We start from the raw sequence: 57671 nt of genomic DNA on the forward strand, positions 1-57671 counted from the left end.
ACGAGAGCTGGAGCGCACGAGCGCCGTGAGCGAGTCACCCCGCTCGACAATGCGGCTCGCGAGCCGATGGCCGATGAAACCAGTGCCACCGGTGAGGAGGAAGCGCACGAGGAGACTCCAGGAGGATTACAGCGGGCGCTGGTAGATGCGGTACGCCTTGGAGCGCTGGCCACCCATCGACTCGATGGCGCGGTTGACGAGGTGGTTGTCCTCGAGCGTCCAGGAGATCTCTCCACCGGAGTACCCGAGCCGGTGCGCGGTGCGCAGCGTGTCCAGGTACAGGATGGCGTCCAGCCCTCGGCGTCGGTAGCCCTCCTTGATTCCGAGGGTGATGAGGCGCAGGCGGCGGATGCTTCGCGAGGCGAGCGCCAGCTTCACCAGGCCAATGGGCAGGCCGAACGTCGTCAGGCGCCCGTTGGCGGCCTTGAGCGCGTGGTTGGCGTCCGGCAGCGTCATGGAGAAGGCGACAGGCTCGCCCTTCACCTCGGCGATGAGCACCAGCTCCGGCCGGACGATGGTCTTCATGTCCTTGGCCAGGTGGTCGAACTCCCGGTCCGTGAAGGGCACGAAGCCCCAGTTCTTCTCCCAGGCCGAGTTGTAGATGTCGCGGATGCGCTCGACCTCGTTGGCGAAGTCCTTGAGGTTCACCGCGCGCACGGTGATGCCCTCGCGCTGGCGCATCTTCTCCGCGATGCGCACCACCTTCTCCGGCGGCTCCGCGGACGAGGACAGCTCGTAGGCGAACAGGTCCTTGGCCTTCACCAGCCCGCACGCCTCGATGAGCGACGCGTAGTAGGGCGGGTTGTACGGCATCATCACGGCCGGCGGCGAGTCGTGCCCCTCGATGAGCAGGCCCCAGTCCTGGTTGGACGAGAAGTTGGCCGGCCCGAGCATGGCGTCCAGCCCGCGCTGCTTCAGCCACGCCCCCGCCGCGTCGAGCAGCAGTCGCGCGACGCCCGCGTCATTCACGCACTCGAAGAGGCCGAAGAAGCCCTCCTTGGTGCCGTGAATCTCCTGGTGACGTGGGTTGCGGATGGCGGCGATGCGGCCCACCACCTCCTGGCCCCTCCGGGCGAGGAACAGCTCCACCTCGCCATACTCGAAGAAGGGGTTCTTCTTCGGGTCCAGGAAGTCCTTGCGCTCCATCTCCAGCGGGGGGACCCAGTTGGGGTCTCCCGCGTACAGCGAGGCCGGGAAGCGGATGAACGTCATCTGCGCCGCGGCGCCCCGCACGGGCGTCACCAGGACGTCGAAGGGGAGGGGAGGAAGGGCGGGCTGTGTCGCGGGTGGCTCGGCGGGCAGGGCCATGGGGGATCAGGTCCTCTCGGCGGGGTTGCCGTCGGTGCCGTTGCGCATGAAGAAGTGCGCGCCCTTCTCCAGGAGGAGGCCGGGCAGCGTGCCGCGCTTCTCCCACAGCTTCATGGGCGCGGAGCGCAGCTGACGCAGGTCCTCCGGCTGGAGGTTGGCCGCGCGCCAGGTGAGCTGCTCCACCGCGTCGAAGATCTTCCCGGCCACCTCGCGCGACGACATGCGCTGCAACTGCTCCAGGGTGATGCCGCCCTTGTCCGCGAGCAGACCGGCGGAGCCCGCCGCCCACTTCTCGCTCGCCTTGTTGGAGCGCACGGACGTGCCCGGGCGGGCGATCTGCACCGGCTCGTACACCGTGGGGCGCGTCTCCGGAATCACGCCCAGCTTGCGGCCGATGGTCTCGAAGGTGTCCAGCACCCGGTCCAACTGCGCGTCGGTGTGCGTGGCCATGTACGACGTGCGGATGAGCGCGTGGCCCGCCTCCACCGCCGGCGGAATCACCGGGTTGGCGAAGACGCCCGCCTCATGCAGCGCGCGCCAGAAGCGGAAGCACTTCACCTGGTCGCCGATGTGCACCGGAACCACGGGCGACACCGACACGCCGGTGTCGAAGCCCATGGCGCGGAAGCCGTTGTGCATCTTCTCCGCGATGTCCAGCAGGCGGGCGCGGCGCTGCGGCTCCGCCTCGATGATCTCCAGCGCCTTGAGCGCCGAGGCGATGGACGCCGGCGTCATGGACGCGGAGAAGATGACCGAGCGGGACTTGTGGCGGATGTAGTTGATGACGTCGAACGGACCGGACAGCACGCCGCCCAGCGACGCGAAGCTCTTGGAGAACGTCCCCATGACGAGGTCCGTCTCCTTCTCCAGGCCGAAGTACTCCGAGGTGCCCCGGCCCTTCTCACCCAGCACGCCCATCGCGTGCGCGTCATCCGTCATCACCCGGGCGTTGTACTGCTTCGCCAGCTCCACGATGCGCGGCAGGTTGCAGACGTCTCCCTCCATGGAGAAGACGCCGTCGGTGATGATGATCTTCCCCGCGTTCGGATCCGCCTGGGACAAGAGCTGCTCCAGGTGGTCCATGTCGTTGTGGCGGAACTTGCGCTCGGTGGCGAAGGACAGGCGGATGCCGTCCACCAGGGACGCGTGGTTCTGCCGGTCGCTGAAGACGATGTCGTGGCGGCCGAGAATCGACGCCAGCGCCAGGTTCGTCTGGAAGCCGGTGGAGATGACCAGCGCCGACTCGCGGTTGAGGAACTTGGCCAGCCGTCCCTCCAACTCCTCATGCAGCGCCAGCGTGCCGTTCAACAGCCGCGAGCCCGAGCACGTCGTCCCGAACTTCTCCGTCGCCTTGATCGCCGCTTCCTTCACGCGCGGATCCGCCGACAGGCCGAGGTAGTTGTTGGAACCAACCATGATCACCCGCTTCCCCTCGATCTCCACTTCCGTGGCGCCGTGCGACGCCTCGATGACGCGGAAGTAAGGGTAGAGGCCGGTGGCCTTCGCGATGCGGTAGTCCTTCCAATTGCTGCACTTGTCGAAGACGTCGCTCATGGTGTTCTGTGGTCTTTCTGTATGTCTGCGTCGGGGGAGGGTTTGTCGCCTGTCAGGCGGATGCATCGCTCCGGTCGCCACTCACCATGCAGGGCTCGTTCCCGAGCCGGGGGCAACCTTGCGTCCGTCGACCTCCCTCGGGGGACGCGGGGCGGTGAATAAAGAGGCCGAGAGGCAGTGTCAAGGCGCGGACTGTCGCTTGAGTCCCATGCGAGAGGCCCTTTGACGCCCGTGCCTTGACAGCACTGGCTCTTTGGTGGCACCCCGCCGCATCGCACCGTCTTCCAGTGGATACTGGAAAGTACCGTGTGTACTCGGCTGCACGTCCGGCGGCACCTGAATGACCGGCGGAAGGCTTTCCAGCCGCCCGTTGTTTGGGGGGGCTACGAATGGCCGGGAATTTGCTATGCCCGGCGTTCATCGAGGAGTGGACGGTGGCCAGGTCTCTGCGGGAACGGTGGTTCGAGGGGTTCATCCAGACGGCGGTCTCCCGGCCCTGGTACGTGCTGCTGATCTGCGCATTGCTCGCCGCGGGCGGTATGGCACTGGCGTCGCGGTTGGAGTTTCGTGGTTCATTCGTGGAACTACTTCCCCAGGGAGCCCGTGAAGTCCAGGACCTGACACGCGTGTCGCAGAAGGCCGGCGGGGATGGGTACCTGGTCATCGTCGCGAAGGGGGACACGCCGGAGCGGCTGAAGGCTTACGCGAGCGAGCTGAAATCGCGACTGGAGGCCCTGCCGGAGGTCCGCTACGTCGAGCACAGCTACGACGTGGAGTTCTTCCGCCGTCACGGGCTGTTGCTGCTGCCGGCGGAGAAGCTGGTGGAGTTGCGCACGGAGCTGGCGGCGCGGGTGCGCTACGAGCGGCAGCAGGCCAACCCCTTCTACATCGACCTGGGGGCCACGCCTCCGCCGCCCACGTTCGAGGAGATTGCCCGCAAGCACTCGCCCAACGCGCCGGTGCACGAGTACCTGGCCAACGCGGATGGCACCGAGGTGTACCTCATGCTCAAGCCCATGGGGACGGCGGGAGACCTCTCCTTCGCGCGCCGCTTCGTGGAGCTGGCCATGGGCACGGGCCGGACGCTGGCCTCGGAGCGCTTTCCCGCCGTGACGCTGGAGGCCACGGGCAACTTCCAGAACCGCATCGAGGAAGACGCGGTGATGCGGGGCGACCTGTCGCGCGCCGGCATGCTGTCCGCGCTCATCGCGGTGGGGCTCATCCTGCTGGCCACGCGACGCATCGCGGCGCTGGCCGTCGTCGGCGTGCCCGTCGTCGTGGGGCTGCTGGTGACGTTCGGTGTGGCGCAGCTCGCCATCGGCCACCTCAACGTGGTGACGGGCTTCCTGGTCGCCATCCTCATCGGCCTGGGCATCGAGTACGGCGTGCACCTGTGCATGCGCTACTGGGAGGAGCGGCGGACGCGCTCGTCGCGCGACGCGCTGGCCACGGCGGTGCGCGGCACGTTCAGCGGCGCGCTCACCTCGGCGGTGACGAACGCGGCGGCCTTCTTTGTGCTGCTCCTGGCGCAGTTCCACGCCTTCAACCAGTTCGGCTTCCTGGCGGGCCTGGGCGTGCTGCTCGCCGTCATCGCGGCCTATGCGCTGGGACCATCACTGCTCGCCATCGCGGAGCGACTGCGCCCCGCGCGCAAGGACGGCGCGCCCGCGTCGGCGGAGACCGCCACGTCGGCGGCACCCCCGGCTCCGGCGCGCGAGTGGAAGCGCTGGCCCACGCCCGTCATCGCGCTGTTGGCTCTCTTGGTGGTGGGCTTCGCCGCGTTCTCCGTCTCCATCGCCCCGCGACTGGGGTTCGAGACAGACATGCGCAAGCTGAAGGGTGACTCGCCGGCGTCGCGGCTGGATGACCATGTCACCGAGCAGTTGGGACAGCCGCTCAACCCGGCCATCTTCCTGGTCGACGACCTGGCCCAGGTGGCAAAGGTGGAGCAGGTCATCGCGGAGGTGAAGCAGCGCAACGGCGCCGACTCCGTGTTCCTGCGCACCACCTCCCTGAACGACCTGGTGCCGGGAGACCTGGAGCGACGGGAGAAGGAGATCGCCGGCATCCGGGCGCTGCTGCAGGGGCTGCCCGAGGCGGCGCACGAGGACCCGCGCCTGAAGGACTTCGAGCAGATGGTGGAAGCGAAGCCCTACGGTCTGGACTCGCTGCCCGTGGAGGTGCGCCGTCGCTTCCTGGCCACCGACGGCCAGGGCACCTTCCTGCTGCTGTTCCCCTCCGTGTCCAACTACGACACCGACGACCTGAAGCGCTGGGCCGCGCAGATCGACCAGGTGGTGGAGACGGCGACGGCGCGGGGCGTGGAGATGTCCGTCCTGGACAGCAACCGCATCGCCGCGCGCATCTTCGCGCTGGTGCGCGGAGACGGACTGCTCATTCTGTGCTCCGCGGCGGCGGTGGTGTTCGTCGTCATCCTGCTGAGCCTGCGCAGCCTGAAGCGCGCGCTGCTGGTGACGGGGCCGCTGTTCCTGGGCATGACGTGCCTTGCAGGTGGCATGTACCTGTTCGACGTGCAGCTCAACTTCATCAACGCCGTGGTGCTGCCGAATCTCCTGGCCATCGCCGTGGACAACTCCATCCACCTGTATCACCGGTACGAGGAGGAGGGCCCCGGCTCGCTCGGCAAGGTGGTGCGGCACACGGGGCTGGCGGCCGTGGTGGCCACGCTGTCGAACGCGGCGGGCTACGGCGCGCTGCTCGTGGCCAACCACCAGGGATTGCGCAGCATCGGACAGATTGCGCTACTTGGGGTCGTGTGCACCTTCTTGGGGACCACGGTCTTCTTCCCCGCGCTGCTCGCCCTCCTGGAGCGCTGGAAGGAGAGGAAGGGCTCGGTCGCTCGGGAGGGTGCTGTCGTCCGGAGCCTGGAGCTCGACATGGCCGGTCAGGACACCGCGCCATCGGGGGAGCGGAAATCGGCGTGAGTCTCGTGACCTTCCAGAGCTTTCGTGGCTCCGTCCCCATGAATGGCCCTCGTGATGCGCAGGTCCGGCTGGGGGCGGTGGACCTCATCATCGTCATCGCGTGCTCGCTCGGGGCCTTTGTCCTGCTCGGGCCGGGACGCTGGGCGCCGCAGGCCATCCCCAACGCGGGGCTGTTCGCCTCCATGGCCGCCGGTCCGCTGGTGCTGCGGACGTTGGAGTCCTGGTTCCCTCGCCAGCGCTGGTTGACGGTCATCGCCGACTTCTGGTTGCTGCCCGTGGCGGTGCTGACGCACTCGTGGCTGTCGCCGGTGGTGGACACTCTCAACCCGTTCCTGCGCGACGCGCAGCTCGTGGCGGCGGACCAGCGCATCTTCGGGTTCCAGGCGGCGGTGGTGCTCGCGCACGTCGTGCCGCCGTGGCTCAACGACGTGTTGATGGTCTGCTACTACGGCCACTTCGTCTGGCCGTTGGTGCTGGGCATCGGGCTGTACTACCGGGCCCGGGGCGCGTCGGCGGAGTTCGACGAGTACCTGCTGGGACTGGGCCTGCTGTTCATCCTCAACTACTCGGCCTACTCGCTGGTGCCCGCCGTGGGGCCGCGCTACTTCCTGGTCGACGCGTTCAGCGGGCCGCTGCAGGGCACGTGGACGCCGATGCTGGACTCCATCATGCGCAGGCCCCTCTTCGGTCGGGACTGCTTCCCGTCGGGCCACACCGGCACCACGCTGGTGGTGCTGTTCTACTCGTGGCGGTTCTCCCGGAAGCTGTTCTGGGTGATGTTGCTGCCGGGCCTGGGGCTCATCGTCGCGACGCTGGCCGGGCGCTTCCACTACGCCACGGACCTCTTGTGCGCGGTGCCGCTGGTGATGGTGGTGGTGGGCATGTCCGCGGCCCTGTCCCGAGCGGCCCGCCAGCGCGAGAGCGAGAGAGCCGCGCGTTCCGTCCCGGTGGACGCTATCTTGCGCCCCTGAGCCCGGTCCGGCGACTGACGCCGGCCGCCAGGAGCCCCCATGTCCAGGCCCGTGTTGTCGCAGCGCGTGTCCCGGTTCGGCACCACCGTCTTCTCGGAGTTCAGCGCCCTGGCGCAGAAGCATGGCGCCGTGAATCTGGGGCAGGGGTTCCCCGACTTCGACGGGCCTGACGCCGTGAAGGAGGCCGCTCAGCGGGCCATCCGCGAGGGCGTCAACCAGTACGCCATGAGCTCGGGCGCCCGGGACTTGCGGGTCGCCATCGCCGAACACGCCGCGCGTTTCTACGGGCAGACGGTGGACCCGGACACCATGGTGACGGTGACCAGCGGCGCCACCGAGGCCATCCTCGATGTGCTGCTGGGACTCGTGGACCCGGGCGACGAGGTGGTGGCCTTCGAGCCGTTCTACGACTCGTACGACGCCAACATCACCTTCGTCGGCGCCACCGCGCGCTGGGTGCCCTTGCGTCCACCGGACGCGGCGCATGCGCAGTGGTGGTTCGACTGGGACGAGCTGCGCGCGGCCTTCGGTCCGCGCACGCGGCTGCTCATCCTCAACACACCCCACAACCCCACGGGCAAGGTCTTCACTCGCGAGGAGCTGGAGCGCATCGGCGCGCTGTGCGCCGAGCATGACGTGAAGGTGCTGTCCGACGAAGTCTACGAGCACATCACCTTCGCGCCCGCCCGCCACGTGCGCCCGGCCACGGTGGCGTCGCTCGCGGACCGGACGGTGACGGTGAGCAGCGGCGGCAAGACGTTCAGCCTCACGGGCTGGAAGGTGGGCTGGGTCATCGCGCCGCCCGCGCTGCGCGATGCGATTCAGCGCGCGCACCAGTTCGTCACCTTCGCGACGGCGTCTCCCTTCCAGGCGGCCATGGCGGCGGCGCTCCGGCTGCCGGATGCGTACTTCGCGGAGCTGGCGGCGACCTACCTGTCGAGACGGGAGCGGCTGCTCGCCGGGCTGCGCGAGGCGGGACTGCCGGCGTACACCCCGGATGGCAGCTACTTCATCCTCGCGGACATCCGGGGCTTCGGCTTCCCGGACGACGTGGCCTTCTGCCGGCACCTGGTGTCGGAGGTCGGCGTGGCGGCCATTCCCCCGAGTGTCTTCTACGGGCCCGAGCATCGGCACCTGGGGCACGGGCTCGCCCGCTTCGCGTTCTGCAAGACGGACGCGGTGCTGGATGAGGCCGTGCTCCGACTGCGCGCGAAGCTGTCGACTCGACGCTGACGGCGCCGTGCCCGCGCGCGTTGCGAGCCCCGGACGCGGTTGCTACATCCCCTCGCAGGAGGGCGGCCCGGCACTTCCCGGCCGCCACGGGCGCGCGTGGACTTCTTCGGCGAGCTGTACCTGCGCAGCACGCTGCCGTTCCTCTCCGAGTCCGTTACGGCGAGGGAGGTGGACTACCTCGCGCGCGCATTCGCCGACCTCCCCGGCCCGGGGCCCGTGGTGGACCTGGGCTGCGGGCATGGCCGCCATGCCGCGCGGCTCCAGGCCTCGGGGCCCTTGGCCGGTCGCGTCATCGGCCTGGAGAAGGACGCGCTCTCGCTGTCGATGCGACGCCCGGGCTTCCCCGTGGTGCGCGGAGACTTGAGGGCCTTGCCCTTTCGGGAGGGGAGCCTGTCCGGTGCGTACGCGTGGTATTCCACGCTGTTCGCCTTCACGGACGAGGAGCACGTACACATCCTCCGTGAGCTGGCGCGCGCCATGAGACGGGGAGGGCGGCTGGTGTTCCAGACGGTGCCACATGAACGACTGGCCGCGTCACCCGACGCCGCGTTCCAGCGAGGGCTTCCCGGTGGTGGCGTGCTGGATGAGGAGAGTCACTTCGACGCGGCGACGGGACGTGACGTGGGGCGACGAACGCTCACCCTCGTGGACGGGCGCGTCCTGCATGCGTCCTACGCCATTCGTTACTATCCCCTTGCGGATCTCGCCGGGCTGTTGGAAAGCACGGGGTTTTCAATCTCCTGGGTGCATGGCGGGCTCGATGGCGAGCCGCTGACGCATCTGTCGGCCGACCTGATTGTGGGAGCGGTGCTGCGAGATGGCTGAGAATTCACGAGCGCGTGGAACCCTGCTGAGCCAGCTGCCGAAGCGGGTGGACGTGTACGAAGTCGGCCCTCGGGACGGACTCCAGAACGAGCTGCGCACGCTGCCCACGCGCGACAAGGCGCGGCTCATCGACGCCCTCGTGACGGCCGGCGAGAAGCGCATCGAGGTGACGTCGTTCGTGTCGCCCAAGTGGATTCCCCAGCTCGCGGACGCGGAGGAGTTGCTGCGGCTGGTGGGGCGCCGCGAGGGCGTGGTGTTCTCCGCGCTGGTGCCCAACCTCAAGGGGCTGGAGCGCGCGAAGGAGGCGGGGCTGCAGGAAGCGGCGGTGTTCATCTCCGCGTCCGAGGCCCACTCCAAGAAGAACATCAACAAGAGCATCGCCGAGGCCATGGCGGGCGCTCGCGAGGTGACGTCCGCCGCGCTCCAGGCCGGGATGCGCGTGCGCGGCTACCTGTCCACCGTGTGGGGCTGTCCCTACGAGGGCCACGTCCCGGTGGAGCGCGTGGTGGACATCTGCCGCTACCTGGTGGACGCGGGCATCTACCAGCTCAGCCTCGGCGACACGATTGGCGTGGGCACGCCCCGGCAGACGGAAGAGATTCTGGAGGCGCTCCTCCAGCACATTCCGGTGGAGAAGCTGGCGCTGCACCTCCACGACACCCGAGGCACCGCGCTGGCCAACTCGCTGGTGGGCCTGTCCGCGGGCGTGACGACGTTCGACGCGAGCATCGGCGGGCTGGGCGGCTGCCCCTATGCGCCCGGGGCCGCGGGCAACCTGGCCACCGAGGACGCCGTCTTCATGTTCCACGGCATGGGCGTGGACACCGGCATCAACCTGGACCGGCTGGTGGAGGCCGGGGAGATTGCCCAGGAGCTCATCGGCCGGAAGCTGGCGGGCAAGTACCTCCAGGCCGCCCTGGGTGAGCGCGAGAAGAAGGCCTCTCGCCGCGCGCAGACCTGAGCCATTCCCACGGATTTCGCCTGGAGCGGCTCCGTGGGTCACTCCCTCCGTGAGGGGTGGCAAGTCTGTAAAATTTCGACAGTGGTTCCGATACGAGGGCACCACTGCTAGCCTGGGTGGGAGTCGACCCTGTACCCCCCACCTGGACTTGCTTCATGACCCACACGGTCGACGCGACGGCCCTCGCGAACCGCTCGTCGGACATCTTTGACGCGCATCAATCTGCCCTCCACCGCCGCACGGACCGGATGTTCGCCGTGCTGATGGGACTTCAATGGTTGGGGGCGCTCCTCACCGCGCTCGTCTTGTCGCCACGGACGTGGGCGGGGACCTCGAGTGAAGTGCACCCTCATGTCTGGGCGGCGGGCGTGCTCGGACTCGTGGTGGCAAGCCTCCCCGTGTCACTGAGCCTGCTGCGTCCTGGGGGCGTGTCCACGCGCTTCTCCATCGCGGTGGCGCAAGCGCTGACCTCGGGGCTGTTGATCCACATCACCGATGGCCGCATCGAGACGCACTTCCACATCTTCGGCTCGCTGGCCTTCCTGGCCGTCTACCGGGACCTGCGCGTGCTGTTCATCTATTCGGGCGTGGTGGTGGTGGACCACCTGGCGCGCGGGCTGTTCTGGCCACAGTCGGTGTTCGGCACGGACCTGGTGAGCCTGTGGCGTCCGCTGGAGCACGCGGGCTGGGTGGTGTTCGAGAACGTGTTCCTCATCCTGACGTGCCTGAGCGGACGAAGGGACTTGCGGGAGCTGGCGTCGCGGCAGGCGCGGCTGGAACTGGCGCAGGGGGAAATCCAGGCGAGGGTGGTGGAGCCCCTGATGGACTCCGCTCGGGAGCTGACCGAGGCGATGCTCTCCCTGACCATCACCACCGAGGACCAGCGCCGGATGCTGTCGCGGCAGGCGCAGGCGCTGTCCGAGACACAGGTGACGGCGACGGAGATTCAGCGCACGTCGGAGGAGACCTCACGGCAGGCGGAGGTCATCATGGAGTCCACCACCCAGGCGGGCGATGCGGGCACCACGGCCCAGGCGATGATTGGCAAGAGCATGCTGGGACTGGAGGGCATCCGGTCGCAGGCGTCGGAGCTGTCCGGTCAGCTCGAGAAACTGGGCGCGCGGGCACGCAAGCTCAACGACATCGCCGCCACGGTGAAGGACCTGGCGGACCAGTCCAACATGGTGGCCGTCAACGCCGCGATTGAGGCCGCGCGCTCGGGGGAGACGGGCCGGGGGTTCGCGGTGGTCGCCACCGAGATGCGTCGGCTGGCGCGCCAGTCCCAGCAGGCCACGGGCGAGGTGCGCGTCATCCTCGACGAAACGATGAAGTCCATCCAGGCGGTGATGACCGCGAGCAAGCGGGGCTCCGAGCGGATGTCGATGGACCTGGAAGTGGTGCGCGAGTCCGGCGAGAGCCTTCGTGGCCTCACCTCGATGATGGAGAACAGCACCGACAGCGTGCGCCGCATCTCAGCGGCGGTGGGGCAGCAGGCGGCGGGCGTCTCGCAGCTCTTCAGCGCCGTGAATGACCTGTCCGCGATGATGACGGAGACCCTGGGCCGCTTGGATTCCGCCGCCTCAGCCACCGTTGCCCTCCAGTCCGTCACCGACCGGGTGCAGCGGGTCATCCAGACCTATCAGCCCGAGTCACACCGCCCCTCCTGAGCCCTCGGGCCCAGGGCTGGATTTCACTCCCAGTAATCATACTCGGAGTGTGTCTCGCCGGATTCCCGGAGGGGCGGGCTCGGTGGCCCGCCCCCTGCCGTTTCAACGGTCGCTGATCATCGACGCCAGCTTCTCCTGGAGGCCCAGGTGGCCCGCCGCGGACTCCAGCATGCGGCGCTCCTTGCGGTCGATGCGGCCATCCACCAGGGCAATCTCGACGATGTTGCGCAGGAAGACCTCCGCCTCGGGGCTGCCCCGGGCAACCAGTCGCTCGAAGAGCTGCGGCCCCGCGTTGAGGGCCATCTCCACCTGAGACCACTCGACGTCCCAGCGTTCGGCGCACAGCTTCAGTAGCCGGCGTTCGGCGGGAGTCACGGTGCCGTCGGAGGCGGCGATGGCGGCCATCATGTAGAGCAGCCGATGCCGTTCCTGGACATCCAGCACCGCGTCCGTGCCGTTCCCCGACGAGGCCACCGCGGGCGCACCGTTTGACGGCCGAGCCACCGGCGCGCGGGCAGGCGGCGCCCGGTAGCTGCTCGCTCCCTCGCGGACATTCCACGCCTCGAAGGGCAGCGCGGACGCGAGCACCCAGTCCCGCTCACCATTGGCGAGCTGAGTGCCGCAGAACTCGCACGCCGTGGCGGCGCTGTCGGTGAGCGGCGCGTTGCACTGAGGGCAGCGGTCCGTGGACACGCCGTTCGCGGTGTTCGTCCGCGCGCCATGCTTGCGCACCAGCGTGAAGACGAAGCGCTGGGGCAGGGTGGGGATCTGCGGAGGACGCTCGTTGACGGGGCCCACACCCATGCGCGCGCTCCAGCGGATCTCCACGTGCGCGCGGTCATACCCTCGCGGGTCCACCTCCAGCAGCCGCACATCCACCGAGCCCACCGCGCACTCCAGGAACACCCTCCGCCGGCCCTGGCGACGCAAAGCGTCCAGGTCGGAGTTCAGCGTCCCGAGTGCATCCGGCGTGGCCACCTTGGACAGGCCGTTCGTGTCGCCCCGGCTCTGTGCGTCGATCCACTTCCAGAACAGCAGCGACGCGCGATCCTCCAGGACCTCCAGGTTGAGTGCAGGGTCGTCCTGCCGCGCCTGCATCAGCCCGTCCACCGTCCGGTGGTAGCGCGAGTGCTCCACGCCCTGCGTTATCTCCGTGAGCGTCCAGTCGTAGTTGCCGGAGTTCACCACCGCGTTGCAGAACTCGCAGCGGTTGGCCGCACCGCCCTTGTACGGGGCGCCGCAGTTGGGGCACTTGCCCTGGAACAGGTCCGCGCCGATGCGCGTCTGCACGCCCGGCTTGCGCACGAAGGTCCACACCTCCGTGAAGGTCTCCATCCGAGCCCTGCGCGCGGCTTCGACCGCCTGCGCATCCGTGTCGTTCGCGGACACGTCCGTGTCCCGCATCCGCGCCTGGACGCGGACCTGGATGCTGTCGAACCACTCGCTCTGCTCCAGACCGATGAGCTGGACGTCGAGCACCTCGATGTCGGTGATGGCATCGCGCATGCCCTGCGCATCCAGCAGCTTGAGCTGCACGCCGAAGCGCTGCCACGTCGCGTCCGAAAGGAAGGGCCGCACCGGCGTCATGTCGCGGCGGAACCAGGCCTGCTGCAGGTCCATGAACAGCCGGCGCACCTTGCCGAGCACGGGCTCCAGTTCGAACGCGGGGTCCTTCAGCTTGAGCGCGTTGACCCAGCCGGACACGTCGCGCGAAGTCACCTGGGTGCGCTGGTCCGCCTCGTACTGGTCCAACGCCTTGCGCGTGGTGGCCGTCGGGTGGAGGTTGCGCTTGTAGAGCCAGTACCCGACGCCGCAGATGACCAGCAGCGGAATCATCACCTTCGGGTAGCGGAACACCAGCCGGAACGCCTCGAAGAGGATCCAGATGGGAATCCCATCGCCACCGCCGTCGCGGTCCGAGGAGGGACGCGTGTAGTGCTCGCCACCACCGCCCCGGGCCAGGGCGTCCAGGGGAACGAGGGCCAGGGCCACCAGGGCGAGGGCCGAGGGCCACCAGGAGGCCCACGGGGCGAGCTGTCGGAGCACGGTGCGCGGCGAAGGCATGAGGGGATGCTAACCGTTTCCGCCTTGCCAGACCCGCCTTCCCGCCGCACTCTGCCGCGTCCCAGAGCGGCCCGCCGGGCGGGCCCTGGAAGGGGAGCGGATATGCCGGAATTCAAGGTCGACGCACGCGGTGCCATCGAGATCTGGACCATCGACGGCGAGGGCCGCCGCAACGCCATCAGCCGCGCCATGCTCCAGGAGCTGGGCGCGCTCGTCGCTCGGGTTTCCTCGGGGCACCAGGTTCGCGCGGTCGTCATCACCGGCGCGGGCGACAAGGCCTTCTGCGCGGGCGCGGACCTCAAGGAGCGCGCGGGCATGGCCGAGGACGAGGTGCGCGCGTTCCTCGACGGGCTGCGCAAGACGTTCCGCGCGATTGAAAAGAGCGACTGCGTCTTCATCGCCGCCATCAACGGCGCGGCCTTCGGTGGAGGCACCGAGCTGGCGCTCGCCTGTGATTTGCGCGTGGCGGCCCCGGCGGCCGAGCTGGGGCTCACCGAGGTGAAGCTGGGAATCATCCCCGGAGGCGGCGGCACGCAGCGGCTGGCGCGACTGGTGGGCCCGGGGCGCGCCAAGGACCTCATCCTCACCGCCCGGCGCCTCAACGCGGCGGAGGCCTTCGCCGTGGGGCTGGTGAACCGGCTCGCGCCCGAAGGGCACCTCCTGGAGGTCGCGCACGGCCTCGCGGAGTCGGTGGTGGACAACGCCCCCATCGCGGTGGCCACGGCCAAACACGCCATCGACGAGGGCATGGGCCTGGAGCTGGACGACGCGCTCGCGCTGGAGCTGCGCAAGTACGAAGAGGTCCTCAAGACGGAGGACCGGCTCGAGGGCCTGCGTGCCTTCGCGGAGAAGCGTCCCCCCGTCTTCAAGGGGCGCTGAGAAACACACGAAGGGCGGCGGCCCGCGACTCGCGGACCCCGCCCTCGTGACCCTGGTCGGGTCGGACCCTCGCGAACGAGTGGCCCGCGCGACGAGGCAGTCTCACTCGCTAGGCGCTGGCGCTCTTCTCCGGCGCCAGTCCGATGTTCTGCTTGTTCATGTAGCCCATGGCCTTGTCCTTCACCTGGCTGCGCAGGTCGTCGCCCGTCTTCGGGGTGAGCAGCAGGGCCGCCACGCCGCCCGCCACCGCGCCGATGAGGAACAGACCCAGGCTGCCCAGCCCGGCGCGGCCCGGCTTGTAGGTCGTCAGACCCACGTGCCGCAGCGCATCATCCGGCTCGAAGTCGTCCCAGCGATTCCGGGCGACGCGGGGAAGCTCGTCGAGGAGCTTGTGCGCCATCCACTTGCGGTACAGCTCGCTCTTGGCCAAACCCTTCGCCGTCCACTTCGCCTTCTTCTTCGCGAACATGCATCCCTCCTGGGCCAGTGTTGGTCGGGGACGCGCCGCGCCGCGGAGCGTCTCCTTCGAGCGTTGAAGGTAGGCAGGGGAGCCCGCGCCGCCACCCCCCGGACCCTGGGGTTCGCTCGGCGCGTCATCGGCTGGACGACAGGGTGCGTCGAGCCCTCGGTGAGAGAGCAGCCAGCCGTGGACCTTTCTGCTATGTCGCCCGGGCCATGTCCCAAGACACGAAACTGCTCGAGAAGATCGCCCAGGTGGAGAAGGGTGGCGCGCCGAAGTACCACGCGAAGAACCAGGAGGCCGGCAAGCTGTTCGCGCGGGAGCGCATCCGCCTGCTGGTCGACGAAGGCTCCTTCGTCGAGGACGCGAAGCTCGCCAACAACCTGGACGGGGAGCTGCCCTCGGATGGCGTCGTCATCGGCCTGGGCAAGGTGGCCGGACGCACGGTGGCCATCATGGCCAACGACTCCACGGTGAAGGCCGGCAGCTGGGGTGCCCGCACGGTGGAGAAGATCCTCCGCATCCAGGAGACCGCCCGCTCGCTGCGCTGCCCGCTGCTCTACCTGGTGGACTCCGCGGGAGCCCGCATCACCGATCAGGTGGAGATGTTCCCCGGTCGCCGGGGCGCCGGACGCATCTTCTACAACGAGGTGCACATGTCCGGGGACGTGCCCCAGGTGTGCCTGCTCTTCGGACCTTCCGCCGCCGGTGGCGCGTACATCCCCGCGTTCTGCGACCTGGTCATCATGGTGGACGGCAACGCCTCCATGTACCTGGGCAGCCCGCGCATGGCGGAGATGGTGATTGGCGAGAAGGTGACGCTCGAGGAGATGGGCGGCGCGAAGATGCACTGCTCCATCTCCGGCTGTGGCGACGTGCTGGTGAAGACGGAGCAGGAGGCCATCGCCGCGGCGAAGAACTACCTGAGCTACTTCCCGGAGAACTGCAGCCAGCTGCCGCCGCGCGCGGAGTCCAAGGCGCCCAAGGCCAGCGGGAAGAAGGTCGAGGAGATCGTCCCCGTCGACCAGAACAAGCCCTTCGACATGCACGCCCTCATCACCGAGCTCATCGACGAGGGGAGCTGGTTCGAGGTGAAGAAGCTCTTCGCCCAGGAACTCATCACCGGCCTTGCCCGCATCGACGGTCGTCCGGTGGGCATCATCGCCAACCAGCCCAAGTACAAGGGCGGCGTGCTCTTCGTGGACAGCGCGGACAAGGCGGCCCGGTTCATCTGGCTGTGTGACGCCTTCAACATTCCGCTGCTCTACATGGCGGACGTGCCGGGCTTCATGATTGGCACCAAGGTGGAGCGCGCGGGCATCATCCGCTCCGGCGCGAAGATGATCTCCGCGGTGTCCGAGGCCAGCGTGCCCCGCATCTGCCTCGTCGTGCGCAAGGCGTACGGCGCCGGTCTCTACGCCATGAGCGGCCCGGGCTTCGCGCCGGAGGCCACCCTGGCGCTGCCCGGGGCGATGATCGCCGTCATGGGCCCGGAGGCGGCCGTCAACGCCGTCTACTACAACAAGATTCAAGAGCTGCCCGAGGCCGAGCGCCCCGCCTACGTCCAGAAGCTGCGCGACGAGTACAAGGCGGACGTGGACATCTACAAGCTGGCCAGCGAGCTGGTCATCGATGACATCGTCCCCGGTGAGCGCCTGCGTCACGAGCTGACCCAGCGCTACGGGCTGTACGCCTCGCGCCAGACGCCTCGTGCCGAAAAGAAGCACGGCGTCTATCCCGTTTGAGTAGAGAATCTTGCCCTACCCGGAAGGCCCGCTGCCTTCCGGGACCCTTTGCTATAGATCCTCCCGACCATGGACTTTGAACTCCCCGAAAGTCATCGCGCCCTCCAGTCCTCCCTCCGCGACTTCTGCGAGCGCCAGGTGAAGCCCTTCGCCGGCCAGTGGGACAAGGAGGAGAAGTTCCCGATGGAAGTCGTCCGGGAGCTGGGCCAGCTCGGCGTCATGGGCATCCTCGTCTCGGAGAAGTACGGCGGGGCGGACATGGACTCGCTCGCCGTGGCCGTGGCCGTGGAGGAGATCGCCCGCTACGACGGCTCGCTCGCCCTCACGGTGGCCAGCCACAACGGCCTGGGCACCAGCCACCTGCGCGTCTTTGGCAACGAGACGCAGCACGCGAAGTACCTGCCCAAGCTCGCCTCCGCGGAGGCCCTGGGTGCGTGGGGCCTGACGGAGCCCGGGTCCGGCTCGGACGCGTCCGGCATGAAGACGACCGCGGTGCGCCAGGGCAAGAACTGGGTGCTCAACGGCACCAAGATGTTCATCACCCAGGGCACCGTGGGCGACGTCTTCGTCGTGCTCGCGGTGACGTCTCCGGACAAGCGCCAGAAGGGCGTCACCGCGTTCCTCCTGGAGAAGGGGATGCCCGGGTTCAGCCAGCGCGCCATCCACGGCAAGCTGGGCATGCGCTCGTCGGACACGGCGGAGCTGGTGCTGGAGAACGTGGAGGTCCCCGACGAGAACCGCGTCGGAGAGGTCGACCACGGCTTCATCGACACGATGAAGATCCTCGACAAGGGCCGCATCACCATCGGCGCGCTGGCGGTGGGCCTGGCCCGGGGCGCGCTGGAGGAGTCGGTGCGCTACTCCAAGGACCGCACCGCCTTCGGCCAGCCCATCTCCGAGTTCCAGGCCCTGCGCTGGATGATGGCGGACATGAAGACGGAGACGGACGCGGCGCGGCTGCTCGTCCACCGCGCGGCGCGAATGGCCGATGCGGGCCAGCCGTACTCCAAGGAAGCCTCCATGGCGAAGCTGTTCGCGTCCGAGGTCGCCATGCGCGCGGCCTCCAAGGCGGTGCAGATCCACGGAGGCTATGGCTACACCCGCGAATTCCCCGTCGAGCGCTACCTCCGCGACGCCAAATTGTGTGAAATTGGAGAGGGAACGAGCGAGATCCAACGCACCATCATCGCGAGAGAGACCTTCAAAGGGGCTTGATGGACACGGCACGGCTGGAGGGACTCGGGCTTCAAGTACGTGAGGATGTGGCCGGCATCGAAGCGGTGCTGGACCTGGAGTCGTCTCCTCTCGTCAATCCCGTGACCAAGGCGTTCATCGCCGAGGTGACCTTCCAGGTGATGGGGGACCGGCTCATCCCCATCTCCCCGGCGGCGGTGGTGGGACTCGCGCCCATCCTCGTCGGCGCCCTCAGCGACGTGGCGGATATCGAAGCGCTGCTGTCGGACGCCTTCAACGAGCACATCTTCCATGTCCAGCGTCGTTCGGCGGAGCTCCAGGTGCTGGGGCTGGTGCCGCGCGTGGACCAGGACACCCTGGAGCTGACCACCGAGGTGGTGGAGGGTGACCTCTCCGTCCTGCTCGCGGCGGACCGGCTGGGCAACTTCCGCATCGCCCGCGCCCAGCGGGACGCGGGTGAGGTCTCCGGGGGGGCGGGGCACACGCTGGAGCTGTCGGAGTTCCGCGAGCGCGCCGCGCTGACGGGGTATCTGGCGGCGCTGCTGGGTGAGCCGGCGAGCCGTCCACAGCCTTCGCCCGCGGGCGCGGGGCTGGTGCGTTTTTCAGACATCGTGGAGAAGTTTGGCGCGGAGTCGTTGGTTCCGCCCCGGAGCAGCCTGGAGCTGCTGGCGCAGTTGCAGGTGGAGGGCCGGCCGTATCGCTTCGCCGCCGCGAGGGTGGCGGGACGCACCTTCCGGGGCCTGCTGGCGGGGGCTCAGGGCAAGGTGTGGGCGGGCCGGTTCGAGCTGGATGAATTCCCGGGCATTGTCCGGATGGTGGCGGCGCTGCTGAAAGTTCGTCCCGAAGCCGTGAGGCTGGTCGGACCGGACGCGCCTCAGGAGTGAAAGACGTCCGTGGAGAAGCTGACTGTGTCGGAGCGGGTGGAGGCCCTGGAGAAGCGCCTGGGCCTGGGGTTCTCGCGCAGGGAGATCGCGCTCGAGGCCCTGACCCACAAGACCTACGTCAATGAGACGCGGGACAAGGACCTCAAGGACAACCAGCGGTTGGAGTTCCTGGGCGATTCGGTGGTGAACCTGGCCGTCAGCCACCGGCTGATGGAGCGCTTCCCAGGCATGCCCGAAGGCGACCTCACCAAGATGCGCGCCCGCATCGTCAACGAGGACGGCCTGGCCCGGGTGGCCCGCACCATCCCCCTGGGGGACCTGCTGCTGCTGGGCCGGGGCGAGCTCCTGTCGGGCGGCCGCGAGAAGAACTCCGTGCTGGCGGACGCGCTCGAGGCCGTCTTCGGCGCTGTCTACCTCTGCGCGGGCCTGGAGCCCGCCGTGGCCCTGGTGGACCGGTGCTTCGCGGAGCTGCTGGACGAGGTCTCCAGCGGCCAGGGGAGGCTGGACTACAAGACGCTCCTCCAGGAGATGGCCCACGAGAAGCTCAAGCTGTCGCCTCGCTACCGCGTGATTTCGGAGGCGGGCCCGGAGCACTCGAAGGTGTTCGAGGTGGAGGTGACGCTGGGCGACGCGCCCTTCGCCCGGGCCTCCGGCCGCAGCAAGAAGGAAGCGGAGCAGTGCGCGGCGCAGGCCACCCTGGAGCGCATCAAGCAGGACGCCGCCACCGCCGCGAGCGCCGCCCCTCCGCCCCCCGAGGGAGGGCCTCCCCCGGTGGAGGCGCCCACCCCGGAAGTGCCACCGGACGACACCTCGGCGTGAAACCCCTTGGTGGGGAAGGGGGTGGGGAATAAGGTGCCGCGCCCATGCGCCCCTCCTCACCCCTCCGTCTGACGTTCGCGCTGGTGGCCTGCCTGGTGGCGGGTACCGCTGTCGCCGCGGCTCCCGGCAAGTGGACGAAGAAGGTGACGGCCGGCAAGGACCTCTACGCCACGCTGAAGACGAGCGAGGGCGACATCACCGTCCGCCTCTTCTCCAAGGACGCCCCGAAGACGGTGGCGAACTTCGTGGGTCTGGCCACGGGTGAGAAGGAGTGGAGGGACCCCAAGTCCGGAGAGATGTCGAAGCAGCCGCTGTACAACGGGACGGTGTTCCACCGAGTCATCCCGGGCTTCATGATTCAGGCAGGGGACCCGACGGGGACGGGCTCGGGCGACCCGGGCTATCGCTTCGAGGACGAGTTCAACAACGGCCACGTCTTCGACAAGCCGGGGCAGCTGGCCATGGCCAACCGGGGACCGGGCACCAACGGCAGCCAGTTCTTCATCACCACCAGCGCGCCTGACCACCTGACGAACAAGCACACCCTCTTCGGTGAGGTGGTGAAGGGCTACGACGTCGTGGAGAAGATTGGCGCGGTGCCTCGGGACAACCGCGACCGGCCGCAGACGCCGGTGGTGCTCACCCGGGTGGAGTTGAGCGACAAGGCGCCCGCGGGCGTCGTCATCCGGAAGGGACCGGCGGCGGATGCCCCGGTGAAGCCCCCGGTGACGCCGAAGCCCCAGGGCGCTCGGCCCGAGTCCTCCCGGTAGGTTGGCGGGACTTTAGGGCAGTGGACGTGAAACGGACCCGCTGCTTCGGCGGGTCCATCAAGCAAGACGGGAGGGCAGCATGGGAATGACGGACGAGGCCCGCGCGGGCAATGACCTTTACGCCACCTTCGACACCACGCAGGGGCAGATTGTCGTGAAGCTGTTCCCGAAGGACGCCCCGGATTCGGTGGCGAGCTTCGTGGGCCTGGCGACGGGGGAACTGGAGTTCACGGACCCCAAGACGCAGGAGAAGACGAAGCGCCCGTTCTATGACGGCACCGTGTTCCACCGCGTCATCGACAACTTCATGATTCAGGGCGGCTGTCCGCTCGGCTCCGGCCGCGGCAACCCCGGCTTCAACGTGAAGGACGAGTTCCAGTCCGGCCGCACGTTCGACAAGGTGGGCCTGCTGGCGATGGCGAACATCGGCCGGCCGCACACCAACGGCAGCCAGTTCTTCCTGACGACGTCGAAGCCGACGTACCTCAACAACAAGCACACCATCTTCGGCGAGGTCGTGAAGGGCTACGACATCGTGGAGAAGATCAGCAAGGTGGCCCGGGATGGTGATGACCGTCCCCGCACGCCCGTGACGGTCAACAAGCTGACCATCTCGACGACCCAGCCGTAGGCCGCCCGCCTGACCACCGCCCCGGGCAGATGCCGGGGGTGGTGGTCTGTTATAGGGCGCTGTTGGAAGTTCCCCCTCAGGGGCTCCCAGCCACACAGGGACTCCCAGACCACCTTCGAAGCAATGGCCTCTCCCAAGAACCACCGCAGCGGCTTCGCCGCGCTCATCGGACGCCCCAATGTGGGCAAGAGCACCCTGCTCAACGCGCTCACCGGTGAGAAGATCGCCATCGTCTCCGGCAAGCCGCAGACGACGCGCAACCGCATCCTCGGAGTCGTGACCCGCCCTGAAGGGCAGGTCGCATTCCTCGACACCCCCGGCATCCACCAGGCCAAGGGGGAGCTCAACCGCTACATGGTGGAGACGGCGATCCAGGCCGCGGAGGAGGTGGACCTGGTCCTCTTCCTGATTGAACCGCCCGCCGGCGAGAAGCCCGAGGTCAGCCCGGGCAACCGCATCATCCTCGAGCGGCTCCAGAAGCTGGGCAAGCCCACCTTCCTGGTCATCAACAAGATCGACTCCATCCCCAAGGGAGCCATCCTTCCGCTCATCGACCTGTACCGCCAGGAGTTCCCCTTCGCGGAGGTGGTCCCCATCTCCGCGCGCGAGAAGGACGGCGTGGAGCGCCTGTTCACCACGGTGCTGAGCCACCTGCCGGAAGGCGAGAACCTCTTCGACGAGGACATGCTCACGGACCAGCAGGAGCGGACGCTGGTGAGCGAGTACATCCGCGAGCAGGTGCTGCGGCACTGCCGCCAGGAAATTCCGTACTCCACCGCGGTGATGGTGGACATCTTCGACGAGTCCGAGCGCGAGCCCCGGCCGGGAACTCCTCCGGGCCAGCTGGGCGGACTCATCCGCATCGCCGCCTCCATCTTCGTGGAGCGCGACAGCCAGAAGGCCATCATCATTGGAAAACAGGGGCAGATGCTGAAGACGATTGGCACGGACGCGCGCAAGTCCGTGCAACGCCTGCTGGGCGCGCATGTGTACCTGGACCTGCGTGTCCGGGTGGAGCCGCGCTGGAGCGAGCGCCCCGAAGGCCTCAAGAAGCTGGGATACGACTGAGATGAAGCCCCTGGTAGCCATTGTCGGACGCCCCAACGTGGGCAAGAGCACGCTGTTCAACCGCCTCATCGGTCGCCGCATCGCGTTGGTGGAGGACCAGCCGGGCGTGACGCGGGATCGCCACTACGCGGACGCGAAGTGGGGTGGACGGGCGTTCACCTTCATCGACACCGGCGGCTTCGTCCCCGGCGAGAAGGACTCGCTGCTCAAGCAGGTGCGCGAGCAGGCCCAGCTGGCCGTGGAGGAGTGTGACGTCATCATCTTCGTCACCGACGGCCGGGAGGGCGTGACGGGCGCTGACGAAGCGGTGGCGAAGTACCTGCGCAAGAGCGGCAAGCCGGTGATTGTCGCGGTGAACAAGCTGGACACCACCAGCGGGCAGATGCAGTCGCTGACCGCGGACTTCTACAAGATGGGCCTGGGCGAGGTGCACGCCATGTCCGCGGAGCATGGCCTGGGCGTGCCCGGGCTGTTCGACGAAGTCGTCGAGAAGCTGCCGCCCAAGGAAGAGGGCGAGGACGCCGAGGCCCCGCCGGACGACGGCATCATCCGCGTGGCCATCATCGGCCGGCCCAACGTGGGCAAGAGCACCCTGGTCAACGCCATCCTGAAGGAGAAGCGGGTGGTGGCCAGCGAGATTCCGGGGACGACGCGGGACCCCATCGACTCGCCGCTGACGTACAAGGACCGCAAGCTGCTCCTCACGGACACCGCGGGCATCCGGCGCAAGAAGACGATTGCCCACCAGATCGAGAAGTACTCGGTCATCGCGGCGCTCAAGGTGATGGAGCGCAGCGACGTGGCGGTGCTGCTGATGGACGCCACGGAGCCCGCGGTGGACCAGGACGCGAAGCTGGCGGGCCTGGCCGAGGAGCGCGGCCGGGCGCTGGTCATCGTGGTGAACAAGTGGGACCTGATCGACGCGGATCAGCGCCGCCAGGAGGCGTTCCGGGAGTCGCTCCGGCACTCGCTGAAGTTCGTGGGCTACGCGCCCATCATCTTCACGTCCGCGCTGACGGGCTCCAAGGTGGAGAAGGTCATGGACGCGGCGGTGGAGCTGGCCGAGCAGTTCCGGTTCCGGGCCCCCACGCCCCAGCTCAACCGGCTCCTGGAGTACATGGTGGACAACCACCCGGCGCCCATCGTCCGGAGCAAGCCGCTGCGCCTGTACTACATCACCCAGGTGACGTCGGCGCCGCCGACGTTCGCCCTCACGTGCAACCATCCGGAGGGCGTGCCTGACATGTACAAGCGGTACATCACCAATCAGCTCCGGAAGACCTTCGACCTGCGCGTGCCCATCCGGCTGGTGTTCCGGGAGCGGCCCGGACAGGCGAAGCGGGCGGCTCGAAAGAGGCCGAGCCATCAGGGGAAGCACTGAAGCGTCCGTGCGTTGACACTCGCGGCGCGCGCTCCGTACAGTGCGCCGCTCTTCCGCTCTCCGACAGGGTAGAGCACCGAAGCGCAGAGAGAGGTTGACCGACGTGGCTGGAACCAAGACCGAGAAGATTCGCCAGCAGGAGCTTCGTCAGCCGGACACCTTCCAAAAGGTCGGCGCTGACGCGCGTGACTGGCTCATCCAGCGGCAGAAGCTCATCGGCATCGCCGTGGCCGTCATCATCCTGGGCGGCGTGGGTGTGGCCATCGCCAGCGAGGTGTCCAAGCGCGGCGAGGCGCAGGCCGGCCAGGCGTTGGGCCAGGCGCTCGCCGTGCTGGATCGTCCCGTGGAGGGCGTGCAGCCCGCGCAGCCCGGCGACACCGAGACGCCTTTCAAGAACGTGAAGGAGCGCGACGAGGCGCTGGTGACGGCGCTGTCGGACTTCCGCAAGGAGCACGGTGGGACGCGGTCGGCGACGACTGCGGCGCTGTCGCTCGGCGAGGCGCAGTTCCGCCTGGGCCGCTTCGCGGACGCGCAGACCGCGTTCAGCGACTTCCTGAAGGGCGCCGCCCAGAACGACCCGCTCCGCGCGGGCGCGCTGGAGGGACAGGGCTACGCCTTCGAGGCGGAGAAGAAGTACGACGAGGCCATCAAGTCCTTCGAGCAGATGGGCGCGGCGGGCGGCGGTGAGTTCCTGGCCGGCATGGGCGACTACCACAAGGGTCGGATGCTCATCGCGCAGGACAAGAAGGACGAGGCCGCGGCCGTGCTGTCCAAGGTGTCCACGGACCACGCGAACACCACGGCGGCGCGACTGTCCAGCGAGCGGCTGGCGGTGCTGGCCTCGCAGGGCGTGAAGATCCCGGCCCCGGCGCCCGCGCCGGCCGCCGTCACTGACGCGGGGTAGCGCGCACGTTATGAAGAAGCAGCTCGTGAGCTGGAGGCGTTGGCTGGGGAGTGCCGTGGCGGTCGGTCTCCTGGGCGGTTGCAGTACCCTGCCGCGCTACGGCAATCCGGAGCTGCCCCGCACGGAGCTGGCGCCTCCGGTGGACTACTTCTCGGTGGACTGGTGGGCGCCACTGGTGGCGCCCACCCTGCTGGAGTACGCGCCGCGCGAGGTCGCCTCGCCAGCGTACGACGCGAAGAGCAAGACGGTCATCGCGCTCACGCGGGATGGCGTCATCCGCGGCGTGGGTCCGGACGGTCAGATCAAGTGGTCCAAGCGGACGACGACCCGCTTCGCGGCGGGGGCCCAGGTGAGCGACGGCGTGGCCTTCGTTCCCGGGGGTGACGGCACCCTGTACGCGCTGGACGCGGCCACTGGAGATCAGAAGTGGCAGTACGCGGCGGGTGAGTCGCTGGCCACGGTGCCGGTGATCGCCGAGGGCCTGGTGTTGGTGGCCTCGGAGAGCGACACCCTGTTCGCGGTGAAGGTCGAGGACGGGGTCTGGGCCTGGCAGTACCGCAGGGACCCGCCGTCGGGCTTCACGGTGCGAGGCGCGTCGACGCCGCTGGTTCGCGACGGCAATGTCTACGTGGGCTTCTCCGACGGCTACATCGTGTCGCTGAACATGAAGGACGGCGGCGCCAACTGGGAGAAGTCGCTGTCGGGAAGCGGCTCCGAGTTCCTGGACGTGGACACCGCGCCCGCGCTGGATGACCACGGGCAGCTCTACGTGGCGTCGTACAAGAATGGCCTCTTCGCGCTGGAGGCGGAGTCCGGAGAGCTGGTCTGGACCAGCTCGGTGTCCGGCATGACGGGGCTGCTGGCGAAGGGGCAGATGCTCTTCACCGTGGGCGACGGCCGCGTGGACGCCTACCTGGCGGAAGACGGACGGCTCCTCTGGTCGCACCCCCTGGGCGAAAGGTCGGGCCAGACGCCCGTGTTCTCCAAGGGAATGCTGATTGTTCCCATCCAGCGGTCGCTGCTGTTCCTGGACCCGAAGACGGGCCAGGCGCGCGTGTCGTGGAACCCCGGTGACGGCGTCTCCGCGACGCCGTTCGTGGCGGGCTCGAAGCTGTTCGTGCTCTCCAACAACGGGTGGCTCTACTCGCTGGACTTCAACGGGCTGAAGGGGTGACCACGGTGGCGACCCGGACGGTCCGCGTGGTGGCGGCGCTGATTCCAGGTCGCCTCGACGCCCAGCGCTTCCTGGTGCAGCAGCGGCTTCCGGGTGGAAGCCGCGCGCTCCTGTGGGAGTTTCCCGGTGGCAAGGTGGAGGCTGGCGAGACGGACGAAGCCGCGCTCGCCCGGGAGTGTCGCGAGGAGCTGGATGTGGAGCTCTCCGTGGGCCGGCGACTGTGGGAAGGCCGCCACGAGTACCCGGACCTGACGGTGGAGCTGGTGCTCTACGCGGCGCGGATGCTCTCTGGTGAGCCGAAGCCGTTGGGCGCGAATGCGCTCGAGTTCCGGACGCCCGGGGAGATGCAGTCCCTGCCTTTCTGCGAAGCGGACATTCCGCTCCTGGAGGAACTGGTGGCGGGAAGGTTGGGCGCGCTCGATTGATGCTCCAGCGGACGTTCCAGCACATCCCCGGCGTGGGCCCCTGGCGCGAGAAGGACCTCTGGGCGCGCGGCTTCAAGACGTGGGACGACTATCCGGCGGCCGGCGAGGGTGTGGCCATCACCCGGAAGACGGACGACATCGCGCGGGAGCGACTCGCGCTGGGTCGTGAGGCGCTGGAGCGGAGGGATTTGCGCCGGCTGGCGGAGCTGATTCCGCCCCGTGAGCATTGGCGGCTGTATCCCGAGTTCCACCAGGACGCCGTCTACTTCGACATCGAGACGGATGGCCGCGAGGCCCAGGCACCCACGGTGGTGAGTCTGTTCGATGCCACGGGCCTGCACGTGTTCATCCAGGGCCGGAACATGGACGCGCTGCCGGAGGCCATGGCGGCGCGGCGGCTGTGGGTGACCTTCAACGGGTCCACGTTCGATGTGCCGGTGCTGCGCAACTACTTTGGCGCGGGGCGGTTTCCGGTACCGGACGCGCATATCGATCTGCGCTTCGTCACGCGTCGGCTGGGACTGGGCGGCGGGCTGAAGGAGATCGAAGGAAAGATTGGCGCCGAGCGTCCGCCGCACATGAAGGGCGTCAACGGCTACGACGCCGTGCTGCTGTGGCGTGCGTATACGCGGCGCGGTGACGTGGAGGCGTTGCGGTTCCTGGTGGAATACAACCTCTACGACTCCTTCCAGCTCCGGACGCTGATGGACGTGGCCTACAACCGCGGCGCCGATGACTTGAATCAGGACGTGCCCCGGCTGCCCGTGTTCGAGCGTGGCGAAGTGCTGTACGACGTGAGCCGGATCATCCTGGAGCTGGGCCCCACGGAGCGGGACCTTCAGACGCTCGAGCGCGTCCGGGCCGAAGAGCAGTTTCCCTGAGTTCCTGAGCAGGGCGGGCAGGGTGCCTCGGCGATTCGCCCCCCTGGGACTCTCTTCCGGTGAACAACCGGCCTCATGGGTTGCACCGCGCCCGTGGAATGCGTCCAGGAGTCGTTTGTAGGGTGAACCGAACCCGAGACGGAGGACCGCAACCCATGAGCGACCCGATTGACCCGACAGAGAGCTCCGAGGTTCCCCAGCGAGGCTCGGCTGGAAAGAAGGCCGCGCTGGTGGGCGGCGCGCTGGTGGCGGTGGGCGTAGGGGCCGCCGTCGCGCTGGGCCTCTTCGAGAAGGCGCCGCCGCCCGTGGTCGCGGTGGCTCCGATCATCGAGGACGCAGGTGTGGCCGCGCCGGCAGCACCGACGGCTTCGCTTCCGGAGAGTGACGGCCGGGTCCGGGAGATGGCGAGCCGGATGTCGGAGGAAGCGGAGCTCCAGCGCTGGCTCCAGGAGAAGGATCTGGTGCGCCGGGTGACGGCGGCCGTGAACAACATCGCGGAGGGCGTGAGCCCCCGGATGGTGCTGGGTTTCCTGGGCCCGGCGGATGGATTCCAGGTCGTCGAGGGCAAGGACAAGTCGGTGACCATCGACCCGCGAAGCCATGCTCGCTACGACCTGGTGGCGCGAGTGTTCGGCACCTTCGACGCGCAGGTCGCCAAGAGCATGTACCGCGACTTGAAGCCGCTCATCGACCAGGCGCATGGCGAGATTGCTCCGCCGGGACAGACGTTCGATTCGACGCTGAGCCGAGCCTTCCAGCATCTGCTCGCGGTTCCGGTTCCGGAGGGCGCCGCGCTGGAGGTCCAGCCGCAAGGAGCGCTCTATGTCTATGCCTCGCCGGAGCTGGAGGGCCTGAGCCGGGCGCAGAAGCACTTGCTGCGGATGGGGCCCCAGAACATTCGGGTCATCCAGGCGAAGCTCCGGGAGCTTCAGGGCGCGCTGGGACTGCCTCCGGTGGCCGCCGAGGGCCCGTAGCGAGCCCGAATGTTGATGGGCGGCCGGGCTCTGGATGGAGCCCGAATATTCGCGGTAGCGAGCCCGAATGTTCAGGGGCGACCCGGGCAAGCCGGGGCCCGAATGTTCGCGGCCAGGCTGGAATGTTCATGCGGGCCCAGGCCGCGCGGCCTGGAACATTCGAGGCGGCACCGGGAACATTCGGGGCCGCCATGAGGCCCAGGACTAGCGGCGCTTTTTCTTCTTGGCCGGCGCTGGAGGCGGTGCCGGCTTTTCCTTTTCGCCGGCGATCAGGAACGTGGTGCGGAGTTCCTCGACGTCGCGGCCCAAGGTGTCCGTGAACGCGGTGCCGGTCTGGGCATCGACGACCAGGGTGTACTCGAAGCCGGTCTTCAGGGGCTGGGGCAGGACGATGCGGTAGACGAGCCCGGTGTCGGATTCCTCGGCGACGTCGTCGGAGACCATGGCGCGCTCAGCGGCGTCGAAGAGCCTGACCCGGTAGTTCCGGAGGCCTCGTGACGCGGTCAGCTCCAGCGTCGAGGTCTGCTCGATGACCGGCTTCTCGCCAGGGTCCAGGGAGATCTCCGCGAGGCCCGCATCGGGAACCTGGGAGCGAAGCGCGAACGTGGTCGGCGGCGGGGCCTTGGGCGCCTCGGGAACTTCGGCGACGCCAGAATCCGGCGACGGACCCGAGGTCTTGTCCGGGCATCCCGTCAGCGCCAGCAGGCCGCAGCAAAACGCGGTGGTGACCGCGGTTCGTTGGAGGAAACGCATGCCAGGCACGGTACGCGGCCACGGTGGCCACGAGAAGCGAGGACTCGATGCGGGCATCCAGGCAGCCAGGCCCACGGTTCACCCCTGTCCTCCCTCTATCGGAACGTCCGATAACATGCGTTATGTAAACTAAGCGAAGGGGAAACCAGGGGTCGTTTTTCCAGGGTTCTTCCCCGCTGTTCCCGGGCCATCGGCGCGCGGCGGTCGGCCAAGATGCGGGCCTTCCAAACCTCCACCACGGCGTTCCCGGACCGGCCCCTATGAGATTCCTCGACGACCTGCTCGCGGATGCGCGCTTCGCGTTCCGCACGTTCCGACGTGCGCCCGGCTTCGCGGCCGCCGCCATCCTCTGCCTCGCCCTGGGCATCGGCGCCAACGCCGTCATCTTCAGCGTGGTCCACGGCGTGCTGCTCCGGCCTCTCCCGTACGCCGAACCCGAGCGGCTCGTGTCGCTCGTCGAACTGCGCGCCCAAGGCTCCGGCGGCCCGGTCTCCTGGCTCACGTTCTTTGACTGGCGCGATCAAGCCCGGGCCTTCGAGCACATGGCGGCGTTCACCGTGGGCGGCTCGATTCTCCGCGCGGACGACGATTCCGAGCGCCTGGAAACAACCCGAGGCACCGCCGACTACTTCACCGTGCACGGCGTCCCCCCGTTGCTCGGCCGGACTTTCGCGCCCGGCGACGACCAGCCCGGCCATGAGCCCGTCGCGGTGCTCAACGAGGCGCTCTGGCGACGCCGTTTTGGCGCGAATCCCGCCGTCCTTGGCCGCACGGTGCTCCTGGACAATGTCCCGCATACCGTCGTCGGCGTCATTCCCGAGTCGTTCGCCCCGGACATGGACGTCTGGCTGCCGCTGGTGGCTCCGCCCGATGCCCGTGGCGGTCGCTATTCCACGGTGCTCTCCGTGCGCGCCCGGCTGGCGCCCGGAATCACCCTGAACTCGGCCAACGAGCAACTCAAGGCCGTCACCGCCGGAATCGCGGCCGCGGGCCCGGATGCCCTCAAGGAACGCACCGCCCGGGTCGACTCGCTCGCCGAGGCCCAGACGCGGCTCTGGAGCGGCCCACTGAAGCTGCTGCTCGGCGCCGTGGCCCTGGTCCTCCTCATCGCCTGTGCCAATGTCGCGAACATCCTGCTCGCGCGCGCCGGTGCCCGCCGGCAGGAACTCGCCGTCCGCGTGGCGCTCGGCGCGACGCGCGCCCGCGTCATCCAGCAACTCCTCGTCGAAAGCCTCCTGCTCGCGCTCACGGGCGGCGCCCTGGGCGGACTGCTCGCGCACTGGGGCCTGGACGCGCTGCTCGCCGTGGTCCCCGAGTCGATGCCACATCGGGCCGCGGTCTCCCTCGATGGGACGACCTTCCTGTTCCTCGCCGCCATCTCCATCGGGAGCGGCCTGGCCTTCGGACTGCTTCCCGCGCTCCAGGTCTCCCGGCTCGATCTTCGCGGGGCCCCCATCCAGGGCGGCCGACGCCTCCGGTCCACGCTGGTCGTCGTGGAGCTGGCGGTCTGTCTGGTGCTCCTCGTGGGCGCGGGCCTCCTGGGCCGGGGCTTCTTCCAGCTCCTCGGCACGTCCCCCGGGCTCGCTCCGGAGCAACTGCTCACGCTGCACATCGCCATCCCCGACAGCCGTTTCTTCACCGATCAGGGCCTGGACGGAAACGTGCCGAGCACCCTGCTGGAGCCCATCCTCGACGAGGTGCGAGCGCTGCCCGGGGTGAGCGCCGTGGGAATGACGTCGCTGCTGCCCATCCAGCGTGCATGGAACAACGCCCGCTATGTCATCGAGGGCGAACCGCCCCCGGAGGCCGGCTCGGAACCAAGGGCCGAGCGCCGCTCCACGAGCCCCGGCTTCTTCGCCACGGTGGGAATCCCGCTCAAGCAAGGCCGCGACTTCACCACCGCCGACGCGGCCCCCGGTCAGCCCGCCACGGTCATCATCAACGAGACGCTCGCGCGCCGGCACTTCCCGGACGGCAACGCCCTGGGCCGCCAGCTCCGACTCGGCACCGGGGCCCACACCATCATCGGCGTCGTGGGCGACGTGCGACAGGCCGGCCTGGACAAGACGCCGCTGGCCGAGCTCCACGTCCCCTACGGCCGGCCCTGGGGCGACGACAGCCTGGTGCTCGTCGCTCGAACCTCGGTGCCACCGGAGACCTTGCTGCCCTCGGTCCGCGAGGCCGTGCGCCGGGTCGACTCGAGCCTGCCCGTCTTCCGCGCCCTCACCATGGACCAGGTCATCTCCCAGTCGCTCGGCTTCCGGCGGCTCGTGCTGTGCCTGCTCGGCGGCTTCGCGGCGCTCGCCCTCGTGCTATCCACCTACGGCCTCTATGGCGTCATCTCGCTGCTCGTCTCGCAGCGGACGCGGGAGCTGGGCATCCGCATGGCGCTCGGGGCACGGCCCGGAGACGTCCTCCGACTCGTGCTCGGCCAGGGCGCGAGGCTCGCGGGAGTGGGCATCGCCCTGGGGCTCGTGGGCTCCCTGGCGCTGACCCGGTTGCTCGAAAGCCAGCTCCACGGAATCACCGCCACGGACCCCCTCACCTTCGGCGCCGTGGCCACCCTGTTCGCCCTCGTCGCCCTGCTGGCCTGCTGGTTTCCCGCGCGCCGCGCCACCCGCGTGGACCCGCTCGTGGCCATGCGCACCTGAGTCACGGCGACCCGACCCGGAGCGGCGGGTTCTCGACGCGCTGCGATAGCCAACCCTGGGGAGCGGTCATCCGCTCGAATCGTGCAATCACGGGCAGCGACATCTCGTAGGACTCCTCGCACTGACGAGGAATCCCCAGGCCGCCTGGATGTTCCAGGGGTTGGGAATTCTTCCCAGCTTTTTTCCCGGTTGACCGAGGCAGTGGGTTACCGCAGAACCGCGACACCCCCGGCCCTGGAAAGGACCTGTCCAATGAAACGGTTGTTCCTGATTGCCACCCTTGTCGGCGCCGCTCCCGCGCTGGCCGACGAAGGCATGTGGACGTACAACAACTTCCCGTCCGCGAAGGTGAAGGAGAAGTACGGCTTCGAGCCTTCGCAGGAGTGGCTCGACAAGGCCCGCCTGTCCTCCGCGCGTCTCGCGGGCGGCTGCTCCGCCAGCTTTGTTTCCGCCAACGGCCTGGTGATGACGAATCACCACTGTGCTCGCGGCTGTATCGAGCAGCTCTCCGGCGCCAAGAAGGACTACATCGCCAACGGCTTCTACGCGAAGACCGAAGCCGAGGAGACGCAGTGCCCGGCGATGGAGATCAACCAGCTGGAGCAGATCACCGACGTCACCGAGACGCTGAACAAGGCGACCGCGGGGCTGTCCGGCAAGCCGTACAGCGACACCCTGAAGGCGAAGATGTCCGAGCTGGAGCAGGCGTGCTCCGCGGGCGACGCCAAGGTGCGCTGCGACGTCGTCACCCTGTACCAGGGCGGCAAGTACAACCTCTACAAGTACCGCCGCTTCCAGGACGTGCGCCTGGTGATGGCCCCCGAGCACGCCATCGCCTTCTTCGGCGGCGACCCGGACAACTTCGAGTTCCCCCGGTGGGACCTGGACGTGACGTTCCTGCGCGTCTACCAGGACGGCAAGCCGGCCAAGACGGAGAACTTCTTCAAGTGGTCCGAGAAGAGCGCCAAGGAGGGTGACCTCACCTTCGTGTCCGGCCACCCCGGCCGCACCTCGCGCGGGCTGACCATCGCGGAGCTGGAGTACCAGCGCGACGTGGCCATGCCGAAGATGCTCTTCATGATGTCCGAAGTGCGCGGCATGGTGACGGAGTTCCAGAAGCGCGGCCCCGAGCAGAAGCGCATCTCCAACAACCTGCTCTTCGGCGTGGAGAACGGCCTGAAGGCGACCAAGGGCCGCCTGGAGGCGCTGCAGGACAAGAAGTTCTTCGGCCAGAAGGTCGCCGCCGAGCAGGAGCTGCGCAAGAAGGTCGACGCCAACCCGGAGATGAAGAAGAAGTACGGCGCGGCGTGGGATGAGATCGCCAAGGCGCAGAGCCAGCTCGTCAACGTCCGCAAGGACCTGGCCTTCGTCGAGCAGGGCAACGGCCTGTCCTCCAGCCTGTACAGCATCGCCAAGACGCTGGTGCGCGCCTCCGAGGAGCTCCCCAAGGAGAACGGCCAGCGCCTGCGTGAGTTCAACCAGGCCAACGTGCCGGCCCTCACGGCCCAGTTGCTCAGCCCGGCGCCCATCTACCCGGAGCTGGAGATCATGCGCCTGTCGTTCGGCCTGACGAAGATGCGCGAGGAGCTCGGCTCCAACCACCCGTTCGTCAAGAAGGTCCTGGGCAAGGAGTCCCCCGAGAAGCTGGCGGCCCGGCTGGTCAAGGGCTCCAAGCTCTGCGTCCTCAAGGACGTGAAGGGCTCCAAGGTCTGTGACGTGGCCGTGCGCAAGGGCCTGCTCGACGGCGGCAAGGCGGCGATTGCCGCTTCGAAGGACCCGATGATCCAGCTGGCCCTCGCGCTCGACGCGGATGGCCGCGCGGTCCGCAAGAACTACGAGGAGAACATCGACGCGGTCATCAAGAAGAACGCGGAGCTGGTCGCCAAGGCGAAGTTCGAGGCCTACGGCACCAACCAGTACCCGGACGCGACGTTCAGCCTGCGCCTGTCCTACGGCTCGGTGAAGGGCTACATGGAGGACGGCAAGAAGGTGGAGCCCGTCACCCAGATGGCCGGGACGTTCGAGCACGCCACGGGCGAGGAGCCCTTCGCCCTTCCGCCTTCCTGGCTGAAGTCGGAGAAGCTGCTCGACGGCGCCACGGCGATGAACCTGGTCACCAGCAACGACATCATCGGCGGCAACTCCGGTTCCCCGATGATCAACAAGGACGCGGAGATCGTCGGCCTGGTGTTCGACGGCAACATCCAGTCCCTGGGCGGTGAGTACGGCTTCGACGAGTCCGTCAACCGCACCGTGGCCGTGCACAGCGACGCCATCATCGAGTCGCTGAAGAAGATCTACGGCGCCACCCGGGTGCTCGAGGAGCTGCGTCCGGGCAGCACCAAGATTCCCTCGGTCCCCACGAAGCCGGCCGGGTGATTCACCCCGCCTGAAGGGGCCCGGGCTCAACCCCCGGACCCCTGAAGCACGAAGAGGCTGCCTGGGCACGTTCGCCAGGCAGCCTCTTTCGCGTTTCCAGCGGGCACCCTACTCCCGGCTCACTCCCACTCGATGGTGGCCGGGGGCTTGGAAGACACGTCGTAGGCGACGCGGTTGATGCCGCGCACCTCGTTGGTGATGCGCGTGGAGATGCGCTCCAGCACGGGGTACGGCAGCCGGGCCCAGTCCGCGGTCATGCCGTCCACGCTGGTGACGGCGCGCAGCACGCAGGTGGACTCGTAGGTGCGCTCGTCGCCCATGACGCCCACGCTCTGAACGGGCAGCAGCACGGCGAAGGCCTGCCACAGCTCCTTGTAGAGCCCCGCGGCGCGAATCTCCTCCTGGACGATGGCGTCCGCGCGGCGCACCAGCTCCAGGCGGGCTTCCGTGACTTCGCCCAGCACGCGGATGGCCAGGCCGGGACCGGGGAACGGCTGGCGGTTCACCATGTCCTCGGGCAGCCCCAGTTCGCGGCCCAGGGCGCGGACCTCGTCCTTGAACAGCTCGCGCAGCGGCTCCACCAGCTTGAGCTTCATCGTCTCCGGCAGGCCGCCCACGTTGTGGTGGCTCTTGATGGTGACGGAGGGGCCCTTGTACGAGACGGACTCGATGACGTCCGGGTACAGCGTGCCCTGTGCCAGGAACCCGGCGTCCTGGATGTCGCGCGAGGCCTCCTCGAACACGGCGATGAACTCACGGCCGATGATCTTCCGCTTCTTCTCCGGGTCCGTCACGCCGGCCAGCGCGTCCAGGAACCGGGCCCGCGCATCCACCGTCTTCAGCGGGACGTGGAAGCGGTCCACGAAGAGCCCCTCCACCTGGGCGCGCTCCCCCTGCCGCAGCACCCCGTTGTCCACGAAGATGCACTGGAGCCGGGGGCCGATGGCGCGGTGGAGCAGCAGCGCGGCCACGGAGCTGTCCACGCCGCCGGACAGCGCGCAGATGACCCGGCCCTGCTCACCCACCTGGCGGCGGATGGTGGCCACCGCCTCGTCGATGAAGCCCTTCATCGTCCACGAGCCGCTCACCTTGCAGTCGTTGAAGAGGAAGGCGCGCAGCATGGCCTTGCCTTGCGGGGTATGTACGACTTCCGGGTGGAACTGGAGGCCGTAGAAGGGCTTGGTCTGGTGGGCCGCCGCAGCGAAGGGCGAATTGCCACTGCGACCAATGGCCTCGAAACCGGGCGGAAGCTCCTCCACCCGGTCTCCGTGGCTCATCCACACCTGGACCCGGTCTCCGGGTTTGAACTCCGAGAAGGGCCCGCGGGGCGCCAGGACCTCGACCTCCGCGTTGCCGAACTCACGGTGTGCGCCCCGGTCAATGCGCCCGCCCAGGAGCTTGGCGGTGAGCTGGAGGCCGTAGCAGATGCCGAGGACGGGCACGCCCGCCTCGAAGACGAACGGGTCACACCGGGGGGAACCAGGCGCCTCCACGGACGCCGGGCCTCCGGAGAGGATGATGCCCCGGGGGGCATAGCGGCGGATATCCTCCGCCGGGAGGTCCGGGCGGTGGATTTCGCAATAAACGCCCAGTTCGCGCACCCTCCGGGCGATGAGCTGGGTGTACTGACTCCCGAAATCGAGGATCAGGATCTTCTCGGCGTGCAGGTCCACCGGAGGTTCTCCAAGGGGCGTCGTTGACGGCTGGGGGCCCTTATCGCTACAAACTTCCGGAAAGCAACGCCCAAGTCCCCTCAATTGTTCGAGGTCCGGATGCTCCGCCGCCTGTCCGCTTCCACTGCTGCGACCCTCTTGTTCCTCTCCGCCTCTGGATGCGTGAAGGAAATCTCCTCCGACGAGCGACTGGACCGCGAGACCCAGAACCTGGCTGTCAAAGACACGCCAGGGGTCTCCGATCTCCAGAAGCTCACCTGTGACGACACCACCGACGCACTGGGCAAGGCCCGCAACGTCAATCGCCCCGAGACGGACCGCCTCGTCGACTACATCGAGCTGTACTCCTCGCTGCGCAAGCGGACCACCACGTTCGAGGAGGCGATGAACCGCAACCCGGACCTGAGCTACCGCGAGGGCAGCCAGCAGATCGTCAATGCACGGGACACCTGCATCCAGCAGACGGCCGACGTGAAGGTGGAGTTCGAGACCTACATGCGCGAGCTGGTGATGGTGCCCACCGTGCAGGAGATCAAGGGCGGCAACACCGTCACCATCGCCCGGCTCGACTTCAACACCCTGCGCCAGGCCATTGAAACGCTGGAGCCCGACGACAAGGACGCCCTGCTCAGCCGCGTGGCCGGCGCCGAGGGGAAGATCTCCGCCGCGTCGCCGTCCTCCGAGGACTCCGGCTCCGGCGGTCGCAAGGGCCGCAAGTAGCCGCCTTCCCGGCCGAAACAACCGAGGGCCCCGCCGCCTGGCGTGGGCCCTCTTTTCGTTCCAGGAGCCGCCCGTTCTGACGGCTACTCCACGCGGTAGTTGGGGGCCTCTTCGGTGATGATGACGTCGTGGACGTGGCTCTCCTTGAGGCCCGCCGAGGTGATGCGCACGAAGGTCGCGTTCTTGCGCAGCTCGTCGATGGTGCCGCAGCCCACGTAGCCCATGCCGCTGCGGATGCCGCCCAGCATCTGGTGGACGTTCATCGCGAGCGTGCCCTTGTACGGCACCCGGCCTTCGATGCCCTCGGGAACGAGCTTCACCGCGTCCACGTCCGACTGGAAGTAGCGGTCCTTGGCGCCCTGCTTCATCGCGCCCAGGCTGCCCATGCCCCGGTAGCTCTTGTAGCTGCGGCCCTGGTACAGGATGACGTCTCCGGGGGCCTCCTCGGTGCCGGCGAAGAGCGAGCCGATCATCACCGTGCTGGCTCCGGCCGCGAGCGCCTTGACGATGTCGCCCGAGTACTTGATGCCGCCATCCGAGATGATGGGGATGTCGTGCTTCTCCGCCTCGCGGCAGCAGTCATCCACCGCGGTGACTTGCGGCACGCCCACGCCGGCGACGACGCGGGTGGTGCAGATGGAGCCGGGGCCGATGCCCACCTTCACCGCGTCCACGCCCGCCTGGATGAGCGCGCGGGTGGCCTCGGCGGTGGCGACGTTGCCGGCGATGAGCTCGAAGCCCTTGAAGTTCTTGCGCGTGTCCCGCACCCCGTCCACCACGCCCTTGGAGTGGCCGTGCGCGGTGTCGACGACGATGACGTCCACGCCCGCCTTCACGAGCGCGTCGATGCGCGCCTCGCGGTCCGGAGACACGCCCACGGCGGCGGCGCACAGGAGGCGCCCCTTGCCGTCCTTGGCCGCGTTCGGGTTCGTGCGGCGCTTCTCGATGTCCTTGATGGTGATGAGGCCGCGAAGCTCGAAGTCGTCGTTGACGATGAGCAGCTTTTCGATGCGGTGCTCGTGCAGCAGCTTCTGCGCATCCCCCTGGATGATGCCCTCGCGGCCGGTGACGAGCTTGCGCGTCATCACCGCTTCGACCTTCTGCGTGAGGTTGGTCTCGAAGCGCACGTCGCGGCTGGTGACGATGCCGACGAGGCGACGCCCCTTCACCACGGGGATGCCCGACACGCCATGGTGCCGCATCAGCTCGATGGCGCGGCCCAACGGGGCCTCGGGGTCGATGGTGACGGGGTCCACCACCATTCCACTTTCGAACTTCTTGACCTTGGTCACCTCGAGCGCCTGCTGCTCGGGGGTCATGTTCTTGTGGATGACACCGATGCCGCCCTCTTGCGCCATGGCGATGGCGGTGCGCGACTCCGTCACCGTGTCCATCGCCGCCGACAGGAGCGGGATGTTCAGGCGAAGGTTGCGCGTGAGGCGGGTCGACAGGTCCGCATCCTTGGGGACAACCGAACTTTCGGCGGGCACCAGGAGGACGTCATCGAAGGTGAGTGCGAGCCGGATCTCGGGGTTCAACATGGGCGGCGCTCCCGGGGCGAAGGGCCCACGAGGCACCAGCGCCCCGAGGGTGCGGTTCCATACGAGGTACGTTGTCCCCACGCAACCTGGAAGGGTGGACTTTTTGACGCCCGTTCACTCGCACTTCAAGCGATAATCCGACCGGGCTTTTCACTCACGTCTCAGGAACCGGGCTTTGACGGAATCGAATCAGGCGGCGGTCGGGTTGGTCGTGAAGCTGCCATTCGCGACGCCGGAGGAGTTCCTGGCGAAGTATGGCGGCAACGTCACCCGGGGTGGCATCTACCTGCGCGCTCGCGCGGTGAAGCCTCCTGGGACGGCCGTCACGCTGGACCTTCGGCTGGCGAGCGGCGAGCGGCTCATCCACGCGCAGGCCGTGGTCCACTTCGTCACCGGGCAGGGAGGCCAGGGCGTGGTGGGCATGGGCCTGCGCTTCCTGGGGATGGACCCCCAGACGCGCCGGTTCCTCGACTCGGCGGTCGCCGCCCTGCCCCACGCCCAGTCGGACGTGCCCCCGGTCCCCACGGGCGTGGGTGCTCCGGACTACACCGTCCCACCTCCGCCACGGCAGGCGAATCCCCAGGTCGTCGCCGCCCAGGTCGCCCCCCCTCCGGGCGGAGTCGCCCCGGTGCCCGCGACGATGATGTCGGACGCGGCGTTGGACCTGAACACGGCGGAGCCCAAGCGCGCGGGTGTGGTGATTGGCATCGACCTGGGCACGACGAACTCGTGTGCCGCCTATGTGCGCAACGGCAAGCCCGGGGTGCTCAACAGCCGCGAGGGCCACAACACGGTGCCCTCCATCATCGCCGTCAACACGCGCGGCAAGCTGGTGGTGGGCCACCCCGCCAAGGGGCAGATGCTCACCAACCCCCGGCACACGGTGTACGGCGCCAAGCGACTGGTGGGGCGCGCGTACGAGTCCGCCATCGTCGGGTCCATCAAGGACAAGTTCCACTACGAGATCACCGCGGGAGAGAACGGTGACGCGGGCGTGAAGCTGTCGGACCGCGTCTACACGCTCCAGCAGATCTCCGCGCTCATCCTGCGCGAGGTGCGCGAAGTCGCCCAGAACCAGCTGGGCCAGCCCGTGTCCCGCGCCGTCATCACCGTCCCGGCGTACTACAACGACAACCAGCGCCACGCGGTGCGCGAGGCCGGCAAGCTCGCGGGGCTCTACGTCGAGCGCATCCTCAACGAGCCCACCGCCGCGGCGCTCGCGTACGGCTACGGCCGCAAGCTCAACCAGCGCGTGCTGGTGTACGACCTGGGCGGTGGCACGTTCGACGCGTCCGTGCTGGAGCTGGCCGACAACGTCTACGAGGTCATCTCCACCGGCGGCGACACCTTCCTGGGTGGCATCGACTTCGACAACGCCATCGTCGCGTACCTGCTGGAGGAGTTTCAGAAGAAGACGGGCCGGGCCTTCCAGGGCGACCGGGTGGCCATGCAGCGCATCAACGACGCGGCGGAGCGCGCGAAGTGCGCGCTGTCGGAGCGCTCGGAGATGCGGGTGCATGTGGCCTTCGTCACGATGATCGAGGACAAGCCGTACGACCTGGACGTCACGCTCACGCGGCAGAAGCTCATCGAGCTGACGGAAGGGCTCGTCGACCGCACCGTCCAGGTCTGCGAGGAGGTCCTGCGGGTGAAGAACCTGGGCCCCAAGGACATCGACGAGGTCATCCTCGTCGGAGGCCAGAGTCGCTTCCCGCTGGTGCACGAGAAGATCACCCGCTTCTTCGGCAAGCCGCCGAGCAAGGGCGTCCACCCCGACGAAGCGGTGGCCCTGGGGGCCGCGCTCCTGGCGCACAGCCTGGGGCAGCTCGAGGGCGTGGTGCTCATCGACGTGCTCCCCATGGCCATTGGCGTGGGCCTGCCCGGTGGACGCTTCAAGCCCGTCCTGGAGCGCAACACCTCACTGCCCTCCACCAAGAGCTACACCCTCTCCACGCACCGCGACGGCCAGACGGAGCTGGAGCTCACCGTGTTCCAGGGTGACTCCGACAAGGCGTCCGACAACGAGTACCTGGGCACGCTGAAGCTCGCGGGACTGCCCAAGCTCCCGCGTGGCGCCGTGCAGGTGTCGGTGACGTTCGAGGTGAACAACGAGTCACTGTTGAAGGTCACCGCGCGCGAGTCCTCCTCAGGGCGCGAGGTGACGAGCACCTTCTCCACGCGCGACACGCCCGACGCCGTGAAGGCGAAGCTCGCCCAGTTGGACGCCGAAGGAACCGCCGCCGCGGCACAGGCGACGGGCTCCACGCCGACGCGCACCGTGAGCACGACGGGAACAGGCACCGCCAGTCCGGCGCCGATGAGGGCTCCTGCGGGCGTGACAACTACCTCGGCCCCACGAATCGCTCCTCCGAAGGTCACAGCCGCGCCGCAATCCAACGTCCACGCGGTACCGGCCTTGGTGAGCGCGAAGTCGCGAGGCTTCGTGCGATGGCTCAAAGGCTTGTTCGGTAGGGCCTGAGTCTCGATTTCTTGCTGAGAGTGGATCAGTCCTCCTTCCACTTTCACGCTGGGAATGAAGATGCATGTGGGTAGGCGTTGAGGCCCGCGATTGTCGGCCTCGCCTGTTATTAAGCCGCCGGCCGCAATCAGCCCGGACGAGCTCCACACCCCATGCATGCTCCCTTTCGAATCCTCAATGACGCCCTCCGTGTGCGCGCAGTCGGAGAGTCGTCGCGGCAGCCGCTCTACACCTTCCTCGGAGAGTCGGACGGCGACGAAGCCGCGCTGACCGCACCCGAGCTGGAGCGCCAGGCACGTCGCATCGCCGCCGCGCTGCAAGCGCGTGGGGCCGTGGGCCAGCGAGTGCTGCTGCTCTATCCGCCGGGGCTCGACTACCTCGCGGGTTTCTTTGGCTGCTTGTATGCGGGCGCGGTGGCGGTGCCCGCCTATCCGCCGGACCCGACGCGGCTCGAGCGCACCCTTCCCCGCTTGCGCGCCATCATCCAGGACGCGGAGGCGACGGTGGTACTCACCACGTCGGGCATCCTGGGCCTGGCGGACTTCGTCTTCGAACAGGCGCCGGACTTCCGAGCGCTTCAGTGGTTGTCCACGGATGACCTGCCCGTGGGCGGCGAGGACGCGTGGCGCGAGCCCGACCTTGGCTCCGACACGCTGGCGTTCCTCCAGTACACGTCGGGCTCCACGGGGACGCCCAAGGGCGTGATGCTGTCCCACGCCAACCTGCTGCACAACCTGGGGCTCATCTCCGGTGCGTTCCAGGTGCGCCGCGACAGCGTGGGCGTCATCTGGCTGCCGCCGTACCACGACATGGGGCTGATTGGCGGCATCCTCCAGCCGCTGTTCGGCGGCTTCTCCGTGGCGCTGATGTCACCGATGTCCTTCCTCCAGCGTCCCATGCGCTGGCTGGAGGCCGTGTCCCGCTTCCGGGGCACCGTCAGTGGAGGCCCGAACTTCGCCTTCGAGTTGTGCGCGCGTCGCGCCACCTCCGAGGACGTGAAGGCGCTCGACTTGAGTTCGTGGGAAGTGGCGTTCTGCGGAGCGGAGCCCATTCGCGCCGCCACGTTGGACCGCTTCGCGGAGGTGTTCGCTCCGGCGGGCTTCCGTCGCGAGGCGTTCTATCCCTGCTATGGGCTGGCCGAGGGCACGCTCATTGTCACGGGTGAGCAGAAGGGCCGCGTTCCTCGCGTGCACGTGCTCGACGAGGCTTCGCTGTCTCGTGGCACCGCTGTCCTCGCGGCCCCGGAGACCCCGGGCGTCCGCGCGCATGTGAGCTGCGGTGCGACGCTGGCCGAGCAGCGGCTGCTCATCGTCGATCCCGAGACGAAGGTGCAGCGGGCTCCGGGTGAAGTGGGCGAAATCTGGGTGTCCGGCGGCAGTGTGGCGCTGGGCTACTGGCACAAGCCCGAGCAGTCGCAGGAGACGTTCCAGGCACGCCCCGTGGGCGCCGAGGACGGACCTGCCTATCTGCGCACGGGGGACCTGGGACTGCTCCTCGATGACGGGCAGCTCATCGTCACCGGGCGTCGCAAGGACCTCATCATCCTGCGGGGTAGGAACCTGTACCCGCAGGACGTGGAGGCCGTGGTGGAGCGCGCGCATCGGCGCGTGCGGCCCGGTGGCGTGGCGGCCTTCGGAATCGAGACGCCGGAGGGTGAGGCCCTCGCGGTGGTCGCGGAGGTAGCGCGCGAGCTTGCGGAGTCGGGAGACACCGAGGCGCTGACCGCCGTGGCGGACTCGGTGCGGCAGGGCATTGCCCGTGAGCTGGAGGTCCAACCCAGGACGGTGGCACTGCTTCCGCCCGGCTCCATCCCGAAGACGTCGAGCGGGAAGATCCAGCGCTTCGCCTGCCGTGCGGGCCTGGCCTCGGGCGAGCTGCCCGTGCTGTGGCGCTCGGACCTGAACCTCGGGGGCGCACCTGGGACGACTCGGGATGCAACCGCTGGGGTCGTTGAGAGGGAGCCTCGAGCAACCGGGTCGTCGCTGCTGGGCACCGCTTCGTCCGTGAACGTTGGTGGGACCGCGGACGCTCAGTCCGGCACCGCGTCGACGATGGGCGTCGGCGTGGCCGCACAGTCCGGAACCGCATCGACGGTGGGCGTCGGCGTGGCCACTCAGCCCGGCACGGCATCGACGGTGGGCGTCGGCGTGGCCGCGCAGTCCGGCACCGTGCCGTCCGCGAGCGCCGATGTGGCGGTTTCCGCTGGCGCGCTCGTGGAACCATCCGCGAGGACTTCGGGCTTGTCCTCCGCGGATCTGGAGCGCGCGCTTCGCGAGGAACTCTCCGCCGTACTGGGTGCCTCCGCTGGCACCGTGGACCTGGATGCTCCGTTGACCCGACTGGGGATGGACTCCCTGGGCGCGGCCGACCTTCAGGTGCGCATCGAGAAGCGCCTGGGCGCGCGCATCTCCGCCGCCACGCTGCTTCAGGACGTCAGCCTCCGGGGACTCATCACAGAGGTGTCGACGGGGGCCCAGGGATCGCTCGCACCGCGTTCCGGTCCGGTGGCGCGGGGCAGCGCGAACACAGGGCCCCTGCCGGCCTCCTTCGCGCAGCAGCGACTCTGGTTCATCCAACAGCTCGAACCGGCCTCGACCGCCTACCACATCCCCCTCGCCTTCACGTTGCGGGGACACCTGGACACGGCCGCGCTGGAGCGCGCGCTGAACGAACTGGTCCGTCGCCACGACGTGCTGCGGACCACGCTCACCTCGAAGGACGGTGAGCTGCTCCAGCACGTCCACGCACCGACGCCCGTGGCCATCGAGCGAGTCGTCACTGACGCCGATGACCTCGCGGACCGCGCCTCCGTGCTGGATGCCGTGGCCGTACGAGATGGCCAACGTCCCATGGACCCGGCGACGGGTCCGCTGCTTCGCTTCAGCCTCGTGTGCTTCGCGGCCGAGGACCATGCCCTCGTCGTCTCCGTACACCACCTGGTGGCCGACGGCTGGACCGTGGGCCTGATGGCGCGCGAGCTGGCCACCCTCTACGGGGCCTTCAGCGCGGGACAACCTTCGCCCCTGTCCGAGCCGGCGCTCCAGTACGGAGACTTCGCCGCGTGGCAGCGTGAACACCTCACGCCCCAGGCACTCCGGAAGGAGCTGACGTGGTGGAAGCAGGCGCTCGCGGAGGCCCCCTCTCTGCTCGCCCTTCCCACCGACAGACCTCGGCCGCAGCGCCTCTCGTTCCACGGTGCGCGCCGCTCGCGGCTGTTGCCCGCGGCCCTGATGGCGAAGTTCCATGCCCTGGGCCGACGTGAAGGCGTCACGCCGTTCATGAGCGTGGTCGCCGCGCTGTCCACCGTGCTGCATCGCTGGAGCGGACAGGCCGACTTCGTGCTCGGCTCCGCCATCTCCGGCCGCGAGGTCCCCGGCATTCGCGGGCTGATGGGCGACTGCACCAACTTCATCCCGCTGCGCGTGCGGCTCCCTTCCGAGTCCACCGTGACGGGGCTGCTCGCGGCGGTGAAGCAGAGCACCCTGGGCGCGCTGGCCCACGGGCATTGCCCGTTCGACCACGTGCTCGCGGCCGTGCAGCCCGGTTCGCAGCGGCGCGAGCTGTACAACGTCGCCTTCGTCCTGGACGACTACGACATTCCGCGCGACCTGGCCGTCGGCAACGGCCTGACGCTGGGCGTGTCGCTGCTGGACAACCGCACCACCGAACTGGACCTGACGTTCGAGGCCGCGCACGGGCCCGACGGCCTGCTCATCGGCTGCAAGTACGCGTCGGACCTCTTCGATGCGGAGACCATCGACCGGCTGCTCGGCCATCTGGAAGTGGTGGTGGGCGGCATGGTGGACGCTCCCGGCCAGCGCATCGCCGAGCTGCCCTTGATGACGGAGGCCGAGCGTCAGCACGTGCTGCACGCCTGGAACCCCCGCACCGAGTCGCCGAGCGACGGCACGCTGGTGGAGCGCTTCGAGGCGCAGGTGGACCGCACGCCGGACGCCGTCGCCGTCACCTTCGAATCCAGTCACTTGACGTACCGCGACCTGGATTCACGCGCGAACCGGCTGGCCCAGGTGCTGCTGCGCCATGGCGTGGGCCCCGACGTCCTCGTCGGCGTGTGCCTGGAGCGCGGGCTGGACCTCGTCGTGGCCCTGCTTGGCATCCTCAAGGCTGGCGGTGCGTACCTGCCGCTGGACCCGTCGTATCCCCGGGAGAACCTCGCGTTCATGCTGGAGGACGCGCAGGCCCCCGTCCTCATCACGCAGACCTCGCTGGAGGACCGCGTGCCCGCGCCCGGTGCCGCCGTGGTGCGTCTGGACACCGAGCCGTCCGACTCCACCGCGGCGCCCCGTCCGCCGCGCTGCAACGCCCCGAGTGACCTCGCCTACGTCATCTACACCTCCGGCTCAACGGGGCGCCCCAAGGGCGTGATGGTGCGGCACGACAACGTCGTGCGCCTCTTCACCGCCACCGACGCCTGGTTCCACTTCGGACCCGAGGACGTGTGGACGCTGTTCCATTCCTACGCGTTCGACTTCTCGGTGTGGGAACTCTGGGGCGCGCTGCTCTACGGCGGCCGGCTGGTGGTGGTGCCGTACTGGGTGAGTCGCTCACCCGAGGCCTTCCATCGGCTGCTCGTGGACGAGCGCGTCACCGTCCTCAACCAGACGCCCACCGCGTTCCGCCAGCTCATCCATGCCGAGCAACAGGCCGCCGCGCGCGGTCCGCTCCCCACGTTGTCCCTGCGCTACGTGGTCTTCGGCGGTGAAGCGCTGGACATGGCCGCGCTGCGTCCGTGGTTCGAGCGGCACGGCGACGCGCGTCCGACGCTCGTCAACATGTACGGCATCACCGAGACGACGGTCCACGTCACCTACCGTCCCGTGCGGATGGAGGACGTGGAGCGCCCCTGGTCCAGCGTGATTGGCGCGCCGATTCCGGACCTTCAAATCTACCTGCTGGATGCGCTCGGCCAGCCCGTGCCCGTGGGCGTCCCGGGAGAAATCCACGTCGGTGGTGCAGGTGTGGCCCGTGGCTACCTGCGGCGTCCCGAGCTGACCTCCGCGCGCTTCGTGGAAGACCGCTTCGGCCCCGTGCGCGGACGCAGGCTGTACCGCGCGGGAGACCTGGCGCGACGCCTGGCCAATGGAGACTTGGAGTACCTGGGCCGCATCGACAACCAGGTGAAGATTCGCGGCTTCCGCATCGAGCTGGGGGAGATCGAATCGGCGTTGAGCACGCATCCCTCGGTGCGAGAGACCGTGGTGATGGCCCGCGAGGACTCGCCGGGAGACAAGCGCCTGGCGGCGTACGTCGTCCTCGGGGACCTGGACACCTCGGGCACCGTGGAGCAGACGGCTCAGTGGAAGGCCGTCTACGACGAGACCTACGCCCAGGGGGAGCGCAGCGAGGACCCCACCTTCGACATCTCCGGCTGGAATGACAGCTACACCGGTGGGCCGCTCCCCGCGCCGCAGATGCGCGAGTGGGTGGACACCACGGTGCGGCAGATCCTCGCCCTGCGTCCTCGCCGGGTGCTGGAGCTGGGGTGCGGCACGGGCCTCCTGCTGTACCGGCTGGCGCCTCGGTGCGAGGCGTACTGGGGCGTGGACTTCGCCCGGCCTGCGTTGGATCGCATCGAGCAGCAGAAGGAACGACTGGGCGACTCCCTTCGCTCCGTCTCCTTGCTGCATCGAAGCGTGGATGACCTGTCCGGCATCGAGCCCCACTCGTTCGACACCGTCATCCTGAACTCCGTCATCCAGTACTTCCCGAGCGGCGACTACCTGCTCCAGGTCCTGAGCGGAGCGGTGAAGGTGCTCAAGCCCGGGGGCCGCATCTTCCTGGGCGACGTGCGCAACCTGGAGCTGTTGGAGTCCTTCCGTGCCTCGGTGCGCCTGCACCGCGCGCCGCCCAACCTGTCGACGCCGCAACTCCAGTACCGCGTGCAGCGAGACGTGCTGGCCGAGGAGGAGCTGGTCCTCTCGCCCACGTACTTCACCTCGCTGCCCGCGCGGGTGCCGGGCATCTCCCGAGTGGAGGTCCTGCCCAAACACGGTCGCTACGACAACGAGCTGAGCCGCTTCCGCTACGAGGTCATCCTCCACGTGGGCGAGGCCGCCGCGGCCTCGCGTCCTGACTGGGTGGATGGAAGCAACCTGTCGCTGGAGCCTCTGCGCCAGAAGCTCGAAGCCCAGCCTTCGATGCTGGCCGTGCGCGGCCTGCCCAACGCCCGCGTGCTCGATGACACGCGCCTGGTCGCGCTGCTCTCCGGATCCGGCCGGCCGCCGCACGTGGGCGCGCTGCGCGAAGTGCTCCGCGACTGGCCCGGCTCACGAGGCGTGGAGCCGGAGGACCTCTATGCCCTGGGCGGAATGCTCGGCTACGACGTCCGGGTGAGCTGGGCCGGCGCGCATGCGGACGGCGCCCTGGACGTGGTGTTCTCACGGCCCGGTGAGGCCACTCGACTCGACCTCACCCCGGAGGCGGCCGGTGACCTCGCGCCCGTGTCGCGACTCGCGAACGACCCGCTGCGCGGGGCCCGGAGCGCTCGCGAAGTGGCGCGCATCCGGCAGTCGCTCATGGAGCGTTTGCCGCCGCACATGGTGCCGTCGGCCTTTGTCGTGCTGCCGTCGCTGCCGCTGACTCCCAGTGGCAAGGTGAACCGTGGCGCGCTGCCTGCTCCGGAAGCGGACCGCTCCGTCATCGAGGACGAATACCTCGCGCCGAGAAACCCCACCGAGGAGGCCATCGCCCGCATCTTCTCCGAGGTGCTGGGGCACTCCCGCGTGGGTGCCCGGGATGACTTCTTCGCGCTCGGCGGACACTCGCTGCTGGCCACGCAAGTGGTGACGCGGCTGCGCGCGCAGCTCGGCGTCTCGTTCTCCCTTCGTGCCCTCTTCGAAGCGCCCACCGTCGAACGGCTCTCCGAGCGCATCGCTCCGCTGCAAGGTGGGGCTCCGACACCGAGCGAGAGCGTGCCCCTGGAGCGCCTGACGCGCTCCGGAACGGTGGACGCGCTCGCCGTGTCCTTCGCGCAGCAGCGCCTCTGGTTCCTGGAGCAACTCCAGCCCGGACAGGCCGCGTACAACATCCCCGTGGCCCTGCGGCTGACGGGACGACTCGACGTCGAGTCCCTGCGTCGGACCTTCGCGGAGGTCGTCCGTCGGCACGAGCCCCTGCGGACGACGTTCGCCTCGCGCGATGGCCAGCCCGTGCAACTCGTCCATCCATCGCCCGAGGCCTGGCCTCTGGAGGTCGAGGACCTGAGCACTCTGGAGTCCTCCGCGCGCGAGGCTGCCGTGGAGCACCGCGTCTCCGAGGAGGCGCACCACGCGTTCGACCTGGAGCACGGCCCCCTGCTGCGCACGGCGCTGCTCCGACTGGGAGCCGAGGAGCACCTGCTCCTGCTGTGCATGCACCACATCGTCTCCGACGGCTGGTCCATGGGCGTGCTCGTGCGCGAGGTCGCCATGCTCTATGCGGCCGTCTCCTCGGGCCGCGCGGCCACCCTCCCCACGCTCCCGGTCCAGTACGCCGACTACGCGGCCTGGCAGCGGCGCGTGCTGGAGAACGAGACCGAGAACACCCAGCTCGAAGCCTGGCGCGCGCACGTCCAGGGGACCCCCGTCCTCGAACTGCCGACGGACTTCCCGCGTCCCGCCGTGCGCGGCTCGCGCGGAGCGACAGAGTTCTTCACCGTGCCGGGCGACCTGGTCTCCCAGTTGGAGAAGCTGGGCCAGTCCGAGGGCGCCACGCTCTTCATGGTGCTGCTCGCCACCTGGCAGACCCTGCTCGCGCGGTACTCCGGCCAGACGGACTTCTGCGTGGGCACCCCCGTGGCCCATCGCACGCGTCCGGAGCTGGAGGGGCTGATTGGCTTCTTCGTCAACACGCTCGCGCTGCGGGCACAGCTCGCGGGCGACCCGACCTTCGTGGAGCTGGTGGGCCGGGTGCGCGAGGAGTCCCTCGCTGCCTTCGCGCATCAAGACGTGCCTTTCGATCGACTCGTCGAGGCCCTGGGCGGAGAGCGCGACCTGTCGCGCACGCCCGTGTTCCAGTCGGTGTTCGTGCTCCAGAACGCTCCGCTGCAGCCTCCAGCGCTGCCGGGCCTGAGCGTGGACCTCCTGCGGACGGCGACGAACACCTCCAAGTTCGACGTCACCGTTTCGCTGATGGAGCGCTCGGGCGCCCTGGAGGGACAGCTCGAGTACAGCCTGGACCTCTTCACCCCGGACACCGCGCGGCGACTGGTCGACCACTTCCAGCGCTTGCTGCGCGGCGTGGTGGAAGACGCGCGACGCCGGCTCTCCGCACTGCCGCTGATGTCCGAGGCCGAGCGACACCAGGTGCTCGTCTCCTGGAATGACACCCGCGCCGAGTACCCGTCCGAGAGCACGCTCCACGAGCGCATCTCCGCGCACGTGCGGGCCAGACCCGACGCCGTGGCAGTGGTTCACCAGGGCCACGGTCTCAGCTACGCGGAACTCGAGGCACGCTCCAACCAGCTCGCGCGCCACCTCCTGGCCCGGGGACTGGGGTCGGAGCCTCGCGTGGGCCTGCTCCTGCCGCGAAGCACGGAGCTCGTGGTCGCCATGCTCGGTGTCGTGAAGGCTGGTGGCTGCTACGTGCCCCTGGATCCGGCGTGGCCCGAGCAACGACTCGCCTTCGTCATCGCGGATGCCGGCCTCTCCACGGTGCTCACGCTGGAGGCTGTCGCCTCGGTGCTCCCGTCCGTCGCGCCTTCGCGCGTGTGCCTGGACTCCGAGTGGGCGCACATCGCGCGCCAGTCGACAGACGAGGTGACGCTCTCGACGAGCCCGGACCAGCTTGCTTACGTCACGTACACATCCGGATCGACGGGCATGCCCAAGGGCGTGGCCGTCACCCACCGGGCCGTGCTGCGTCTGGCGTCCGGCCTGAGCCTCGCCACCGGACCCGAGGACGTCGTCCTCCAGATTTGTGCGCCCACGTTCGACCCGCTCGCCCTGGAGGTCTGGACCACGCTGCTGTCCGGCGCACGGCTCGTCGTGTACCCGGCTCAAATGCCCGAGGTGACAGAACTCGCACGCATCCTCGTCGAGGAGCGAGTGACCGCCGCCTTGCTGCCCACCGCGTTGTTCGACGTGATGCAGCAGCATCAACCGGAGGCCCTGGCCCAGGTGCCTTGGCTGATCGTGGGTGGAGACGTGCTGCCCGTGCCCCGGGCGCGGGAGCGACTGGCCCAGGGCCGCTCGCTCATCAACGCCTATGGCCCCACGGAAGTCTCCGTCGCCACCACGCAGCACCCCCTCAACCCGGGTGACACGCTGGGCGACTCGATTCCCATCGGTCGCCCCCTGGCCAACACCCACGTCTACGTCGTGGACCCGAGCCTTCGGCCCGTGCCCGTGGGTGTTCCGGGCGAGCTGCTCATCGGTGGAGCGGGACTCGCTCGGGGCTACCAGGGCCAGCCCGCGCTCACCGCCGAGCGCTTCGTCCCGAATCCCTTCGCCTCCACGCCCGGCGAGCGGCTGTACCGCTCGGGAGACCGCGTGCGCTGGCGTCCGGACGGCACCCTCGAGTTCCTGGGGCGCATCGACTTCCAGGTGAAGGTGCGTGGCTTCCGCATCGAGCTGGGTGAGGTGGAGTCCGCCCTGCGCGCGCACGCCGAGGTCGGTGAGGCCATCGCGGTGGTCCGTGAGGACGTTCCGGGTGACAAGCGACTGGTGGCCTACGTCTCGCCGGCCACCGTGGACACGGAGTCGCTTCGCGCCCACCTGCGCCAGCGCCTCCCCGAGTACATGGTGCCAAGCGCGTTCGTCGCGCTGGAGTCGTTGCCCCAGACGTCCCACGGCAAGGTGGACCGCAAGGCCCTGCCAGTCCCTGACTTCGCTGCGGGAGCCTCCAGCTTCGAGGCACCCCAGACGGAGCTCCAGCGGCAGCTCGCGGACGTGTTCCGCGAAGTGCTGCGCGTGGAGCGTGTGGGCCTGCATGACGACTTCTTCCTGCTGGGCGGGCACTCGCTGCTCGCCACGCAGGTGGTGACGCGACTGCGTGCGCGGCTGGGGAGCACGCTGTCGCTGCGCGCGTTCTTCGAGGCGCCCACCGTGGCGCGACTCGCGGAGCGACTCGAAGCCTCGCTCGCGGCGTCCGCCTCCGAGCTGCCGCCCCTGGTCGCCCTGCCCCGCGCTCCAGAGGGAATGGAGCTGTCCTTCGCACAGCAGCGGCTGTGGTTCATGGACCAGCTCCAACCGGGCCTCGTCGCGTTCAACATGCCCGCCGCGCTGCGACTGCGTGGGACGCTCCAGGTGGACGTGCTGCGCCGTGCCTTCCAGGAGGTCGCCCGTCGTCACGAGACGCTGCGCACCACCTTCACGTCCCGCGAGGGGCGGCCCGTGCAGTACGTCCATCCCGCGCCCGAGACCTGGGCGCTGCGCATCGAGGACCTGAGCGCGCTGGAGCCCTCCGCGCGCGAGGCCACGGCCGAGCGACGCATCAGCGAAGAGGCACACCGTCCATTCGACCTGGAACGCGGCCCGTTGCTGCGCACCGCGCTGCTGAAGCTCGGGGAGCAGGAGCACGTCCTGCTGCTGTGCATGCACCACATCATCTCGGACGGCTGGTCCGTGGACGTGCTGGTGCGCGAAGTCGCCGAGGTCCACACCGCGCTCCTGGAGAACAAGAGCGCGGCGCTCCCGGAGCTGCCGGTGCAGTACGCCGACTACGCGGCGTGGCAGCGGCGAGTGATGGAAGACAGCGCGGTGAGCGCGCAAGTCGACTGGTGGCGTTCACGGCTCCAGGAGGCTCCCGTGCTGGAGCTTCCCACGGACCATGCACGTCCCGCGTCCCGCAGCTTCAGGGGCGCCATGCACTCCTTCTCGTTGCCCGCGGAGCTGGTGTCGGCCCTGGAGGTCGTCGGTCGCGAACAGAGCGCGACGCTGTTCATGGTGCTGCTGACCGGCTGGCAGGCGTTGCTGGCGCGGTACTCGGGGCAGCGCGACTTCACCACGGGGACCACGGTGGGTCACCGCGAACGGCCGGAGCTGGAGGGGTTGATCGGCTTCTTCGTCAACACCGTCCCGCTGCGCTTCCAGTGGGACGAGGACCCCACCGTGGCCACCATGGTGCGGCAGGTGAAGGAAGTCGCCCTGGCGGCCTTCTCTCATCAGGACGCACCGTTCGACCGGGTGGTGGAAGCCCTCGGCGGTGAGCGAGACCTCTCGCGCACGCCGCTGTTCCAGACCCTCTTCGTGCTCCAGAACACGCCGATGCGGGCGCCGTCGCTCACGGGCATGCAGGTGGACCTGCTTCCGTGCACCACGGACACGGCGCGCTACGACCTCACGCTCTCCCTGATGGAGCGGGAGGGCGCGCTGGAGGGACAGCTCGAATACAGCACCGACCTCTTCACCGAAGCGACGATCCACCGGATGGCGGAGCACCTGCGCGTGGTGCTCCAGGCGGTGGCTCGCGGAAGTCTGGAGCAGCGCCTCAGTCAGCTGCCCCTGATGACCGAGGCCGAGCGTCATCAACTGCTGCGCGACTGGAACGACACGCGGGTGGAGCTACCCGCCGTGGCGACGATTCCCGCGCTGTTCTCCGCGCAGGTCGCTCGCACGCCGTCGGCCGTGGCCGTGGAGCATGACGGTCGGACGCTCACGTACTCGCAGCTCGACGAGCGGTCCAACCAGCTCGCGCACCACCTGCGCACCCTGGGCCTGGGCGCCGAGTCGCGCGTGGGCGTGTGCCTCCACCGGGGACTGGAGATGGTGGTGGGGGTGCTCGGCATCCTCAAGGCCGGGGGTTGCTACGTGCCCCTCGACCCGTCGTATCCGGCGCATCGGCTCGCGTTCCTGTTCGAGGACTCGGGCGTGGCGGCGGTGCTCACGCAGGCGTCGCTGGAGGACGAGCTCCCCTCGGGCTCGCAGCCCCTGGTGAGCCTGGACTCCGAATGGAGCGTCATCGCGCGGCAGCCCACGCACGCGGTGAACGCGGACATCGGACCGGACCACCTCGCGTACGTCACGTACACCTCCGGTTCCACGGGAACGCCCAAGGGCGTGGCCATTCCGCACCGAGGCGTGGTGCGCCTGCTGACCGGCGCGCGCTTCGTCGACCTGGGCCCCAAGGAAGTGGTGCTCCAGCTCGCGCCGTTGGCGTTCGACGCGTCCACCCTGGAGCTGTGGGGCGCGTTGCTGCATGGCGGACGGCTGGTCATCTACCCGCACGCGACGACGGACCTGGAGGAGCTGGGCCAGGCGCTCGTGCGGCACGAGGTGTCGCTCCTCTGGTTGACGGCCGCGCTGTTCGACCAGATGCAGCAGCATCAGCCGGAGGCCCTGGCCCGGGTTCCGCAGCTCCTCGCGGGCGGCGACGTGTTGCCCGCGCAACGGGTGCGCGAGCGACTGGCCAGTGGCCGGGGTCTGGTGAACGGGTACGGCCCCACCGAGGGGACCACCTTCACCGCCTGCCACCGGATGTCACCGGGTGACGAGGTGGGGACCTCCGTCTCCATCGGTCGGCCCATCGGCAATACCCAGGTCTTCGTCCTCGACGACGATCTTCAGCCCGTGCCCGTCGGTGTCCCGGGTGAGCTGTTCATCGGCGGAGACGGTCTGGCCCGGGGCTACCTGGGGCAGCCTGCCCTCACCGCGGAGCGCTTCGTTCCTCATCCGTTCTCCTCCACTCCGGGCGCTCGGCTGTACCGCTCCGGAGACCGGGTGCGGTGGACAGAGGACGGCACGCTCCGCTTCCTGGGCCGCACGGACTTCCAGGTGAAGGTGCGGGGCTTCCGCATCGAGCCGGGCGAGGTCGAAGCCTCGCTGCGCACCCATCCGGGGGTGCTCGAAGCCACGGTGGTGGTGCGCGAGGACACACCGGGCGACAAGCGACTGGTGGCGTACGTGGTGCCCGCGACGCTGGAGAGCGGCGCGCTGCGTGAGCACCTGCGTCGTCAGTTGCCGGAGTACATGGTGCCGACGGCGTTCGTCGCGCTCGACGCCCTGCCCCTGTCCCCCAACGGCAAGGTGGACCGCAAGGCGCTGCCGACGCCGGAAGTGTCCTCGTCCTCGCCTGTCTCCGAGGATGCCCTTCCCCTCCTCCAGCAGCAGCTCGCGGCCCTGTTCCGCGAGGTGCTGAAGGTGGACCGGGTGGGTCCGGACGACGACTTCTTCGAGCTGGGTGGCCACTCCCTGCTGGCCACGCAGTTGGTGACACGGGTGCGCGCGCGGCTCGACGTGGACCTGCCGCTGCGCGTGTTGTTCGAGGCCCCCACGCTGGCGGGGCTGGCGCAGCGAATCGAGGCGCTCATGCTGCACGCCTCGCGCACGGCGATGCCGCCGCTGCTGACGGTGGCCCGTGACGAGGCGATGCCCCTGTCCTTCGCCCAGCAGCGCCTGTGGCTCCTGGAACAGCTCCAGCCGGGCCAGGCCGTCTACAACGTGCCCGTGGCGCTGAAGATGTCCGGCGCGCTCGACGTGGACGTGTTGAGGCAGACCTTCGCCGCGCTGGTCCTCCGGCACGAGGTGCTCCGCACGACTTTCCTCGCCCGTGAAGGCCTTCCGTTCCAGCGCATCCAACCCGCGCCGACGCGCTGGTCCCTGCCAGTGGAGGACCTGAGCACGCTGGCTCCCGCCGCGCGCGAGACCGCGCTCCGCGCTCGGATGGTCGAGGAGGCGCATCACCGGTTCGACCTCCAGAACGGTCCGATGCTGCGCACGGTGCTCGTCCGCACCGAGCCCACCGAGCACATCCTGTTGCTGTGCATGCACCACATCGTCTCGGACGGCTGGTCCATGGGCGTGCTGGTGCGAGAGGTGGCCGCGCTCTACGAGGCCATCGCCGAGAGCCGTGAGCCCACCTTGCCCGAGCTTCCCGTGCAGTACGCGGACTTCGCGGCGTGGCAGCGGCAGTGGGTGCGCTCCGAGGGCATCCAGGGACAGCTCGAAGCCCTGCGCGCCCGCTTCGTCGGGGCTCCCGCGCTGGAGCTTCCGGCGGACACCGTGCGTCCCGCGACGCGGACGATTCGGGGTGGCAGCCACTTCTTCACGCTGCCCCCGGAGTTGGTGGCGGAGCTGGAGAAGCTGGCTCGCGCCGAAGGGGCCACGCTGTTCATGGTCTTGCTCGCCGCGTTCGAGGTGTTGCTGTCGCGCTACTCCGGGCAGCAGGACTTCTGCATCGGAAGCCCCGTGGCCCAGCGCACCCGCGCAGAGCTGGAGCCGCTCATCGGCTTCTTCGTCAACACGCTGGTGCTGCGAGCCCGCGTCGACGGCAACCCGACCTTCACGGAGCTGGTGGCGCGAGTCCGTGAGGAGTCGCTGGCCGCGTACGTCCACCAGGACGTCCCGTTCGACCAGCTCGTGGAGTCGCTCGGCGGCGAGCGCGAGGGCCGCAGGTCTCCGCTCATCCAGGTCATGTTCGCGTTGCAGAACGCGCCCATGCAGCCTCCGGCGCTGCCCGGCGTCCGGGTCGACGTGTTGAAGACCGCGACGAACACCGCGCGGCTCGACCTCACGATGTCCCTGATGGAGCAGCAGGACGGCGGACTCGACGGCGCGTTGGAGTTCAGTCTCGACCTGTTCTCCCCTGCTTCCGCAGAGCGGCTGGGCCGACACTTCCGCGTCCTGCTGGAGACCGTGGCTCGCGATGCGAAGAGCCCCATCGGACAGCTTCCGCTGATGGGTGAGGAGGATCGGCGACAGGTGCTGGTGGAGTTCCAGGGCCGCACGGAGGCCTACCCGCGCGATGTGTCCCTGCACTCGCTCATCGAGGCCCAGGTCCTTCGTTCTCCCAACGCGGAGGCCGTCCGCTTCGAGGACTCCTCCCTCTCCTTCTCCCAGCTCGACTCTCGCGCCAACCAGCTCGCCTGGCACCTGCGCTCTCTCGGTGCTCGCCCCGGCGTCCTCGTCGGTGTCTGCCTGGAGCGCTCCCTGGACCTCGTCGTCGCGCTCCTCGCCGTCCTCAAGTCCGGCGCCGCCTACGTCCCCCTGGACCCGGCCTACCCCCGCGAGCGCCTCGCCGGAATGCTGGAGGACGCGGATGCGCCCGTCCTCGTCACCCACGAGCACCTCAAGTCCGTCCTGCCTCCTCACGCTTCTCGCGTGCTGTGCCTGGACTCCGACGCGACCGCTGTCTCTCGTCAGCCCTCGACGACTCCCTCGCCCCTGGCCGGCGCCGACTCGCTCGCCTACGTCATCTTCACCTCGGGCTCCACCGGCCGCCCCAAGGGCGCCATGAATGCCCACTCCGGCATCGTCAACCGCCTCCTGTGGATGCAGCAGCAGTACGGCCTGTCTCCCGACGACTCCGTCCTTCAGAAGACTCCCTTCTCCTTCGACGTCTCCGTCTGGGAGTTCTTCTGGCCCCTCATGACGGGCGCTCGCCTTGTCCTCGCGAAGCCGGGCGGACACCAGGACCCCGCCTACCTCGTCCGCCTCATCTCCGAGCAGCGCATCTCCACCCTGCACTTCGTCCCCTCCATGCTCCGCGCCTTCCTGGAGGAGCCGGGACTCGAGAAGCTCTCGGGCCTGCGTCGCATCGTGTGCAGTGGTGAGGCTCTCTCCTCGGAGTTGGTGGCCCGCGCCCACTCGCGCCTGCCCGCCTCCGCGGAAGTCCACAACCTCTACGGCCCCACCGAGGCCGCCGTCGACGTCTCCTTCTTCCACTGCGCTCGCGGCTCCTCCCGCTCCTCCGTCCCCATTGGCAGGCCCGTCGCCAACACCCGCCTCTACGTCCTCGACTCCCAAGGCCAGCCCACTCCCATTGGCGTCCCTGGTGAGCTCTTCATCGGCGGCGTCCAGGTTGGCCTCGGCTACTGGCGCAAGCCCCAGCTCACCGCCGAGCGCTTCCTCCCCGACGCGTTCTCCGACGCGCCCGAGGCCCGCCTCTACCGCACCGGCGACGTCGCTCGCTGGCTGCCGGACGGCACCCTCGAGTACCTCGGCCGCTCCGACTTCCAGGTCAAGCTGCGCGGCTTCCGCATCGAGCTCGGTGACATCGAAGCCGCTCTCCTTTCACACCCCTCCGTCCGCGACGCCGTCGTCCTCGTTCGCGAGGACGTCCCCGGCGACCAGCGCCTCGTCGCCTACGTGGTCCAGGAGTCCGCGTCGTCCGACACGACCGGGCTGAAGGACCACCTGGCGACCCGACTCCCCACCTTCATGGTGCCCTCGGCCTTCGTGAGCCTCCCCGTCTTCCCCCTGTCTCCGAGCGGGAAGCTGGACCGGAAGGCGCTCCCGGCCCCGGTGACACCGACCACGGGAGGAACCACCGTGCCCACGGCACCTGAGCGACTCACGCCCTTCCAGCAACGGGTCGCCAGCGCCTTCCGCGAGCTGCTCCGTGTCGAGCACGTGGGGCTGCATGACGACTTCTTCGCGCTCGGCGGACACTCGCTGCTCGCGACCCAGCTCGTCTCTCGCATCCGCACCACGTTCGGCGTCGAACTCCCCGTGCACGCCCTCTTCGACGCACCCACCGTGGCCCGCGTCACGGAGCTTGTCGAAGAGGGAATGCTCTTCCGCTCGACACCGTCGCAGGTGCCGCCGCTGCGTCCCATTCCTCGCGACGGGGAGCTGCCGCTGTCGTTCGCGCAGCAGCGGCTGTGGCTGCTGGACCAGGTCCAGCCGGGAGGCACCCAGTACAACGTGTCCGGCGCGGTCCGACTGGAAGGCGCCTTGAATCCCGAGGCGCTGCGGCAGGCGCTGGACGTCCTCGTCTCCCGTCACGAGCCCCTGCGCGCGACCTTCGCGCTCAAGGACGGCCAGCCCACGCAGACGTTCCATCCGCACAAGCCGTGGACCCTGCCGCTCGCCGACCTCACCGATGTCTCGCCTTCGGAGCACGAGGCCGCGGCGCGCAAGTACGCCGCCGAGGAGGCCAGCCAGCCGTTCGACCTGAGCACCGGGCCGCTCCTGCGCACCGTGCTGGTGAAGCTCGACTCGGAGCTGCACGTACTGGTGCTCGTCATGCACCACATCATCTCGGACGGCTGGTCCCTGGCGGTGATGGTGCGCGAGGTGGCGTTGGCCTACGAGGCCTTCTCCGCGCAGAAGGCTCCGGCGCTGTCTCCGTTGCCGGTGCAGTACGTCGACTTCGCGGCGTGGCAGCGCCAGTGGCTCCAGGGCGACACGCTCGCCAGGGAAGTCGCCTGGTGGAAGCAGCGACTCGAAGGCGCGCCTCACGTCCTCGATCTGCCCACCGACCTGCCGCGTCCCGCGCTGCGCACGCCGCAGGGGGCCTCGCACGCCATCCAGCTTCCTCGCGAGCTGGTGAATCGCGTCGTTGCCCTCGGACGGCAGGCAGGGGCCACGCCCTTCATGACCTTGCTGGCCGCGTGGCAGACGCTGCTCTCGCGCTACAGCCGGCAGGAGGAGCTGCTCGTCGGCTCGCCCATCGCGGGCCGCCGCCATGGCGAGCTGGAGGGACTGGTCGGGTTCTTCGTCAACACGTTGGTGCTGCGCGCACGGGTGCGTCCGGAGGACTCATTCCGCGCATTGCTCGCCCAGGTGCGTGAGACGACCCTCGCGGCGTATGAGCACCAGGACCTGCCCTTCGAGCGGCTCGTCGAGGAACTCCAGCCCCAGCGAGACCTGGGACGCACGCCGCTGGTGCAGGTGGTCTTCGCGCTCCAGAACACGCCCGCCACGACGATGAACGTGCCCGGCCTGACGTTGCGCCAGCTCGACGTGGACAACGACACCGCGCGCTTCGACCTCGGCCTCGTCCTCGTGGAAGAGGCGGATGGGCTGCGTGGCGTCATCGAGTACAGCACGGAGCTGTTCACCGCGCCCACGGCGGCACGCCTCGCGAGCCACCTGCGAAA

General features: G+C 68.9%; 33 protein-coding genes (2 of these 33 cut by a window edge). 25 read left to right on the forward strand and 8 right to left on the reverse strand.

Annotation, left to right across the window (positions count from 1 at the left end):
- The 3 genes in view from HUA76_RS24530 to HUA76_RS24540 are tightly spaced (at most 18 nt apart) and all read right to left on the reverse strand, a layout consistent with a single transcriptional unit that may run on beyond the window.
- On the reverse strand, positions 1–108 hold the start of the coding sequence (locus HUA76_RS24530; RefSeq protein WP_141645867.1) for an NAD(P)-dependent oxidoreductase. The gene continues 894 nt to the left of window position 1, outside the view; 108 of the gene's 1002 nt are visible here — the first part of the coding sequence; it begins with the start codon at positions 106–108; the stop codon falls past the left edge of the window.
- Positions 109–126: 18 nt separating this feature from the next.
- Positions 127–1308, reverse strand: coding sequence for an N-acetyltransferase (locus tag HUA76_RS24535; protein ID WP_141645868.1), 1182 nt, complete (start codon positions 1306–1308; stop codon positions 127–129).
- Between the two features lie 6 nt (positions 1309–1314).
- Positions 1315–2862 carry an aminotransferase class I/II-fold pyridoxal phosphate-dependent enzyme gene (locus HUA76_RS24540; RefSeq protein WP_141645869.1) on the reverse strand — a complete coding sequence of 516 codons (1548 nt, stop codon included), beginning with the start codon at positions 2860–2862 and terminating at the stop codon, positions 1315–1317.
- A 434-nt stretch (positions 2863–3296) separates the two neighbouring features.
- Between HUA76_RS24540 and HUA76_RS24545 the strand changes: the two genes are divergently transcribed.
- The 6 genes from HUA76_RS24545 to HUA76_RS24570 all read left to right on the forward strand — a co-directional run bounded on the left by HUA76_RS24545 (position 3297) and on the right by HUA76_RS24570 (position 11464).
- Positions 3297–5807 (forward strand): MMPL family transporter, encoded by a 2511-nt coding sequence (locus HUA76_RS24545; RefSeq protein ID WP_174462219.1) that lies wholly within the window; start codon positions 3297–3299, stop codon positions 5805–5807.
- A gap of 38 nt (positions 5808–5845) precedes the next feature.
- The gene (locus tag HUA76_RS24550) at positions 5846–6778 is read left to right on the forward strand and encodes a phosphatase PAP2 family protein (protein WP_141645871.1); all 933 of its coding nucleotides are present in this window, start codon (positions 5846–5848) and stop codon (positions 6776–6778) included.
- A gap of 39 nt (positions 6779–6817) precedes the next feature.
- Positions 6818–8011, forward strand: a complete 1194-nt coding sequence (locus HUA76_RS24555) for an aminotransferase class I/II-fold pyridoxal phosphate-dependent enzyme (protein WP_174462220.1) — start codon at positions 6818–6820, stop codon at positions 8009–8011.
- A 96-nt stretch (positions 8012–8107) separates the two neighbouring features.
- Positions 8108–8836, forward strand: coding sequence for a class I SAM-dependent methyltransferase (locus tag HUA76_RS24560; RefSeq protein WP_141645873.1), 729 nt, complete (start codon positions 8108–8110; stop codon positions 8834–8836).
- Entirely contained in the window at positions 8829–9797 is a 969-nt protein-coding gene (locus HUA76_RS24565) for a hydroxymethylglutaryl-CoA lyase (RefSeq protein ID WP_141645874.1), read from the forward strand. Before HUA76_RS24560 ends, HUA76_RS24565 begins: the two co-directional genes overlap by 8 nt.
- 155 nt (positions 9798–9952) lie before the next feature.
- Entirely contained in the window at positions 9953–11464 is a 1512-nt protein-coding gene (locus HUA76_RS24570) for a methyl-accepting chemotaxis protein (RefSeq protein WP_174455496.1), read from the forward strand.
- 102 nt (positions 11465–11566) lie between these two features.
- Here the strand turns inward: HUA76_RS24570 and HUA76_RS24575 are convergent, their stop codons facing one another.
- Entirely contained in the window at positions 11567–13528 is a 1962-nt protein-coding gene (locus HUA76_RS24575; protein WP_174455497.1) for a TIM44-like domain-containing protein, read from the reverse strand.
- A 102-nt stretch (positions 13529–13630) separates the two neighbouring features.
- On the opposite strand from HUA76_RS24575, the gene HUA76_RS24580 reads away from it, so the two are divergent.
- A complete protein-coding gene (locus HUA76_RS24580) occupies positions 13631–14407 on the forward strand; it encodes an enoyl-CoA hydratase-related protein (RefSeq protein ID WP_174455498.1) in 777 nt (258 codons plus the stop codon).
- Positions 14408–14516: 109 nt separating this feature from the next.
- Here the strand turns inward: HUA76_RS24580 and HUA76_RS24585 are convergent, their stop codons facing one another.
- A complete protein-coding gene (locus tag HUA76_RS24585; RefSeq protein ID WP_141645878.1) occupies positions 14517–14876 on the reverse strand; it encodes a YtxH domain-containing protein in 360 nt (119 codons plus the stop codon).
- Positions 14877–15082: 206 nt separating this feature from the next.
- On the opposite strand from HUA76_RS24585, the gene HUA76_RS24590 reads away from it, so the two are divergent.
- From HUA76_RS24590 to HUA76_RS24650, 13 genes are all read left to right on the forward strand, one after another.
- On the forward strand, positions 15083–16612 hold the full coding sequence (locus tag HUA76_RS24590) for an acyl-CoA carboxylase subunit beta (protein ID WP_141645879.1): 1530 nt from the start codon (positions 15083–15085) through the stop codon (positions 16610–16612).
- A gap of 69 nt (positions 16613–16681) precedes the next feature.
- Entirely contained in the window at positions 16682–17827 is a 1146-nt protein-coding gene (locus HUA76_RS24595; protein WP_174462221.1) for an acyl-CoA dehydrogenase family protein, read from the forward strand.
- Positions 17827–18690, forward strand: a complete 864-nt coding sequence (locus HUA76_RS24600; RefSeq protein WP_174455499.1) for a hypothetical protein — start codon at positions 17827–17829, stop codon at positions 18688–18690. Before HUA76_RS24595 ends, HUA76_RS24600 begins: the two co-directional genes overlap by 1 nt.
- A 9-nt stretch (positions 18691–18699) precedes the next feature.
- Complete coding sequence (rnc, locus tag HUA76_RS24605; RefSeq protein WP_174455500.1) at positions 18700–19509, forward strand: ribonuclease III; 810 nt, start codon at positions 18700–18702, stop codon at positions 19507–19509.
- Positions 19510–19553: 44 nt separating this feature from the next.
- A complete protein-coding gene (locus HUA76_RS24610; protein ID WP_174462222.1) occupies positions 19554–20279 on the forward strand; it encodes a peptidylprolyl isomerase in 726 nt (241 codons plus the stop codon).
- 79 nt (positions 20280–20358) lie between these two features.
- Complete coding sequence (locus tag HUA76_RS24615) at positions 20359–20910, forward strand: peptidylprolyl isomerase (protein ID WP_174455502.1); 552 nt, start codon at positions 20359–20361, stop codon at positions 20908–20910.
- Between the two features lie 123 nt (positions 20911–21033).
- Complete coding sequence (gene era / locus HUA76_RS24620) at positions 21034–21978, forward strand: GTPase Era (RefSeq protein ID WP_174455503.1); 945 nt, start codon at positions 21034–21036, stop codon at positions 21976–21978.
- A 1-nt stretch (position 21979) separates the two neighbouring features.
- The gene (der, locus tag HUA76_RS24625) at positions 21980–23359 is read left to right on the forward strand and encodes a ribosome biogenesis GTPase Der (protein ID WP_174462223.1); all 1380 of its coding nucleotides are present in this window, start codon (positions 21980–21982) and stop codon (positions 23357–23359) included.
- Positions 23360–23462: 103 nt separating this feature from the next.
- Entirely contained in the window at positions 23463–24263 is an 801-nt protein-coding gene (locus HUA76_RS24630) for a tetratricopeptide repeat protein (RefSeq protein WP_174455505.1), read from the forward strand.
- Positions 24264–24273: 10 nt separating this feature from the next.
- Positions 24274–25437: a PQQ-binding-like beta-propeller repeat protein gene (locus HUA76_RS24635; RefSeq protein ID WP_174462224.1), complete on the forward strand. Its 1164-nt coding sequence runs from the start codon at positions 24274–24276 to the stop codon at positions 25435–25437.
- The gene (locus HUA76_RS24640; RefSeq protein ID WP_174462225.1) at positions 25434–25862 is read left to right on the forward strand and encodes a (deoxy)nucleoside triphosphate pyrophosphohydrolase; all 429 of its coding nucleotides are present in this window, start codon (positions 25434–25436) and stop codon (positions 25860–25862) included. Before HUA76_RS24635 ends, HUA76_RS24640 begins: the two co-directional genes overlap by 4 nt.
- Positions 25862–26743 (forward strand): ribonuclease H-like domain-containing protein, encoded by an 882-nt coding sequence (locus tag HUA76_RS24645; protein ID WP_141648043.1) that lies wholly within the window; start codon positions 25862–25864, stop codon positions 26741–26743. The genes HUA76_RS24640 and HUA76_RS24645 overlap by 1 nt, the downstream gene beginning before the upstream one ends.
- Before the next feature lie 155 nt (positions 26744–26898).
- A complete protein-coding gene (locus HUA76_RS24650; protein ID WP_174462226.1) occupies positions 26899–27717 on the forward strand; it encodes a DUF3014 domain-containing protein in 819 nt (272 codons plus the stop codon).
- A 204-nt stretch (positions 27718–27921) separates the two neighbouring features.
- Here the strand turns inward: HUA76_RS24650 and HUA76_RS24655 are convergent, their stop codons facing one another.
- Positions 27922–28470 carry a hypothetical protein gene (locus tag HUA76_RS24655; RefSeq protein ID WP_141648045.1) on the reverse strand — a complete coding sequence of 183 codons (549 nt, stop codon included), beginning with the start codon at positions 28468–28470 and terminating at the stop codon, positions 27922–27924.
- 260 nt (positions 28471–28730) lie between these two features.
- Between HUA76_RS24655 and HUA76_RS24660 the strand changes: the two genes are divergently transcribed.
- Both HUA76_RS24660 and HUA76_RS24665 read left to right on the forward strand, forming a co-directional pair.
- The gene (locus tag HUA76_RS24660) at positions 28731–31121 is read left to right on the forward strand and encodes an ABC transporter permease (protein ID WP_174462227.1); all 2391 of its coding nucleotides are present in this window, start codon (positions 28731–28733) and stop codon (positions 31119–31121) included.
- Between the two features lie 252 nt (positions 31122–31373).
- Positions 31374–33500: a S46 family peptidase gene (locus tag HUA76_RS24665; RefSeq protein WP_174462228.1), complete on the forward strand. Its 2127-nt coding sequence runs from the start codon at positions 31374–31376 to the stop codon at positions 33498–33500.
- 119 nt (positions 33501–33619) lie between these two features.
- Here the strand turns inward: HUA76_RS24665 and guaA are convergent, their stop codons facing one another.
- Positions 33620–35173, reverse strand: a complete 1554-nt coding sequence (guaA, locus tag HUA76_RS24670) for a glutamine-hydrolyzing GMP synthase (protein ID WP_141641088.1) — start codon at positions 35171–35173, stop codon at positions 33620–33622.
- A gap of 99 nt (positions 35174–35272) precedes the next feature.
- Between guaA and HUA76_RS24675 the strand changes: the two genes are divergently transcribed.
- Positions 35273–35893 carry a hypothetical protein gene (locus HUA76_RS24675; RefSeq protein WP_174455526.1) on the forward strand — a complete coding sequence of 207 codons (621 nt, stop codon included), beginning with the start codon at positions 35273–35275 and terminating at the stop codon, positions 35891–35893.
- 83 nt (positions 35894–35976) lie between these two features.
- Here the strand turns inward: HUA76_RS24675 and guaB are convergent, their stop codons facing one another.
- Positions 35977–37434, reverse strand: coding sequence for an IMP dehydrogenase (gene guaB, locus HUA76_RS24680; protein WP_141641090.1), 1458 nt, complete (start codon positions 37432–37434; stop codon positions 35977–35979).
- A 175-nt stretch (positions 37435–37609) separates the two neighbouring features.
- Between guaB and HUA76_RS24685 the strand changes: the two genes are divergently transcribed.
- A complete protein-coding gene (locus HUA76_RS24685; protein WP_174462229.1) occupies positions 37610–39913 on the forward strand; it encodes a TIGR02266 family protein in 2304 nt (767 codons plus the stop codon).
- Positions 39914–40065: 152 nt separating this feature from the next.
- Positions 40066–57671, forward strand: part of the annotated coding region (locus HUA76_RS24695; RefSeq protein ID WP_371823516.1) for a non-ribosomal peptide synthase/polyketide synthase (this coding region is incomplete at its 3' end). 11127 nt of the annotated region lie beyond the right edge of the window; 17606 of its 28733 annotated nt are in view.

It is taken from the genome of Myxococcus sp. CA056 (assembly GCF_013336715.1).
Classification (GTDB): domain Bacteria; phylum Myxococcota; class Myxococcia; order Myxococcales; family Myxococcaceae; genus Myxococcus; species Myxococcus llanfairpwllgwyngyllgogerychwyrndrobwllllantysiliogogogochensis.

Excerpts from the sequence above, each read along its gene's own strand:
- HUA76_RS24580 (WP_174455498.1), top strand. The coding sequence starts at position 13,631 with ATGCCGGAATTCAAGGTCGACGCACGCGGTGCCATCGAGATCTGGACC.
- HUA76_RS24585 (WP_141645878.1), bottom strand. The coding sequence starts at position 14,876 with ATGTTCGCGAAGAAGAAGGCGAAGTGGACGGCGAAGGGTTTGGCCAAG.
- HUA76_RS24655 (WP_141648045.1), bottom strand. The coding sequence starts at position 28,470 with ATGCGTTTCCTCCAACGAACCGCGGTCACCACCGCGTTTTGCTGCGGC.
- HUA76_RS24570 (WP_174455496.1), top strand. The coding sequence starts at position 9,953 with ATGACCCACACGGTCGACGCGACGGCCCTCGCGAACCGCTCGTCGGAC.
- HUA76_RS24575 (WP_174455497.1), bottom strand. The coding sequence starts at position 13,528 with ATGCCTTCGCCGCGCACCGTGCTCCGACAGCTCGCCCCGTGGGCCTCC.
- HUA76_RS24665 (WP_174462228.1), top strand. The coding sequence starts at position 31,374 with ATGAAACGGTTGTTCCTGATTGCCACCCTTGTCGGCGCCGCTCCCGCG.
- HUA76_RS24645 (WP_141648043.1), top strand. The coding sequence starts at position 25,862 with ATGCTCCAGCGGACGTTCCAGCACATCCCCGGCGTGGGCCCCTGGCGC.
- guaB (WP_141641090.1), bottom strand. The coding sequence starts at position 37,434 with ATGTTGAACCCCGAGATCCGGCTCGCACTCACCTTCGATGACGTCCTC.
- era (WP_174455503.1), top strand. The coding sequence starts at position 21,034 with ATGGCCTCTCCCAAGAACCACCGCAGCGGCTTCGCCGCGCTCATCGGA.
- HUA76_RS24675 (WP_174455526.1), top strand. The coding sequence starts at position 35,273 with ATGCTCCGCCGCCTGTCCGCTTCCACTGCTGCGACCCTCTTGTTCCTC.
- HUA76_RS24535 (WP_141645868.1), bottom strand. The coding sequence starts at position 1,308 with ATGGCCCTGCCCGCCGAGCCACCCGCGACACAGCCCGCCCTTCCTCCC.
- HUA76_RS24660 (WP_174462227.1), top strand. The coding sequence starts at position 28,731 with ATGAGATTCCTCGACGACCTGCTCGCGGATGCGCGCTTCGCGTTCCGC.
- HUA76_RS24590 (WP_141645879.1), top strand. The coding sequence starts at position 15,083 with ATGTCCCAAGACACGAAACTGCTCGAGAAGATCGCCCAGGTGGAGAAG.
- der (WP_174462223.1), top strand. The coding sequence starts at position 21,980 with ATGAAGCCCCTGGTAGCCATTGTCGGACGCCCCAACGTGGGCAAGAGC.
- HUA76_RS24555 (WP_174462220.1), top strand. The coding sequence starts at position 6,818 with ATGTCCAGGCCCGTGTTGTCGCAGCGCGTGTCCCGGTTCGGCACCACC.
- HUA76_RS24650 (WP_174462226.1), top strand. The coding sequence starts at position 26,899 with ATGAGCGACCCGATTGACCCGACAGAGAGCTCCGAGGTTCCCCAGCGA.
- HUA76_RS24635 (WP_174462224.1), top strand. The coding sequence starts at position 24,274 with ATGAAGAAGCAGCTCGTGAGCTGGAGGCGTTGGCTGGGGAGTGCCGTG.
- HUA76_RS24615 (WP_174455502.1), top strand. The coding sequence starts at position 20,359 with ATGGGAATGACGGACGAGGCCCGCGCGGGCAATGACCTTTACGCCACC.
- HUA76_RS24610 (WP_174462222.1), top strand. The coding sequence starts at position 19,554 with ATGCGCCCCTCCTCACCCCTCCGTCTGACGTTCGCGCTGGTGGCCTGC.
- HUA76_RS24540 (WP_141645869.1), bottom strand. The coding sequence starts at position 2,862 with ATGAGCGACGTCTTCGACAAGTGCAGCAATTGGAAGGACTACCGCATC.
- HUA76_RS24595 (WP_174462221.1), top strand. The coding sequence starts at position 16,682 with ATGGACTTTGAACTCCCCGAAAGTCATCGCGCCCTCCAGTCCTCCCTC.
- HUA76_RS24600 (WP_174455499.1), top strand. The coding sequence starts at position 17,827 with ATGGACACGGCACGGCTGGAGGGACTCGGGCTTCAAGTACGTGAGGAT.
- HUA76_RS24565 (WP_141645874.1), top strand. The coding sequence starts at position 8,829 with ATGGCTGAGAATTCACGAGCGCGTGGAACCCTGCTGAGCCAGCTGCCG.
- HUA76_RS24550 (WP_141645871.1), top strand. The coding sequence starts at position 5,846 with ATGAATGGCCCTCGTGATGCGCAGGTCCGGCTGGGGGCGGTGGACCTC.